This is a genomic window from Bacillus cereus group sp. N21, from assembly GCF_016483395.1.
Classification (GTDB): domain Bacteria; phylum Bacillota; class Bacilli; order Bacillales; family Bacillaceae_G; genus Bacillus_A; species Bacillus_A pseudomycoides.
Genome location: NZ_JAEHBX010000035.1, coordinates 1 through 53,645 on the forward strand (window position 1 = coordinate 1; position 53,645 = coordinate 53,645).

Here is a 53,645-nt window from a genome sequence, read left to right on the forward strand (position 1 = left end):
GTCTCGTGGGCTCGGAGATGTGTATAAGAGACAGGAGTATGAGATGGTTATATTTGAGGCAGGAGAGATAGGTTCCTAGGTAGGGGTCTAGGCGACGCTTTGCTTTTTGCGACCTTTAAGCAGATGCACCTACTCTTTTTTGCTAATATAGGGGATGGAGAGATTATCATGAGCAACATGCAGCAAAAAACAGACGTTATCTTAATTGGTGCCGGAATCATGAGCGCGACTTTGGGATCATTACTGAAAGAGTTAGTACCTGAATGGGAAATCAAAGTGTTCGAGAAACTCGCAAACGCAGGAGAAGAAAGTTCTAACGAATGGAATAATGCGGGAACGGGCCACGCTGCACTTTGTGAACTGAACTATACATCCGAAAAATCTGATGGATCTATAGATATTCGCAAAGCTATCAAAATTAATGAACAGTTTCAGCTTTCAAGACAATTTTGGTCTTATCTTGTAAATAGTAATCTGATTCGTAATCCGCAAGACTTTATCATGCCAATACCTCATATGAGTATGGTGCAAGGGGAAGAAAATGTAACGTTTTTGAAAAAACGTTTTGAAGCGCTTTCAAACAGTCCGCTGTTTCAAGGAATGGAATTTTCTGATGACCATGAAAAGCTGGAGGAGTGGATGCCACTTATTATGGAAGGGCGTACATCGAATGAGCCAATAGCGGCAACGAAAATCGATTCTGGAACGGATGTCAACTTTGGTGCTTTAACACGTATGTTGTTTGACCACTTGCAGAGTAAAAATGTCGAAATAAACTACAAACATAGTGTCGAGAATATTAAACGTGCTAGCGACGGATCATGGGAAGTGAAAGTGCATGATATGAATAATAGTAAAATCGAATACCATACTGCAAAATTCGTCTTTATCGGCGGTGGGGGCGGAAGTCTGCCTTTACTACAAAAAACCGGTATTCCTGAGTCAAAACATATTGGAGGGTTCCCGGTAAGCGGATTATTTATGGTATGTAACAATCCGGAAGTTGCAGCGCAGCACCATGCAAAAGTATACGGTAAGGCTAAGGTTGGTGCTCCGCCAATGTCTGTTCCGCATCTTGATACAAGATATATTGACAACAAAAAAACATTGCTGTTTGGACCGTTTGCCGGCTTCTCACCAAAGTTCTTAAAAACTGGTTCGAATTTTGATTTGATAGGTTCCGTAAAACCGAATAATGTCCTCACTATGATGGCGGCAGGCGTAAAAGAGATGTCATTGACAAAATACTTGATACAGCAAGTTATGTTATCGAATGAAAAGCGCATGGAAGAATTACGCGAGTTTATTCCGAACGCCAAAAGCGAGGATTGGGATATAGTGGTAGCGGGCCAACGTGTGCAAGTTATCAAAGATACTGATGCTGGTGGTAAAGGAACACTTCAATTTGGTACGGAAGTTGTTAGTGCCGCTGATGGCTCGATAGCTGCATTACTCGGCGCTTCTCCGGGTGCTTCTACTGCTGTTCACGTTATGCTTGAGGTATTAGAAAAATGCTTCCCACAACATATGAAAGAGTGGGAACTGAAAATAAAAGAAATGATTCCTTCTTATGGCGTGTCACTAGCGGAAAACCCAGAGCTTTTCCAAGAGATTCATACTTCAACAGCGCAGACGCTTGATCTAAGCCAAAAAGAACTAGTTTACAGTTAATTCTTTGGATGTAGGAACAAGGGTATTTAAGGAAGTTAAACAGTTCAATAAAAAAATATAAATGGTAAAGAGATTATACTAGGAAAAATAAAGAAGAAAGAAAATGAAATACACAAAAGAGACTATAAGTAATTTGTAAGCAAATAAAAAAACAAATATCTGATAAATGGTTAGTGTTTTATCTGAAGAAGTTAGTGTTAAAGGTTTTACATTATAAAATACTAATTCTATAACAATTGTGTTGATTGACAATAAAGTTGTTTAACAAATATTATCAAGACCTAAATCAAAAAAAGTCATAAAAAATAAAGGGTGATACATATTAGTCATGTATAATATGTATCACCCTTGTAATTCTTGTTCCACAATCGCACCCTTTAATAGAATATCTGTTTTTTTAATGATTTTAGGTAAAGCATCTTCGTTTGACAAAAGCTAAATCTGCCGTTATCATCAACTCGAACTTATTTATGGGAGTGATAAAGATGAAAATTTATGTTGATGCAGATGCTTGTCCGGTAAAAGATATTATTATCTCTGAAGGTACGAATGCTGAAATTCCTGTTATCCTTGTTACTAGCTTTTCTCATTTTTCTAATGCGGAACAACCATCAGGAGTGGAAACGATTTATGTTGATTCTGGAGCAGATGCTGCGGATTATCGGATTATGAAGTTAGCAGAAAAAGGAGACATAATCGTTACGCAAGATTATGGTCTTGCTTCGCTAGGTTTAGCAAAAGGGTGTACGGTTCTTCACCATAATGGGTATAGCTATACAAATGAAAACATTGACCAATTATTACAAACACGTTATTTGAGTGCAATGGCTCGAAAAAGTGGAAAGCGTACAAAGGGGCCAAAACCATTTACATCAGAAGATAGGGAGAAATTTAGGGAGCTTTTTAAAAGAGCGATTTCACTTTAAAAAAGAACTGTCCATTTTTAAGGAAAACCAAGAAAAATAATATTTTGACAAGTATTTCAGTTCTTTTTTAAGCCTTACACTACACTCACATGAATCAACATTATAAATATTTGATGTAGCATATTAATGGTACCATATTCTATCAAATGACTTAATATACAAGAAAAGACGCTTTTCTAAATAAACGCGCCCGTTTGTGAAATTGGCAAAGGCAGTCTAATTATCGAATAGCCCTCTTCCTCTCAGATTTGCGGAAATAGGCTCCTTTCCTATTTCACGTGCCCATATAGATAACTGACCAATATGGTGGATTTCGTGGACAATGACATGACGTATGATCTCTCCGTGTGTACATTCAATGACTCGGCGCCTGATTGGTGCGTCTCTAGAGCTAATCGGTTCTTTATTGAAATCAGTTTCTGAAAGTTTCCGAGAATCCATTTCATTTGTCCAAGATGTCACAAATGGTTTCACTTTCTCATGGTATTGAGCTGAAAGATTTTTCACTTTTTGTAAGCTAGCATAATCCTCAAACAATGGCTCCTCAGACACTGGTTCACCTCGCAAACCTAAGATCCACATATATTCCACATCTACAATGTGAAATAGGGTATGTAGGATACTGCCGAACCCACCGACCCGTTTCTTTAATAGTTCTTCATCCGGTATGTCTTCGCACAATGTAAACCAATCATCACGAACTTGCCAGTTATATTGAAACAGTTTCAACATCACAACAACCTCCATCTTTTATAGATTTAATATTTAATTTTCACCAACAGACTTCAAAATCCTTTTTTAAATAATAACTCTAAAAAAGCCTGTTAAAATCCTCCACAAACTGGCCCGTTTGTTGAACAAGCAGGGACGGATAACGGCCGATCTCGCATTTAACTCTTACAATAAAGTCATTCACCAACATGCCCGTTCTGTAATTCCACAATCGGGCACCTTGTTGAATAACAGCTTAAAAGAAAATTGGTTATCTTTTTTACATGTTAGAAGAGATTGTGAAAAAAATCACTTAAAGAGGAAAAATACTTCAAGAAATATTCTGATGGAAATGTGTTAGAATAGTTATTAGGAATGAGTCTAACTGATTAAAAATGTGTAGTAATGAAGAGAAAAAAAGTTTGAAGCGAGGAAATGATATGAGTACAATCAAAAAGAACAAGTCCCATAAACTAAAAATCGTTTTACGAGCATTAATGATTATTATTGGGGCATTTATAACAGCGTATGGACTAGAATCAGTATTAATCCCAAACAACGTATCAGATGGTGGTGTGACGGGCTTAAGTATCGTTAGCTCAGAATTATTTGGATTACCATTAGGAATTCTAATTGCAGTCATTAACATCCCTTTTGTTTGGTTAGGATATAAGCAAATTGGTAAAAGTTTTGCTGTTTATTCGGTTATCGGTATTGCTTCACTAGCAATCGGTACTGTTCTTATGCACCAAGTACCAACTATTATTGAAGGGGATACATTGTTAATTACCGTTGTTGGGGGAATTATCATCGGCTTTGGTATGGGGTTAGCATTGCGTAACGGTGGCGCATTAGATGGAATTGATATGTTAGCCGTATTACTTTCTCGAAAATTACCTTTTGGGACAAGTGATCTCATCTTATTTTTAAACATGTTTGTCTTTATTTTTGTCTCAACAGTATTTGGTCTTCAAGGAGCTATTCTTTCGGCAATTGCTTACTTTATTGCTTCTAAAGTAATTCACATCGTTGAAGTAGGTTTAAGTGGTTCTAAAACCTTTAAAATTATCACAAAAGAACCTGAATTAATGGTAGAAACAATTCGAGATCGCTTAGGTCGAAGTGCAACGTATAATGAAGTTTACGGCGGTTATTCAAAGGAACAATTTAAAGAAATCACTTGTGTCATTAACCGTTTAGAAGAAAGTAAAATGAAAGAACTCATTCATGAAATTGATGAAAATGCCTTTATTACTGTATATGACGTAGCAGAAGTAAAGGGCGGTAATTTCAAAAAACATGATATTCATTAATGGTTTCACAAAAAAACACCTTTTAGTTTTACTAAAAGGTGTTTTTTATACTGGATATTATTGTGGGTTTGAAATACAGTTTAACCGTTTATAAAAAGATGAACCGGAATGATCTACATTTCGTTTGTTCTTATTGAACGATAGAGCAGTTGTGTGGAAGAAGAAATTGGTGGTGAAATTTTAAATATATGAGAATATGCTTATTATAATAAGAGGAGACATAACAAAAAGTGAAGATTATAAAGTTTAAGGAAGCTGATACTGAAGAGATTATTTCTTTGTTTTATGAAACGGTTCATTCAGTAAATTTGAAAGATTATTCTCAATTAGAATTGGATGCTTGGGCGCCAAGAGATGAAAAAGAATCTAAAATGAAATCTTGGAAAGAATCATTAGATCGAAATATAACATTTGTTACAAAAGTTAATGATAAAATTGTTGGATTTAGCGATCTAACGCATACTGGCCACTTAGATAGACTGTATGTTCATAAAGATTATCAAGGACAAGGTATAGCCACAGCTTTAGTAAATATGCTTGAATCTGAGGCGAAGAAATTAAATCTTTTAGAAATTGATACAGAAGCAAGTATTACAGCTAAGCCATTTTTTGAACATGGAGGCTACAAAATTGTTTGTTCACAAACTGTAGAGCGTAAAGGTGTTACACTGACTAATTTTAAAATGATAAAAAAATTATAATTTTTTTATGAAAAGCACCGTTCAATAGACTGGACGGTGCTTTTCATTGCATTATATACGTTTATAATCCTGTATGAATCATCTCTTTTTCATGTTTTTGCTCCATATTTTTTAAAATATGAAGCAAAATAAAACCTGTAACACCAAGTATTCCTAAAATAAACCAAGGTGTATACGTCCCTTGCATCTGTGATGTAAGCCATGTTCCTGTATAGTTTCCAATTATAAAGCCAATAGCGAGTGAGAGCTGATAAAAACCAAAATATGTAGCTGTATAAGATTCATTACTATAATTCGCAATTGTAATGTCAGCATTAGGCAATACAAGTGTTTCACCGATTGTAAATAAAATAACACAAACAAATAGCCAATACGGATCTTGAAATAAGGGGATTAGTAAAAAAGAAATTCCCATTAATAGAACGCCATATTTTACAATCGATAGTGTATTGTATTTGTGAAAGATTTTCCTAAAGGCGATCATAAATAAAACGCCTGTAATAGCATTCATTGTAATAACAATTCCTCCTAATTTTTCATTATGACTGATGTTGGTCATATGAAGAGGAAGAGCAACAGTAAGTTGAGTGAACATAATGTAAAAGAAAATCATGATGCTTGAGAATGAGAGGAAATGCTTGTTTTCAAAGACGACTTTGAATCCAGATAAGAGCTGTACATTTTCTGTAGAAACTTGAAAGTGACTTCTAAGAAGATAAAAAAGGACAGCAAATAATAACATGAGTGATCCGGTAAGTATAAATGGATACAAAGGATTCCATATGAGTAACAGGCTGCCAGCAATTGGGCCGATAATAGCTCCGCTGTTAAAAGCTAGATTTAAGTATGTAAATAAATCTTTTCGGATACGAGCAGGTTGTGAGCCAAATACAGCGCGTGCAGCGGGTTCATAAAATGCAGTTCCAAACCCAATTAGTGAAGCAGAAATTGAAATAGTATGAAACTCTGAAAATATCCCTAAACAAATAAAGCCAATGCCTCTTAATAGTAAACCAGATATCATCATAATCATATAGCCTACTTTGTCGGCAATGATACCAGAAAATAAAGGGATAACTCGTGATGTGATAGTCATAATTGTTAAAATTGTTCCTACTTGCATGGCAGAAAAGTGTAAAAAATTAGATAAATAAATAGCGAGAAAGGCATACACAGCAAAGTATCCAAATGCCATGAAAAAGGAAGAAATGAGTATAAAACGTATAGGTATTGAAAAGTTCTTCATAAAATCCCTCCTGTGATGTAACCGTTAAAATATTTTAATGGTTAACTGTTTTATATTATAATTATACATAAAGTCAGAAAAAAGTAAATTTTAGAAAGATGGTGAATGAATTTGAGTCACGGCCAAGAGGCACCAGGACAATTAGAAGTTGTAAGAGATTTTTTAAATACATGGAGAATTCCAAATGACACAAGAAAGCAGGTAGATGAGCTTAATACAGTAGATGATGTACTTCAATTTATGAGAAACCATTTTGATGAGGAACTCTCTTTTGGTACGTTGGATGAGCTGAAGCAATTTAGAGATGGAATTCGTTTCGTGGTTGAGGAGAAAGGGACACTACAAGAATGGTTTAGAAAGTATCCGTTTCGAGTATGTGTGACAGAGAATATGGATTCTGTTGCATATGAACCAATTGGAGAAGAAAATTTGTATACGATGATTTTACAAAGTATTTTGGTTGCTATTGATCAAAAGAGATGGAGCCGGTTAAAAGCATGTCCAGATTGCCGCTGGGTTTTTTATGATTATTCTCGTAATGGGAGTAAACGTTGGTGTGGTATGTATGCTGGAGGTAAAGATGGGAGAGCGTGTGGTACGATTGCGAAAGTGAAAAATTATCGGGCGAAGAGAAAAGGACGTTCAGGGTATATGATGTGAATTTTAGAGAGGAATGAGAAGTGGAGAAATGTCGTTTATAAATAGGATTGAGAAAGCTGGGGGAATGAGAAATGGAGCAGACAAAAATGTTAGAGCTCAATAAAAGGTGTTGGGATGTAGTAGCATCTTGCTTTTTTTAAGTAGATTCTTTGCCAAAGTACGGTCCGTATACTGCTTCTGAAGATGAGATTCATTTATCATTTTAACCGAGAAGACCCCCTCCTCTAAACGAAGTGAAGGTGGGGGTCTTCTCGGTTTTGTCTTTTTTAAAGAAAATGTCTCTTTTTTAATGGAACGTATGTTTGTTTTGTTATATAATGATCTTATCAAACAAAATGAGGTGAGAACAGGTGAAGAAAGCGTATTTTTCGAAACGAATCTATAAGACAGATTTACCATATGAAATGGTAGAGGCATTAACACAGACAATCGAAACATGTAATCAGGCGAAACGCTTTGCATTTCAAACGATTGTTCGGGAAAAACGTTGGAACCGCAAGATGCATGCGGATAGTCTTCATCTTGTTCTCAAGCGGAATTATCAATTGAATGATTACTATGCAAACAGTGCGGCGCAAGAAGCGAAGGCATTGTTTACAGGTTTAATGGAGTTACAAAAAATATATGAGAAACAAACACAAGAGAAGGTTAAGAAACTCAAGAAAAAGTTGAAACAAGAACGGACAAAACTGACAAATCTTCGCAAAATCAAACAAAGTTGTGTGAAAGAAAAGCTGACGTTTCCGAAAAACACCCGCTTTGCGAAGCACAACAACCTTATCTCCTTATCTCGTAAAAAAGACACCTTAATTTGGCTGAATGAATATCTGTTTGAACACCAGTACTTAGATGCTCAAATCAAAAGAATCCAGGCGAAAATCGGCCTTTTAACCCACAGACAACTTCGTTTAACACAGAAACTTGCATCATATAAAACGCATATTCCAAGCGCAGTATTTGGAAGCAAAAAACTGTTTCGCTTTCGATTTACCATCGATGAGTTTGTACGTAACCATGACAAATGGAAAATATTCTTTTCCCGTGCTCGAAATAAACAACTCATTCTATCTGGCCGTAAAGATGCCAAATATGGAAATTTTGGGTTTCAGTATGTGCCTGAGACACAGGAATTATGGATGACGACAAGTTCCGGAAAAACACTTAAGTTCCCAGCTGTTACATTCCCGTATGGACAAGAAATCATGAAAGAAGTAATCACAACCCAATTACAGTGTAAGAATAAGAAAAAACATGGCAAACCGATTGCGTGGTCTGTGGAAGATCATGGGGAGTATTACATTGTGAAATGTTTAGTCGATGTGCCGGAAAATTCTCATACGAATTATAGTACATCAGATGGCGCAATTGGTGTGGATTGCAATCTCGAACATTTTGCTTGGGTGAATGTAACGAAGGACGGGAATTACAAAGGAAGTGGTGCCCTCCGTTTTTCAATTCTAGGTAAATCCACCGAACAAATCACAAAGATAATCGAAACGGAGGCCGTTCGCTTAGTAGACTTAGCGGAGCGGTATAACAAGCCAATTGTCATCGAGAAGTTAGATACAACCCAATCGAAAACAGGGGATCGTTATGGAAATAAGCGAGCGAATCGAATGAAGAGTATGTTCGCTTATGAAAAGATGACAAGTGCAATTCTAGGTCGCGCGGATAAAAGGGGTGTGGCTGTCTTTCAAGTCAATCCAGCTTACACTTCGATTGCAGGAAAGATGAAATATATGCGAAAATTCGGTATCTCTATTCATCAATCTGCTGCTTTTACGATTGGGCGCCGGGGGTTAGGATACAAAGAAAAAGTGCCGCGAGTTCTGCAGCTGTATATTCCAAAGAAAGATGCACATCACTGGAGTCATTGGCATCAATTGAACAATCGTTTGGCTATTCGCACACATCATTTCTATCAGTTATATGATGCGAATCGGCCAAACGAAGCATTACAAATTGAACGATTGGACGTATTTGAAAATGAAAAGAAGAAACTAGCCAAATTATCTGTATTATAAAAAAGAACGCCTTGTCCCAGTCTTTTACGCTTATTACCAGAGCAGATAATAAGTCTAGGAACTGGATGCATGACAAGGTGTTCTACTCTCGATATAAGAAAAAAGTAGCTGTACCTCTTTTGTTTTCCTCGGAAGATCGAATGGGTCGTCTTAGGGACACTACGGAACTTCTATATCGTTGTATCCTCTTTGTTGAACGAGAGGAACTGTTTTTGCTAGGGCCGAAACAGGAGAATCCTCCACCTCAGGCTCGTGTAGAGGTAGGTGGGGGTAGTTCAATATTCGTCAAAGCAAGAATCAATATGTAAAGCAATTTGATCTACATAGAGTTATTGGTGCAGTTTCTGTTCCATTTTTACTTATCGTTTCGTTAACTGGTGGTCTTTTTGTGTATGATAAAACTATTTTTGGATGGTTTGGTGCAAAGGCTACTGTGATACCAGCGAAAGAAAAGCTAATTTCTAAACCTCTTTCAGGAGGAAAGATTCCTCTTGATCGATTGTTACATACAGCTGAAAAAGAAGTGCCAGAAGGAACAATTATGCAAGTGAGAATTCCAGAGAAGGTGAAACAAGGAAAGGCAGAAGGGGCTATCGAAATTCGTATGAGCCGTTCGTATGATCCAGGCAACGGGAATGTAAAGGTGTGGATGGACCAGTATAGTGGAAAAGTAATCGCAAAGATGGATCCTAATGTAGATCGTGGACTTACCTATCAAACTTGGCATCTTCCGTTACATACAGGGACATTTGGTGGACTATTTACAAAAGTCTTATATGTAATCGGTGGACTTACTCCATCTATTTTAATGTTTACTGGAATATATATGTGGTGGTATAAGAAAAAGAATAGGAGAAAGCAGAAAAGAAATTCAGTAACTGCAGCATAGTATCTTATTTTCCAAACTTTGCAGTTGCTTGTTTGGAAAGTGCGCTTTGTTTTGTGCCTATATAATCATAATAAGGAGGCTTAGTAAGAAAGAGAAATTATATGAGAATTAAAAGGACGTATGTTCTAAGTGATTCAGTAGCAAACAAAACTTCATTACACATGGTAATGAAGTTTTGTTTTTTTGAATAAATCGAATAGTGTTTTTTCACTTAAAGAAAGAAAAAACATGAAAGGTCTAACTCAGTAAAGTTTTTTAATTTACAACGTTTCTACCTTTACCTATTAGCAATTTTAGCATGTTAATTTATCTTTTCGGCTGAAAAATATGTTGAAAAAAGTATTTGTGATGTAAACTATCTACAATTTTGTTTGCTTGATACGTACGCTGTTGCTCCAATCGGAGGCGTTGCTCCATCATTTTTATTTCATGATCTGATAAACGTAACATTGTACAAGTCTCCTTTACTATAAATATAGTTTTTTATGATAACGATTCCATACACTTTATAGTTAAGGAGGGATACTGTGTAACATAGGTAAAAAGCACCTTCCCTCTCCCATTACGCTTACGAGGTTAGCTGTCGGACTCGGGAAGTGAGAGTTCCCCTACTTAAAAAAGATTCGCCCCAAGTAGCATAGGCTACATAAATGGTTCCCCCGTTCCAAAATTTGGATTCAGCAAAAGGTTTTATAAAGTAAAAAATAACATAATAAAACATATAAGTCAAATTATTTATTTTTTTCTGTCTTTTTCTAATTGAGTAAGGACGATTCCGTCGGGTACTACAATGTCGTTTACTTCAACAAAGCCGTGTTTTTTATATAGAGAAAGGGCAGGGATGTTTGCTTTCCCTGTTTGTACAATATATTTACTTGTATCAGGGGATGCGCTAAATAAATGAAGGAGTAACTTTGTTGCAATTCTTCTATGGAAATAGTCGGGTGATACAACTAGGCGATGGATATCAATAATTGCTCCTTCATTTACAAAAGAAATAAAACCTATTAGTTTATTTTCAAAGATGTATCCATAAAATGTCTCATTACAATTTTGAATGTCTTTCACAGTATCATATAAACGTGGGATTGCTACACTGTTAATGTATTTTGCCTCCACCTGATAAGCAGGAATTTGGATTGCTAAAATAGCGGATGCAACTTCAATAGAAGCAGGATTCATTTTAAAAATCATTTGTCGATCTCCTTTCTGAAAGAGGGAGCGTAGGTTGGTTTTTGTCTTGAAATAAGATACAATTCACATCGAATCGTGCTAAAATCCTAATTTAGAATAAAAAAAGATATTTTAATATACTTATAATCTCCATGTTGTTTGACAGAATTTAGTTTTTTTGGATACAATGTATGTACATAATTTCGTGTTATTGTAGTAAATCTCCTTTTGTGAATAGTTATAATTCAATGGGAATTACAAAGCGCTAGTAATTAAATAAGGTGGTTTATAACTTTTGTATTTAATTATAAATTAACATCCTAATAGAAAAAGAGAACGAAAAATGGGATGGATTATCACATTTTTCGTTGGGGCTATTATAGGTATTATAGCAGATAAGGGAAGGGATTTCTTCATGGCATGTTTGGTAATATTATTGTTGGTTTATTAGGTGCAATTGTATCGGCTTTAATTGTATCATTTGTAGTAAAAGCTACATGTAAATGGAAATATATTACTGATTGTCTCATAAAGCCCTTTTTAAGGGCTTTTCATACTTAGAGAGGTGGTATATTTGGAGAAAATAAATTTACGAAAGAGAGATAAACTGAAAAAGTTTTTTAAAGAGCAAAATTATTTAGCGGTACTACTTGGATTTGCCTTACTATTTGTGAATATATTATTACTAACAAAAATTTCGTTTGTATTTACACCGTTCATTGTCTTTTTAAAAACAATCTTTTTTCCAGTGTTGTTAGCTGGTGTACTATTTTATATTTTACATCCATTTGTTTCGCTTTTAGAAAGAAAAGGTGTTTCTAGAATCATTTCCATTGCTTCTATATACATACTTGTAATCGGGTTGTTTGTTTTTCTTGTTGTAACAGTTATTCCGATTATTAAAGATCAAGTAAATGCATTAATAGATAACTTGCCATATTTCGGTCATGAAGTTGAAAGGGCAGCACGTAGATTTGGAGAAAGTAATATAATTGGAAAGATTCAAGATAGCTTAAATATTGATGTAGGTAGTATTGTAAAAGATTCTACAATAAATTTTACAAATTCACTATCATCAGTGACAGGGAATGTAACTGGGTTCTTAAGTACACTTACAGAAGTAGTTCTTACATTTGTAATGGTTCCTTTTATATTGTTCTATCTCTTAAAAGACGGTGAACAATTACCAAGATACTTTTTGAGATTTATTCCGGAACAAAGACGATCTTCAGCTAAGCTTATATTAGATGATATGCATTACGCCATTAGCTCATATATTAGAGGGCAAATTATTGTTAGCCTATTTATTGGTATTATGTTATTAATTGGTTATTTAATTATTGGGATTAAATACGCCGTGTTACTTGCAGTTTTAGCGATGATTGTAAACGTTGTACCATATGTAGGACCGATTATTGCCATTCTACCTGCTCTAATCATTGCCTTTATTGATTTACCAGCAATGATTCTAAAAGTCATTATTGTGATGATGATTGTACAATTGGCAGAAGGAAAGTTTATTTCACCGCAAGTCATGGGGAAAAAATTAGATATTCACCCAATTACGATTATTTTTATTATTTTAACAGCGGGTAATCTATTTGGAATTATGGGAGTCATCTTAGCGATTCCGGGATATGCGATATTAAAAGTGCTTGTTACACATGGGTATCGATTTATTAAGTTAAATACGTAAAGAAAAGAGCTAAAACAGAGAATGTGTCTGTTTTAGCTCTTTTTCATTTTTTAACTAATAATTGATTTGCATATTCGCGTGCCCAACGATCTGCTTCTAATACTGTTTCTAAAGAGGGATTCGTGATGCTGTGATGTGCCTCAAGTGTAGAATAAATTGTTTTTTCAATATCAAAAAATGAAATTTCATTAGCTGCATTTAAGACTGCAAGTGTTGTACCACCAGTTTTTCCAGATTCATAAGCATAATGTAGGCAAGGGGATTTTTTGAAATCTGGTTTTTCGAAATATATTTTACCATGATAATTCCTCCAAAGTTGTAGAATCCTTTTCTGCAAACCTATACTTCTCGTTTTGCAGCTTCTTCTAATGTTTCTCCATATTCAAGAGCACCACCAATAATGCCCCACATATTAAAATCAGTGCGGAGTTGAAGTGATATCTCATTTACAATAATAACGTGTGAACCAATTAGTATAAGCGGGTGATTACCTACGAGCTTCCGCATGTCTTCGATATATCTCATTTTCTTTTCTCCTTTAGAATTAGCAATACTTATGTAATTCTTTTAACATTTTTTCCGCTCGATTTGCTACAGAAGAAAGGTTTGGGTCTATTTTTGTTCTGAAAAATAAGGTTCGTAAAAAAGTTTTTAAATTTGCACATAATTTACAGTATTCATGACAAGAGAGTCTTTTTTTGAGCTGTGGTAAACGTTTTATTTTTTTATAAATAATCGAAAAAAGTTGATCTCTTGAGAAATCATAATAAAGCATAGATAGGAGGGTGGTTACAATTCTTTCATCTTCATTATTATGATATACGGTAGAGTAAATGAAAATTTTATTTAATATGCAATGAGCAATCTCTTCATAGCAGGAACAGGTAATATGCGGATTGTGTACGAGTTCGTTAAAAACATCAGATGCATGGGCAATGCTATGAGCCCAGCCTTTATCTTGTACATATCCACGGTAATCTATTTCAAGATTCATGTATGTAATAAGCTTTTCTTTTACTTTTTGCACTGTTTCTTGTAATAAAAATGAATGAGAATTATCGAACTGTATAATTAAACTTATTAATAAAGTGGTATAAGAACGAGTGAAAACTCCATCCGTATTTGGAGAGGCAATTTCTCGATATAAGTAATTATTACTTAGACAGGTTGTTAATAAAGTCTCCAATTGATCATGGGGTAGGAATTCATTTTGAATAAAGTGTGCAAAACATTTATATATTAATTGATCACGTACATAGCTATCAGTCGTGCCAATGTTTTGAATCATATGGGAACTTAACTCGTTAAGATCGATGTTCTGCATCTGTGTATAGTCATTTTGCTGGATGAGCTCCAATTGTTGTTGCAATGCAATGATATCCAAAGCTCCTCCTCCTCTGTGCTTTAGTAATGAATTGTTTCCTAGTATTCTATATATTCGAAGACAATCCGGCTCATGCAAGGATAAATAATAACCTCTCCCGAAGTAGTCAACAAGGAGGGAGCTTATTATGTTAAAACAAAAGCTTAAACATATGATTGCACTATACCCAGTTGTATTGTTTGATGGTTGGCATATTGAAAATGTATCGGAACGTCAAGAAGGAGAGAAATGGGAAACACTTTGGTTTCAAGTTTTTACACGAACAGGAGTATTTCGAGTAAAAGAGTTTTTTCTAGATATTATGGAGCCAACATTTCCTGATAGTTGTATGTATCAAGCACAAGGTGAATGCTTTCAGTATAATGGTCTTGTATATTGGAGGGGGCTGAATTATAAAGGTAAAGTTAGTTATGCCATATCTAAATGGAAAACGCAGATTGAAATTTCGATCGATGAAGGGTTTGTGCAACAACAAGAAATGGAAAAGTTCTTGGAAGGTTTGCAACCATTAGATTTAGAGAAGGCAAAAAAACAAATCAATAAACCGTTTCATCAATTAAGTTTTCAAGCAAGAGTACTAAATGGTGGTGAAATAAGCAGATGTAGTAAGTGGTTTTCACCAAATGAAATACAATATAACTCTTTACCAATTACAGTCTCAAATTCTTGGCGAATCGAATCTATTGGTTTAGGAAATAATGAAATGCAATATGTGTACTGGGATGTAAAAGAACAACTATATGCACTTTGGGCGTGTCGCCATGTGAAGCGTAATTACTATCCAGCATCTTCATGGATTAAAAATTACAGTTCAATGCAAATGATAAATGGACTAGAATTTTATACACATCCTCAGCGTGGCACAGTTGTATATCAAGATTTAGGTGACGAGCAGATTGCCTATGTATTTCGTGGTATTCCAACTACAACATTCTTAAAAGTACAAGAAATCTTTTCTTAATTTCTAAGAAAGACAAGGGAGTGTCATAAATATAGTCACGAAAGAACTAGTATATTTGTAATACAATAAAATAGAGTATTGCTTGATTTAACGGATTATATAGAGAAAGTATTGGTGAAATGATGAAACAACATAAAAGCTGGTTACAAGCAAGTGTAGAACGAAATCTAGATAATAAGTTACATATATTATGGGAAGATGAAGTAGAGGAAGTTGCTATTTATTGGAGTACTTCATCAGAAAAGATTGAGGAAAATGGACAATTTTTATTAAGAGTATCAAAAGCATCTTCTTGTACGATAGAAGATCCAAGCCCTAAAGCACGTCCTTATTTTCGATTAGTAGCAAATAATGGACAAGTAGTTACTGTAGCTGAACGTAGGTTATCACTACAAGGAGCATTTAATTTCCGTGATTTAGGTGGTTATGAGACAAGTGATGGCCGCAAAGTAAAGTGGGGCAATTTATATCGTTCAGAGGAATTAGCAGGATTAACAGAATGGGATATTGCTTATTTACAACAGTCTGGTTTAAAACTAGTATGTGATTACCGAACAGATTTTGAAGTAAAGCATAAACCAAACCCAAGTATCACTGGTGTTCGTCAAGTTTGTTTACCAGTCATGCAAGATATAGCAAAAGATCTAAATATTAATGAGTTTTTCCAAGTCGGAGATTTATCGATGCTTGGAAAACCAGGTGAATATTTAGTGGAAATGAATAAAGGCTTTGTAGAGGGTAATGAAGCATTTGTACGTTTTCTACAGCTAGCTCAAGATCCGGGAAATTTACCGTTAGTTAATCATTGTACAGCTGGTAAAGATCGAACAGGGTTCGGTTCTGCTTTATTATTACTTCTTCTTGGTGTCCCGGAAGAAACGGTGATGCAAGATTATTTATTAAGTAACGGATTCCGTGAAAAGTTAAATCAAAAAATGATGGCCTTTTTAGGTGCAAAGTTACAAAATGAGGAAAGTAAAGAGATATTAGGGGCTATGTTTGAAGCTCGTGCAGAGTATTTACAGGCAGCAATTGATGAAATTACCCATAAATTTGGCAGTATTGAAATCTATGCTGAAAAAGGACTGGGCTTTACAAAAGAACAACTAGAAAATATGAAAACATTGTTACTAGAAGAGAAGTAACATGTAAATTGTTTTGATGGGAAATCCTGTATTATGTATATAATATAGTTTTATTAAATGAAGAATGAGACAGAATAAATGAACAAAGCTGTATTAAAAGAACTGAATTTCGAAGGGGAAATCCAGGATCAGCTACACAACATGTAGTAGAAGATAGAGAAAAAATATAGGTAGGTTTATAGACGTTCTGATTATGAACAGAAATTGAAATATATATTCAAACTAGAGCAGTAGTGAGTAATGGAGGTACCTATGAAATATAAAGTTATCTTATTCGATGTGGATGATACATTATTTGATTTTAGTATGTCTGAAAAAAAGGCATTAAATAAAACGTTTGTAGATTTCGGATTACCTACGGGATTGGTAGATTATGAAGACAGTTATAAAGAGATTAACAAAGTATTATGGAGGGATTTAGAGCAGGGGATTCTAACTTTATCTGAATTGGGAGTGGAGAGATTTCGGAGATTATTTCTAGCTTATAAGCTTGAAATAAATGCTGACATATTCAACAGTATATATCTTGGCTATTTAGGGACAGAAATACATATGGTATCAGGAGCTGTAGACTTGTGTAATACGCTTGCTGATTGTCGACTAGCTATTATCACGAATGGGTTCACAGATGTGCAGAAATCTAGAATCAAGGGGTCGCCTCTCTGTGATACTTTTGAGCATATTATCATTTCGGAAGAGGTTGGATTTCAAAAACCAGCGCGAGGGATTTTTGATTATGCATTTTCAAAGCTGCAGATTACAGATAAAGAGAGCGTATTAATTATCGGTGACTCGTTAACTTCCGATATTCAAGGAGGAATAAATTACGGGATTGATACGTGCTGGTTCAACCCGTATCGCAAGGAAAATAATATGGGCATTAAACCAACATATGAAATTCGTGATTTAACCGATATTATAAGGATTGTAGGAAAGACGGGGAACTAAGGGTTTTTTAATGAATTCTTTTAGCTACACTGGGCTATTCTCAACAATAGGTGCAAATTTTACAAAAATCCCGCTTTCTACGTCATAGTAGAGAGGGGGATTTACTATACTTCATCAAAAATGAATATTTCCTCAATAGAAGCGTTCAATGCTTTTGCAATATCATAAGCCAATTGTAAAGAAGGGTTATATTTTCTCTTTTCCAAATGACTAATGGTTTCGCGTCGAACACCAATAAGCTTTGCTAAATCATCTTGGGTCATATGTGAATGGGTGTGGTATTCTTTTATTTTTGTTGTGAATGCCATGGCGCATCTTCCATTTCATCAATTGGTTTGTTGTATAAATAAATAGAGAATCCAAACGTAAGAATAAGTAAAACAAATAGGTAAATGAAAAGTGAATAATATATATAATTAAAGTTCAGAAAAATGATAACATTTAAAAGTTATAAACAGTAAAAATATTGTAAAATGGTTGCAAGAGGAAGGGGGAAATGGAACACATGATTAAGTGGATGTTAATTGTTTTATTGATTGTGGCAGTAATTGTTGTTGGAACAATAGTAGTCGGGAAAAATGGAGATGAAAATTATAGTAAATCAACGAAAGGGAATATTACAAGGCTTACAATGATTTACCTTTTGTTAGCAGTTGTTTTAATTGTTGGTCTAGGTATATATATATATTTTAATGGCTAAGGAACTATATATAGATTGAAATACCGATATAAAACTTTCCTTTTAGGTGGGAAAGAGCGTCCGTCTTTGGATAGAAGCGGTCAATGCCTTTTTTAGCCCTATGCCACGTGAAACCAAATGGAGAAAACGAGTGGGGATTCCTTTTTATTTTCGCGGCTGTGATGTACATGTCGGAAAATCAAAATGAATATATATACTTACTATAGGACGTATATATATTCATTTTTCTGAATGCATAAATAAGTTATAAAAAGATTTTGTGAAAGATTATTCAATCTGAAAAAATGCAAAAATCTAAAAATACAAGTATGCTATAATAGAGATATAGTTTATTGGTAAATGAGGAAAGGATTGGATAAAATGATTGAAATTGTGAATGTGTCAAAAAGTTATAATGGTTCTTCCTATGCTGTGAAAGATTTAAGTTTAACAGTACCTAGTGGAGAAATTTTTGGATTTTTAGGGCCGAATGGTGCTGGGAAATCAACAACAATTAAGATGGTAACAGGTATTCATGCAATAGATAAAGGAACAATTTCGATCAACGGAAAAGATGTGATGAAAGAGCCTATGGAGGCAAAGAAAACATTTGGTTATGTTCCGGATAGTCCAGATATGTTTCTGCGATTAAAAGGGATAGAATATTTGAATTTCATGGCTGATATGTATGAGGTGCCGAATGCAATTAGACAGGAAAAAATTCAATTTTTAGCAGAGAGATTTGATCTTTACAATGCATTGTCTGACCAAATTCAAAGTTATTCACACGGAATGAGACAGAAAATTATTATTATCGGTGTTCTTCTGCATGATCCAGATGTATGGATTTTAGATGAGCCAATGACAGGGCTTGATCCAAAATCAGCATTTATTTTAAAACAGATGATGAGGGAGCATGCAGATAAAGGAAAAACGGTATTTTTCTCTACACACGTACTAGAAGTAGCCGAGAAGTTATGTGATCGTGTAGCGATTATTAATAAGGGGAATTTGCAGTTCCAAGGAAATTTAAATGAAATGCGAGATCATTTTAAATCCAATGAATCACTTGAAAAAATGTTCTTGGAGATGACAGGAAATGAATAAAATTTGGGCATTAACAAAAGTATTATTGAAATTAAATTATGCAGATATCATAACGGATAAAAAGAAACGGTGGGCGTATGCATTTTCATTTTTAGCATTACTATTTGCGGGCTTTATATTTATTGGTCCACTTACATATGGAATGTATGTTGGAATGAAATCAATTGGTCAGGAAACATCGATAATCGGAATGGGATTAGCTGTTGCGAGCATATGGGTATTTGTAACTAGTATTACGAACATTTTAACTGTATTTTATTATAATAATGATGTTGAAACCCTATTACCTTTACCACTACAACCATCACAAATTATTACGGCGAAATTCATTACGGTATTAATTACACAATATGTAATGGGATCTTTTATTTTATTTCCACTCTTTATTGTTTACGGTTTGCAAAGTGGTGCATTTATTACATACTATTTATATGCACTATTAATTTACATATTTTTCCCTGTTATTCCATTAGTACTCGCATCACTCTTAATGACAGTTATTATGCGTTATACAAATATAGCCAAGAATAAAGATCGCAGTAATATATTTATCGGAATATTAACTCTATTATTCGTCGTAGGTATTAATGTATTTATTCAGTGGAGAAACAAAAGTGCAGTATCAGGGGATATGGTTGCAAATTACTTTGCTGATAACCAATCGTCTCTGTTCGTTCAAATGACAAATTATTTTCCAACAACATACTTTGGTGCAATGGGATTAATAGAAAATGCCTCTTGGAAAGGAATTATATACGTTGTGATTTTTGCAGCGATTTCCTTAGCGTTTTTTGGGTTGTTCTTCTATGTTGCACAGCGTACATATTTAAAAGGAGTTATCGGACTTTCGACGAGTACTGCAAAAAAAGAGGCTATCTCAGCAGAGAACTTAAAAAAATCGACTGTACAAAGTTCACATATAAAGGCTTATGTAAAAAAAGAGTTCAAAATTTTATTCCGAACACCACAATTTTTTATAAATTGTATTGTGCAAACTTTCGTGATGCCAATTATGCTATTCTTTATTCTTTTCGTACAAGAGGGAAACTTAAAGTGGTTAACAAAATTTGTAAAAGAGCCAGAATGGTCTGGTCTAGCTCTTGGCATAGGTTTTTGTGCAGGACTATTCTTAATGGGAAGTAATGTCATTGCTACAACGTCTTTTTCTAGGGATGGAAGCTCGTGGTTTATTAATCGTTATTTACCAGTAAAGGCAGCAGATATATTTTTTGCAAAAGTCTTTACAGCATGGCTTATAAATATAACAATTTTAGCTGTGTTTGGTCTTATCATGACAATTGTTGCCGGTGTTTCACCACTCTTTATGTTGTTATGGTTTTTACTAAGTGCAAATGGCCTTTGGTTAACGAATTTAATCGGTACACGTTGGGACGCTCAAACGGCGGATATACATTGGGATTCAGAGCAGAAGTTGTTTAAAAGCAGGTATACAACTCTGTGGAATTTTCTTGCAAATATTGCGATGGATCTAGTAATCGTAGGCGTGGTTGTTGGATTATACTACTTCTTTGGAATCGGTATGTGGGGCATGTTTAGCATTCTATTAATCGTATTTATTATTATAAATGTAATAGTAACACGCAGTTTACAATTAGGAGCAGAGCGCATTCTAGCAAATATTAAATAAAAAACGATAAATCCTCTGTATTCATGCAGGGGATTTATTTGTAAGGAATATTACGCATGATTCTAATTTACTAGAAGGTATATTTTATTTTGTAAAATAGGGGGAGAAACAAGTGACGAAAATAGCAATTGTTACAGGAGCGACACGTTTAAATGGAATTGGAGCAGCGATTTGCAAGTCGCTTGCTCAACAAGGAATCGATATTTTTTTCACGTATTGGCCTCGGTATGATAAGGCAATGCCGTGGAGTATGAATGATCAGGAACCATTTTTATTGAAAAGAGAGATTGAAAATTTTGGTGTTCGCTGTGAAATGGCTGAGGTAAATTTAGCTCAGTCCTATGCACCTAACCGCTTATTATATATGGTATCAGAACGATTAGGAGAACCGTCTATTCTGATTAACAATGCTGCGTATTCTACGGATACAAATGTTGAAGGGTTAGATGTAGAACAGTTAGATAGACATTATACGGTCAATGTGCGCGCTACGATGTTATTAAGTACATTGTTTATTAAAAATTATACGTTTGAAACGAATGGAAGTATTGTCAATCTTACCTCTGGACAATCGCTTGGACCAATGCCAAATGAACTTGCTTATATAGCAACGAAAGGAGCGATCGAAGCTTTTACTACTTCAGTGGCACCAGTTGCAATGAAGAAGGGGATTACTGTAAATGCTGTTGATCCAGGACCAACCAATACAGGGTGGATGACAGAAGAAATGAAGGCATATTTAGTAACCAGATTTGCTGCTGGAAGAATAGGAGAGTCGGTGGATGTAGCACGTTTAATAACGTTTTTAGTAAGTGAAGAAGCAAAATGGATAACAGGACAGATCATTCATTCGAATGGTGGATTTTATTGATAATTTATAATTATATTATGTAAACAAAAATGTTGAGAAATAATACGAAGTGAGAAATATTTTATGAATTTATTTTCTGTGTAAAATAATTGTATTGTCAGAAAATGGGGACTTCTGATAGTGGAAAATGTAATTGTAAATATATGGGTTATTTTTCGTGGTTCTTTATAGGTCAATACATCCTCCGATTTTTATTGGAGAAAGTATCGTATAAAGCATGTTATATAGAGTAGAAAAAACGCGGATTTTAAAATTAGATTCATAGTTAAGTGTCGTATAAATATGAAGATTTCTGTCGGAAAGATGATGGTTAGAACAAAAAGGAATTTTTATGGATAAATAGAATCGTAAAGAGGAGGATAAAAATGTAAATATAGGAGGCTTTTTATGAAAATGAAAAAAATAACAATTGCATCACTAGCAATTGGTACAATGCTCTCCATTACAGCTTGTAATACCTCCACAGAAAAAGATCAAGTGAAAAAGGAACAAACGAACGCGCAGGAAGAAGCGAAAACAACGAATGCTGATGAAACATCTACAACGAAAAACGATGAGAAAGAAACAAACACATCTACTAACGAAAAAACAGAGAAAGATCAAAAGAATTCCAAAGAATCATCTGGAACTGAGAGTAGTGCGAAAACAACAAATGAGAAAACGAAAGAAAAAGAAACAAGTACAAAAACAACAGACCAAGCTACTAATGGAAAAACTGCAACGAAAGATACAAATAAAGGCGTGGCTGTGAAAACGAATGTGAAAGCAGTTGCGCAACTTATTGACAGTTTGGATAAACAATTAGCCGCAAACCCTAAGTTAGATACAGTGAATAAACTAGGGAAGCAAATAAATGAAAAATGGGATGTAATCGAAAAAGAGTTAGAAGCGACTCATCCAACTGATTATAAAACAATTGGACAAAGCATGTATCCTTTAATTGTTGCAGCTGAAAAAGAAAAAATAGATGTGAAACGAATAAAATCATTAACGACGAAAACAAAGCAAGATTTGAATCAACTATTAAACAAACTCTCATAATATAATTTGGTTATAAAATAGAATATTTTATGGAAAAGGAGAAACAATATAGGTTTCTTCTTTTATTTGTGTCTATTAAAGCTCGAATTTTCATACTATAAAACGTACATACGATGAAGAAGAAACAATAATTTTTGGATTAGCAGGTAGAAATTTTGCGAAAAAAATTCCGTTCCTACATATTTTAGCCGGTATAGTTTGAAAGTTCTTCAAGAAGATCAAGTGGTAGTAGAAAGTCAGCACTCAAGACCAATTCCGGAAGCTTTAAAAATGGAGGCACATGTATACGCAGATGCAGCGCAAATTAAGTTTAGGCAGAGATGGTTTCAATTTTTAACAAGTGAAGAACGAACTTGCTATTTCGATTGATAAAATAAGTATACCATAAAATTGTTATGTAAACTTTATTTGGAATTATAGCTAAAAGATTATTTAGAAAAAAGTGGCCAACCTTTTAGTAAGCCGTCCTCTTTTGAGATACCAGAATTGGAAAAAGTATATATAAAAATAAGTATGATTTAAATACATTTTTTAATTAATAGGACAGGATAGTTTAGAACAATTATTGAAGAGTGAACCATTGTTCTATTTATTCATATTATCCGTATGATATTAATAAATAGAACAAAATGGAGGAAGATTAATGAAAGTAATTGTGTACACAAATTACGGTCCCCCCGACGTTCTTCAACTGAAAGAGGTAGAGAAACCTGTTCCTAAGCAAAATGAAATACTGGTCAAAATAAAAGCAACAACCGTAACAGCAGGAGATATTCGATCACGGAGTTTTACGGTTCCTCCTTCTGTTTGGTTACCAGCTCGAATCACACTTGGTTTTAGCCAACCTAAAAGAAAAATATTAGGAATGGAGTTAGCTGGAGAAGTTGAGTCAGTAGGGAAAGATGTCAAGCGGTTTAAGGAAGGAGACCAGGTTTTTGCGGCTACCCAAGTGGGTTTTGGTTCTTATGCCGAGTATATTTGTTTGCCTGAAGATGGAGCAGTATCTATTAAACCTTCTAATATAACCTATGAGGAAGCCGCTGCCATTCCAATTGGGGCACGTACAGCCTTGTTTTTTCTTAGAAAAGCTAACGTTCAGAGCGATCAAAGTGTTCTTGTCTATGGAGCTTCTGGAAGTGTAGCAAGTTATGCGGTACAGATTTCTAAGTATTTCGGAGCAAAAGTTACAGGGGTGTGCAGTAACACAAATGTAGAATTGGTAAAATCTCTGGGAGCCGATCAGGTAATTGATTACACTGCAAAAGATTTTTCTACTACAGACGAGACTTATGATGTTATCTTTGAAGCGGTAAACAAGAGCTCATTTTCAGATTGTATCAAATTGTTAAAGAAGGACGGTACCTATATAAATGTCGTTGAACCGTTGCCAAGTGTTCGAATGCTATGGACTAAATTGACAAGTAGTAAGAAACTAATATTAGGTCAAAATACACCTGAAACTTCCGAAGCATTAGACTTCCTTAAAGAACTTGTTGAGACGGGGAGGATAAAAGCGGTTATTGACAGGTACTATTCGTTTGAAGAGATTGTGGAAGCTCATAGATATGTCGAGCAGGGACACAAGAAGGGAAATGTTGTCATAAATGTGGAGCATAATAACAAATCCTAATAAATGAAGAATGCTCCGAGGTGAATAACAATTTTTTTTGCAGCTGCTAAACAGTATGGCATTTATACATGTGATTAAACCCTCTAATAACATAAAAAACATTGATATAACAATAAAAAAGCAGAGCGAATTCATGTGCGAATTGCTCTGTTTTTTATCTACTGCGGATACTTCAAAAGAGAACGGCTTAACCTTTTAGGAGGCTACTTTTTTTAAAATAGTCCTTTAAAGTTCCATCTTCAATGCAAGATAGGGGGAGCTTCATTTCGGTACCTTCCTTCATATTACGTAAAACAATGGTTTCTGTAGAGATTTCAGTATCACCGATAATAAGCACGTAAGGGATATTCTCTTTATTTGCGTAATTAAGGGACCGTTTTAATTTACGTCCAGCAAGTTCCAGCTCAACTTTGAAGGTACTTTTAGAACGCAAAAGTTGTGTAATTCGTAAACATTCCACTTCGGTGTTAATAGGAATAATGAAAATATCAGCACAAGTAGATTCCGTTTCTTTTTGCGTAAGAGCTGTATAAATAACATCCAAGCCAAAGGAAATCCCTACTGTTGGATAGGATGTATTGTCGTTACGAAAGGCTCCAATTATATTATCATAACGTCCGCCACTACCAATACTTGAAGTAATGCTTCCATCTGTTAAAAAAATTTCATAAACTGTGCCTGTATACATTGTAAGTCCTCTTGCTAAGAATGGATTGAAAACAGTATTGTCTTGGATACCAAGTGCAAGAAGGTATTGTTGTAATTGCTGTAGTTCATTGATTCCTTCCGTAACAAGTGAATTTGAGAAATTTTGTTTAAACTCATTAAGTTCTAATGTCATACAAGATGCAACTGTATGACAAACAACCTCTATAGTGTCATTTACTATTCCACGGCTTTGTAAATCCTTCCGTACACCGTCAATTCCGATTTTTTCAAGTTTATCTAATGATAAAATAACATCGTTTGTTTGTTCATCTTGAATTTCAACTGATTTAAGAATACCTGTTAATAACTTCCGATTATTATATTGAATTGTAACATCTAAGTTTAAAGTTTTGAAAAGATCAAATGCCATAGCCATCAATTCAGCTTCAGCAATAACAGATTCTACGCCGACTATATCAACGTCGCATTGAATAAATTCACGAAACCATCCTTGTTTTATTGGTCCATCACGAAAGACCTTTCCAATTTCATAGCGTTTAAAAGGCAGCCTGATATCCGGGTTCATTGCTACTACTTTTGCAAATGGAATCGTTAAATCATACCGAAGAGCGATTTCACGATTTCCTTGATCACGTAGTGTGTACATTTCTTTTAAAATTTCAGCACCGCCTCCATATTTATAAGCCATAAGTTCATACATATTTAATGTAGGTGTTTCAAGCGGTTTACAACCATATCGTTCAAAAGTCTCTTCACAAGCACGTTTAATTTTATTTCGTAACAACTGTTCCGCGGGTAAATAATCTTTTGTTCCTTTTACATTTCTTACATCCATTCGAATCACTCCTTTTTTAAATTAAAAAAAGCTATGCAGGTATAAAAATACCCACATAGCTTTATGAATGCTTCGTGGGTAACAGGAAAAGCCCTGTACCCACGAAGAAAAAATTCTTCGGATACACGGCATTATGTATGATGATGAAGTTGGAAAGAAGTATTAGAATTAAACATATTCAATCTCTCCTTAAGTTTTTTCAAAAGTATAACAAAAGATTTTTGAAATATCAATGTTTTTTGAAAATAAAAACAAGATTAATGGATGAATTAATCCTACTGTATATAAACAGTTTGAGTCATAGAATATGCTTGTCATTACTTGTTAAAAAATAGCAAAGTAAGCTACAATACTTATGTATTTGAAATTATATTTCCAACGTCTTTATCTCAATTCATATATTAAATAGTACATATAAATTTGTTGCAGGAGGATTTTAGCACAATGGAATACAAAACGAATGTAATGCGATTATTAGATAAGAAAAAAATCAATTATAAACATTATAGCTATGTGGATACTGATGCGATTAGTGGAATAGATGTTGCTTTGGTATTAGGACAATCTCCTAATCAAGTATTTAAAACACTAGTCACCATGGGGAAATCAGGGCAGCACTATGTTTTTGTTGTACCTGTAAATAAAGAATTAGATTTGAAAAAAGCAGCTTCTAGCGTTCGTGAAAAATCAATGAGCATGCTGAAATCTAAAGATTTACTCTCGCTCACCGGCTATATTCATGGTGGCTGTTCACCGATTGGAATGAAAAAATATTTCCCTACGGTCATTGATAATAGTGCTATGGAGTTGGATACAATAATCTTTAGTGCCGGGAAGATAGGGTATCAAGTTGAACTAGGACTAGATGAATTTAAAAAAATAATTCGCTTTGAACTACACGATATTGTAGTTGAGTAGTATATTATTAATTCCGATGATTGAGTTGGAGATATAATAGATCCATGTACTGGAATGTAATAAAAAGAGCCATTTGGCTCTTTTTATTATTTTATCCCGCATTAACGGGCAGTAAGACCCCCACCTCAAGATTCAGAGAGAAACGAGGAAGATAGGTGGGGGATCAACTGTCCGTAAAAGCCCGATTGGTTCAACTAATAATCAGTGGGGGATGAAGAAAACCCCCACTGATTAAAGTTTCACTTTATTGAGAAGGCTTGCTCTTCTTAATGGAGTGAAGATAGTGGGGCTAGGTACTGAAATTTAATTCGTATTATTTTGGAATTTCGGTATCTTTTTAATGCCTTCGGTTCCTATGATACTGCCAATAAGTGCAATTAATACGCTTGAAGAAATAAATTTGACTACATAATAAATTCCTGTTCCAGTAACCAAATCTAAGATTAAAAACTTTTTTATGGTTGAGCCTTTTATTATATGAATAACAATTTGATCATTTTTTCTATTCAATATTGTCACACCCTTATCCTTTTACAGAATTTGTGAGCGGGAAAGCCCACGTGCTTTAGCCGTGGGATGGAAGCAAATAAAAATCGTCTCTATTTTTATTGTTCTGCTATGCTAGAGGCAAGAGAAAATAAGATAAGAAAGGAGAAAACATTATGTTTGTCACGCATGCGTTTCAAATTCCATACGAAAAAGAACTATACGAATTTCTTCGTTCTATGCAACGAGAAGCAGCGACTGTTTGGAATGATATCGTTCGCGAAGCGACCAGTTATTATTTCACATGGAAGAAATGGCTCAGTAAAACAGAAATCCAATCAGTTCGCAAACAAACGTATAATTTGCATTCTCAAACGGTACAAGCAATTGCGGATAAATACGAAGTCAATCGTGAAACGATTCGTAAACTGCGAAAAACAGATAAAAAGGCAAAATATCCGTGGAGAAAAAAACATTTTTATTGCGTTCCATTAAAAAAAGCAAGTATGGATATCACAGACAAAACAATTGTAATTAAACGCGCTGATTTTAAAATCAATCTTATCGATTTATTAACGAAAAAAAAGAAAAAAGGCTGGAATGAAAAATTCCCAAAGAAAAATGCACATATCACGATTCCAAATTTGGCGCATGAGGATATATCAAATTGTAACTACGCAGAAATTGTATGGCGTAACGGTGCCTATTGGTTTTGTTATAGTGTTTCTATTCCAGAAAAAGACCTTTCTGGACAAGAACAAAAAGTAGCTGGTGGTGATCTAGGTGAAATTCATGCCGTAACCGTCGCAACAGAAGATAAAGCATTATTGATTTCTGGAAGAACGATACGTAGTATTTCTCAATTTCGTGCAAAAGCATTAGCAGACCTAAGTAAAAAAATGTCACGCTGCAAAAAAGGTTCTCGTCAATGGAAAAAATATAAAACGGCACGAAATCGTATTCGTCAAAAAAGTAAAAATCAACTCGAATATTTAGAACACAAAACAACAAAAGAAGTGGTTGAGTTTTTAGAACAAGAAAATGCCACACATTTTGTCATTGGAAATGTATCAGGAATTGAAAAAAGCACAAGGAAAAACCAAAAAAAGAAACAAAAAACAACAAAAAAGAGAAGACAACAATTATCTTTATGGAACCAAGGGAAAATGAAACAAAAACTAACATACAAATCATGGTTAAAAGGTATACAAATAGATAAAACAGAGGAAATTTATACGTCACAAAGTTGTCCATTTTGTGGTGGTAGACACAAAGCAAATGGACGAAGTTTCAAATGTTCTGTTCACAAAACAGAAATCCATCGTGATGTAAACGGTGCACAGAATATTGCCCGTAAATTATATCAGATGGACGTAAAACCAATCGTTTCGATTGTATATAAACAACCAGTTTGGCATAGACGTTTTTTGTCTGAAGATATGAGACAAAAAACCAAACATCCAAATGATAAACCGAAAAAAAGTATCGCCTGTCGAATGGCGTAGTTGGCACAGACCTTGCCCTCTTTTTGGTGTGTTTCACTGCTAAGAGTTGTTCGCCCAAGTCTTGCCTCTGCATCTTCTTCTGGAAGAATGCAAGTAGGGTGTTTGCGAAAAAGAATCCCATGGCTTCAGCCGTGAGAGTGGTCAAAAGGAAAGGTTGTCATATTCACTCATGACTACATAATAGTTATCTAATTTCAGTGTTGATGATTAAAAAGTGAAAAGAGGTTAACTAGCTTTTTAACAAAAGCTTCATTATAAAAACAAAAGAGCAGCTAGCAAAAGCTAACTGCTCAGCCCCCAGGGAAAGGGAGAAAAGATTGTAGGTACTACAAAATTGTATAAAAGCTATTCACCAGCCTTTATACAGTATGTACGGAATTTGAAATATTATGCAGATGGGAAAGAAGCTATAGTATACAAAATTTCGCAATATAAGACAGGTGAAAAATAAAACGACAAGAATATGTAACATATATTGAAAAAGAAGAGAGGGAGAAAGATGTGGAGAACGACAGATCTTTGTGATGCTTTTGAAGGAGACGTACAAGTATGTAAGCCTATTTTTCAATCATATGGGAAGAAAGAACGATTTCATGGAAAGATTGCTACGGTTAAAGTGAAAGATGATAATGTATTAGTAAAGGAAGCACTGCAAACTTTACCAGAGGGGACTGTGTTAGTAGTTGATGGAGGTGCTTCTACGAACTGTGCGTTACTTGGAGATAACTTGGCAAACATTGCAAAGGAACGAAATATAGCAGGGATTATTGTATATGGATGTGTTCGTGATTCTAAGTAACTGCGAAACATAAATATTGGTATTTTAGCATTAGGTACAATGCCGAAGAGAAGTAGAAAAGAAGGAAAAGGAGAAACAGAAATTCCTTTGCAATTTGGAGAAATTAAGTGGATTCCTAATCAGTATGTGTATGCTGATGAAGATGGTATTATTGTATGTGAACAACCGATTCATAGTAACCTGTAGTATCTATATAATAGAAGCTTTATAATTTAATGTAACCGGCTATTATTCTTAGAAAATAAATCAGAGAAAACATAGACAAAATCTCGTGTCAATAGTAAAATAATACAGAAATTTATAATTTGATGAATGTATAGGTATGTCGTTTATACGATAACTTTAAAAGGAAATTGGTGGAAATAAAAATGGGTTCGCCGCTAAAAGTGAATGTTATCACAATGATACATTCATCAGCTACATGATCTTTCCTATACAAATACAACCGCTACCTATGCGGATAGGAGGAGGTGTTGTGCATTTTGTTTAGCACTCACGGTAGAGTGCTATTGCACGCCCTTGAAGGGCCTTTTTTTATGTATATGTAAGCAAAGGGAGGAATAACCAAGGATGGCAATGATAAAAAAATGGCTGCTTACGTTGATAATGGCAGTGGCATTAGTATTTGTTTCATTTACAAATACTGTACATATTACGTTTGCTGAAGGGAAAACAGCAACACTTGCGATCATTGGGGAATCGCAAAAAGGAGTTATTTTATGTCCGAAAGAAGTGTCAATTGAAGATGGAGAAACAGCCTATAGTTTGTTACAAAAAGTTATGGGGACTAAAGTAACAGCTGAGAATACGAAGTATGGTATGTATGTTAAAGGTATTGACGGTTTAATGGCTGGTGATATAAGTGCTACAAGCGGATGGGCATATGATGTAAATGATCAAGCTGCCATGGTAGGGGCAGATAGTTATAAATTAGAATCTGGAGATGTTGTTGCATTTCGTTTTGTTGTAAATTGGGACAATATGAGCATAGAAAAGTTGCAACAAGTACTCGATAAGAATGGAACTTGTAAAAAAGATTCAGGTACAGCAAAACCAGAAGAACAAAAGCCAGAGGGACAAAAACCAGAAGAACGAAAGCCGGATGGACAACAGCCTGAGGAGCAAAAACCAGAAGAACAAAAGCCAGAGGGACAAAAACCTGAGGAACAAAAACCAGAAGAACAAAAGCCGGATGGACAAAAACCTGAAGCTCAGAAGCCACAAGAACAAAAGCCTAATGAGTTGAAAGAACCAATCAAAAATGAATTACTAATGAAGCAATTAGATCAAGCGATTGCTAAAACATCAAAAAAAATGATGGAAGATGGAATCGATAGTGATTGGGTAGCAATTGCACTTGCTCGTTCAGGAAATAATATTCCAGTAGAAACAAAAATTAGTTATTTACAATCTTTAACACAAAAAGTAGAAAAACGTGTGGAACGATTTAGCGCTACAGATATAGCGAGAACTGTTTTAGCGATATCAGCGGTAAATGGAAATCCAACAAATGTTGCAGGAAAGAATTTAGTTCAAAAACTATATCAATCTGAAAAACTAAATTCTGTTACTGGTTATACATTTGCTTTACTTGCACTTGATACAAAAAAATATGAAGTACCGGCTGGAGCAAAGTGGAATCGTGCGGCTTTAGTAAAAGAGATTTTAAATGGACAGCATACAGACGGTGGTTGGACATACAATGTTGAAAGTAGTAAGAAAGAAGCTAGTAATATTGATGTAACGGGTATGGTTTTATCGGCATTAGCACCATATCAGAAACAACCAGAGGTAAAGCAAGCTGTAAAAAAAGCAGTGCAATATTTATCAAATAAACAATTGAACACTGGCGGATTCGAAGCTGATGGCCAAGAAAATTCTAATAGTGTTGCACAAGCAATTATTGGACTTGCTATTACAGGGATTGATCCAACTAGTGAAGCATTTACTAAAAATAATGTAAACGCAGTTCAAAATTTAATATCATACCAACTTGCAAATGGTGAATTTAAATGGTTGCCAAGCGACGAAGAGGGTAGTAGTATGGCTACTGAACAAGCACTTTTAGCACTTGTTCAATATAAGGCATTTGTAAATGGTAAAGGTTCTGTATATGATTGGACAAATTCATCAACTGAAGATGATATAAACTTAGTTGATGAGCCGAAGGAACCTGTAGTGGATGAGAGCAATGTGATTGAAAAGCAAGAAGTGATTCAAAAACAAGAGAAACAAACAAACGATGAGAACTCTCGTGTTGTTACGAAAGATAACACAGTAAATAATGAAAAAACTGCAAAAAATCGTCAGTTACCAAAAACAGGAGCATCTGCTTGGGATACTGCTATGCCAGTAGGAATGGGCGTATTATGTATCGCTTCAGCATATGTTTTATGGAGACGAAAAGCAGCTTAACAAAAATTAGGAGCAATGATTTGCTCCTAATTTTATTAGGAAAGGTGAGAAAAACATGAATATGATGAAATGGTTATTCTCAGTTGTCCTTTCATTTGGATTGCTTGTTGGATGTAGCCAAAATGAGTCAAAATCTGAACAAAAAGCAATTTCAAAAACGGAACAAAAAGAGAAACTGAAACAAGAAGAGAAAAAGGAAGAAAGTAAACCGGAAGAACAGCAAGAATCAGTAGAGAAAAAGCAACAAGAAGAGCTACAAAAGGACAATCAGGAACAAAAATCGCAAGAACAACCTGAAATAAAGAACGAAGAGAAAAAAGAGCAAGAACCAGTTGCTCAGCAAAAACAACAAGAACAAACAAAAGCGCAGCAAGAAAACGCTGAACAAAAGAAAGCACCAGAAGTAAAAGAAGAAGCTAAAGTAGTTAATCAGCCGAAAGAAACACCGAAGCAGGAACAGCAGAAAGATCCCAAGGCTAAAGAAACAACTCAAGGAGGAGATTCTGTTTCTGGAACGGTTACACCAAGTCCTGTGCCACCAGAAGGAGATGGAAAACCAGATCCGGTACCACCACCAAAACCAGAGGAAAAGCAAGTTACCATTTCTGTACATGGAGATCAGGGGTATTTATTAGGTGCGAAAAAAGTAGATATGCAAGAAGGAACTACAGTTTTTGATGTACTAAAGAATACGGGATTGGAGATTGATTCAACTGGATCTGGAAATAGTAAATATATAAAAGGAATCAATGACTTATATGAATTTGACAAAGGACCGAAAAGTGGATGGAAATACCGTGTCAATGGTACTTTTCCAAACCGAAGTGCAGGTGCATATAAAGTAAAACCAGGAGATAAAATCGAATGGGTATATGTGTTAAATTAGGAAAGGGCTTTAGGTAAAGGTTATGAAAATCATTTTTTCTTCTTTACATCCTTTTGTGAATTTTTTCTATTATATTGGGGTGATGATACTATGTACGATGTGTCTTCACCCTCTTTTTTTAATGGGTGCGATTATTATGATTGTACTGTTAAACATCATGCAAGGAAATGGCGAGAAAATAAGAACAATGTTACCAAGCACATTTGTTTTCTTTGTAATGGTGATTGTGTTAAATCCTTTGCTAACGCATAGGGGAGCGACGACATTGTTTCGTTTAGGGGATAATCGAATTACATTAGAAGCGTGCATGTATGGGTTAATAATGGGATTATTATTACTTGCTATTATGTTCACATTTACTTCCTACAATGACATGATTTCAAGTCATAAATTTTTGTATTTATTTTCACGGATTTCACCGAAAGTGGCGCTATTGACAATGATAACAGTGCGTTTTGTTCCTTTATTCATCCGGCGTTTAAGACAAATTACACTTGTTCAAAAAACAAAAGGTGTTCAATTAGATTCAGGCTCATTCATAGGGAGAATCAAAAATGGAATGAAACTCTTACAGGTGTTGCTTGTTTGTTCTCTAGAAGATGCATTACAAACGGCAGATTCTATGCAAGCGCGTGGATTTGGAGTGACGAAGCGTAGTACGTACATTCGATATCGAATGGAAAGGCAAGATTGGTATATACTTGCCTGTTTAGTGATTTTATTACTAAGCTGTTTTGTGTTTAATTATTGTGGTGCTGGTAAACTATTAATCTATCCAAGGGTGGAATCACTTGTATTTCAGCAATATGATGGACTATTATTCGTGTTATTTATACTGTTTATTAGTTTACCAATCATAATGGAAGGGAGGGAATGGTTATGGTGGCGCATGCAGAAATAAAAAACTTAGCATTTACGTATGCTGATGAAAAAGTACAAGCATTAACAGGCGTTTCCTTAGCGGTTTCTCAAGGTGAATTTATTGTGCTCGCTGGTGGTTCAGGATGTGGTAAGACAACACTTTTGAAACATTTTAAGAAAGAGTTACTCCCAATTGGAAAGCGCACAGGTAGTATGTATTATAATGGAACTTCTTTACTGGAGATGCCAGACTTATTGTCAGCACAAGAAGTGGGAATGGTGTTTCAAAATCCAGAAAATCAACTTGTTATGGATACGGTAATTCAAGAATTGGCATTTTCTCTTGAAAATGTTGGTTTAGAGACAAGTATAATTCAAAAGAGAATCGCTGAATTAATTAGTTTTTTAGGTTTTCAAGATTTGTTACACCAGTCTGTTCACACGCTATCGGGAGGACAAAAACAACTTGTTAATTTAGCGGCAGTTCTTGTTTTGCAACCTAAATTGTTACTGCTTGATGAACCGACAGCACAGCTTGATCCAATTGCAGCAAAAGATTTTTTAGGGTTATTGAAACGAATTAACGAAGAACTCGGGATTACAATTATCATGAGTGAACATCGTTTAGACGAAGTAATGCCACTAGCAACTCGAGTTGTGTTTATGAATGCTGGGGAAATTATTTATGATGGAATTCCGCAACAGGTTATATCTAAAATGTGGACAGTAGAAGAATTCCGACCGTTTATTCCTCAAATTCCAAGATTGTTTTTAGAATGGAATGTAGAGCAAATACCCTTTACGGTAAGGGGAGCACAAACACAAATTCATTCCGAGTTACCTATCGAACATGAAGTGCCAGTTATATCGCAAACAGAAAAAAAAGAAGTGATTTTACAAGTAAAACATATATCCTTTCAATATGAAAAAAATAGCCCTTTTATTTTACGGGACTTAACCTTATCAATTGAACAAGGGAAGTGGACTGCGCTTGTTGGGAAAAATGGTACTGGAAAATCAACACTTTTAACCATCTTGGCAGGATTAAACAAAACTAGAAGAGGAAAAGTACGGTGGAACGGAACGGAGATTCATAAAATTGATTCAAAGGAACGATTTAAAAGAATAGGTTTTGTATCGCAACATCCATATTATCATTTTACATTTGAGACGGTGTGGGATGAAGTTTTTGAAAGAGCAAATGAATTATATGGTGATATAGGGAAAGAAATCGCAGAAGATATGTTGAAAAGATTTTGGCTTCATTCTATTCGAGATCGTCATCCACATGATTGTAGTGGGGGAGAACAACAGTTAATCGCACTATGTACGGCTTTATTATCGAAGCCAAATTTATTATTACTAGACGAACCGACAAAAGGGCTTGATCCAGAAAAAAAAGAAAAATTAGGTGTGCTGTTTCAAGAGTTACAAAAAGAAGGAACAACAATTGTGATGGCAACACATGACATTGAATTTGCAGCTAAATATGTTGATCATTGTATGATGTTATTTGATGGGAACGTAATTATGGATGATACACCAAAGAAATTCTTTAGTGATAATTTCTTTTATACAACATCTATTAATCGTTTTATTCGCAAGCAATTACCTTATGCATTAACGTGGGAGGATGTGTACCAATCGTGTCCAAACGATATTTTTCTCTCATAATGCTTAGTTTCATTATTGTAATAAGTACGCTTCTCTTTACTTCTTTTGTAACAGATAAATATTATATTTGGTGTAGTTTATTTTTATTATCCATTATCATGTTACCTTTTTATATACGATTTGAGAGGAAAGCATTTGTTTCACGTGAAATAGTCATTGTAGCTGTTTTAGCAGCAATAGCAGCAGTTAGTCGTGTACCGTTTTCCATTATACCGAGTGTACAACCAACATCTTTTGTTATTATTGTATCTGCAATTGTTTTTGGAAGTGAAACAGGCTTTATGATTGGGGCAACGGCAGCACTTGTATCTAATATATTTTTAGGACAGGGGCCTTGGACACCGTGGCAAATGTTTTCTTGGGGAATGATAGGCTTTATAGCTGGTTTACTTCGAAATACATTTATAATGAGAAAGTTATGGGGGAGAGTCATCTATGGGTTCATAGCCGGCTTTGTTTTTGGCTGGATTATGAACTTGTGGGGGATACTTGGCTTTTTAGAAGGATTAATATGGAAAGACTTTATTGCATACTACGCTGCAAGTTTTTACTTTGATCTAGCTCATGCACTCTCAAATGTAATTTTTCTTGTTTTGTTTAGCTCATCGTGGATTAGAATTATTACAAGGTTTAAAAAGAAATATGGAATTTTAGATGATGATAAAGAGCTATTATCTCAAGTAAACAAAGCATAAGTACATATCATAAAGCATAAGAATATAAAGTAGGGTCGCGACTTACATATTCGTTTGCCTCTTTCATGCTTCTTACCACTGGTGAGAAGCATTTTTTCATACATATTATAATGTGAAAAATGTCAAGAAATCGATTTAATATGCTTCGATTTTTATATGAGATTTTTTATATAATAGTAAATGAGAAAAAATTCAAAGAGGAGATGCCTTATTCATGAAGCTAGTTGTTCCAAAGCAGCACGGTGCATGGGGGATGCTGCTGATTCCATTTATACTTAGTGTAATACTTGGTAAAGCTACTTTCTATCATATTCCACTCTTTATCGCTTGGTTATTTATCTATTTAGCAACATATCCATTTTTAATGTACATGAAGCAACCGCGAAAGAAAGCATTTTTACATTCAGCAATTATTTATTTTATTATTGCATGTGTCTTCGGTATACTATCTTTACTATACGAGTGGAGAATTCTTTTCTTCGCAGCTGTTATGATTCCGCTCTTTTTTGTGAATATATATTTTGCTCGTCAAAAAAGGGAACGAGCTTTAGTAAATGATATTTGTGCAATACTTGTTTTCTGCACGGGCGGTTTGATTAGTTATTATTTTTCAATGAAAACAATTGATGAAACAGCATGTTGGATTGCAGCAACTTCTTTTTTATACTTTTTAGGTAGTACATTTTATGTAAAAACAATGATACGTGAAAAGAATAACCCGACATATCGCTATGTATCATGGGGATATCACATTTTCTTAACTGTTGCATTGTTTGTAGTAAACCCATGGCTTTCTCTAGTTTTTATACCTAGTCTAGTTCGAGCAATTATATTATATGGTAAGAAAATATCTATTTTAAAAGTAGGGGTTTTAGAAATCGTTAATTCTGTATATTTTTTAATTGTCACGGCAATACTGTTTTAGTATGCCATTTGAGTTACATCCCACCTAGTAAATAGATGGGATGTATTTATTCTTGTTCCAAAATATGAACCGCATGATCACATTTTTGTAAGGCGTGCTCCACAGCCTGTAATGATTGTTCTATACGTTCTCGATTATCACTTTTTTCGACTGTTTGTAATGCGTTTTCTAAAGATTGTTTTGCTCCATGTAAAGAATGATAAGAATCTTGAACATATCCACGTGCGTTTTTGCTCATTATATATTCCTCCTTTATCCCGCTATTTGTGGGCAGTAATACTCCTACCTCAAAATTCGGTGAAAGAAAAGAAGTTAGGTGGGAGTTAAACTGCCCGTAAAAGCTCGATTGGTCGGGCTAATAATCAGTGGGGGATGAAGAAAACCCCCACTGATTAAAGTTCCACTCTATTGCATACACTTCTAGTATGAGCGTTAGAAAAGAAAATATAACTTGTTTTAAATGTTTTATCCCTGCTATTACAGATAGTAATGGTTCAATTGATTAAAGTTTCACTTTATATGATTTGACAATTGAAATGAAAATGGCTATAGTAGGCTATAAAGTGAATATTTTCTTATCCAGAGAGGTGGAGGGACTGGCCCGATGAAACCCAGCAACCGCGATGCAGGTGCTAATTCCAGCAGAACATATTTGTTCTGGGAGATAAGACGAAGATAAATACGTAACTTCTTCTTATCGAAGAGGTTTTTTTGTTGCAAAAAAACCGATTCTAAAAACAACAGAATAAGAAGAAAGGGGTTGCAATTGTACTGTGACACTTGAAAAATACGTAAAGCTGCGTAATGCAGTATATGAATATATGATGGAGCAAGATAAACCAATATCACTATTAGATATTCAAGAACATATCGTTTCGCATCATGAAGGAAAATTCACGAAAAAAATGTTACACCAATTTTATTTATCAAGGTTATTAGACGAATTGAAACTGGATGGGAAAATTACTTTAGCTGATGAAGAATACCTCTATGCTGAAAAAGGGGTATATTATAAGGCGCGAAAAGGGAGCTAGGCTCTCTTTTTTCATGCTATGATTTATCTGAAAATTAAAAGGAGTATGTAGAGTAAAAGACTGCAGAAGCAGCCTGATACAAGGGAATGGTGTTGAGTGTGTAGTGTCAAAAGTTGAATATGCCCTGAAAGAGGCATTTCATTCGGCTAAAAACGAAAAGAGACACCTTCGCCGAGTAGGTGTCAGTTGTTGTGTCATGTAGGCTTGCTACTTGACATGTATTAGAATATCATGCAAACCAGGCGGAGTCAAAAGGGAATTTAAGGAAAGGTGTTGTTTGGAGATGAATGTACTAATCATATATGCACATCCCAATCCATCTAGTTTCAATGCAGCTATATTAGAAAATGTACAAAAAGGACTGCAAAAAACAAATCATTTTGTTACATTGCTTGACCTATATAAGGAACAATTTAACCCAGTACTTATTTTTAATGAAGATAAGAGAAGACGTGATTTAGTATATGAAGAAGAGACAGCGAAATACAGAAAATTGATCAAAGAGGCAGATTTTTTTATTTTTATTTATCCAATATGGTGGTGGGGAATGCCAGCTATTTTGAAAGGGTTTATTGATCGCGTTTTTGTTACAGGGTTTGCTTATAAATATGAAGGGGCGTTACCAAAAGGATTACTCATAGGAAAAAAAGCATGGGTTATTAATACTTTAGATTCGCCGTTATGGTACGTGGCACTCTTATATCGCTCTGCTGATTGGGTGATTATGAAAAAGGGGATTTTACGATTTTGTGGTATACGCCAAATAAAACGTTCAGTCTTTCAATCTGTAAAAACAAGTAAAGCGATAAAACGGGAAAAGTGGCTGCTAGAAATGCAAGAAAAGGCTAAAAAATTATGAGTGAAATAGAAAACATAATGAGATGCTGTAATCGTACTGATGAATTGTTCCGTACATATATTGCTTGTTTGCTTCAATTGAAACACCATAGCGAGATGTTTCAAAAAGTGTATCAAGAACTAAGAGTTGATTATTTAGTAAGGGGAATTTGTGAACGGGAAGTCGATGGGGCTATTAAAGAAAGCAAGGAGTATAAGATGTATGACTTACCCAAAGCATTACGGTGGGATCTTTTACGAGCAAACCCTTCGAGTATAGAAAATGTATGTACAGAATTATTTGGGTACGGGAGTTTAAATTTCACTACTAGGGAATGGGAAAATGTGATTATATGTATTGAAAATGAACAATCACAATAATAGTTATTATGTAAAAAAGCTAGTATAAAACTAGCTTTTTTGTATGTTTTAAAATCAAATAAAAAGGAAACATAAACCGATAACTACACCTGCATAAAGTAAGTTAATTACACAGAATCCCATAATATCGCGTGCGCTTAAACCAGCAATTGCTAATGCGGGTAATGCCCAAAACGGTTGAATTAAGTTCGTCCAAGCGTCACCCCATGCAATGGCCATCGCTGTCTTAGCAGCGGGGACGCCAAGTTCAGCGCCTGCTGGGATCATAATAGGAGCTTGTACAGCCCATTGACCGCCCCCAGATGGTACAAAAATATTTACAATTCCCGCACTTAAAAATGTGAATAAGGGAAAAGTAGTTTCATTTGAAATGTGAATAAAGAAGTTTGAAATAGCTCCTCCAAGTGAAAGTCCTTCGCTATTTGCACCAATCATCATGCCCATAATTCCAGCGTAAAATGGGAATTGCAATAAAATTCCGGAAGCGCTTTTCGTTGAATCTGAAAAGGCGCGAATATATTGGATAGGAGTACGGTGGAAAATAAGACCGGCGATTAGCAACATAAAAATAACAATATCGAGTGTAAGATTAAAACCTTTCGTACTAAAGTAATGAATAATATAGATAATTCCTAAGAGACCAATGCAGACAGTCATCCAAATACTATTTTCCATTTTCTCAGCAAATGTACGAGCCTCTATTTCTTGGGTAGCCGCTTCTTCTTGAAATACACTCGGATCAACAGTAATCGTATGCTTTGCATCAGGGTGCATCGCTCTATTTATAAGTGGCATGGTGAATAAGAAGATGATAACAGGAACAAGCGCATACGGTGAAAATAATGTTTCTGTTATGGGGATGGCCTCTTTTATACTTCCAGCAGTTGTTTTGATTAATGTTTCACCACCGGATGCTAGAGTAAGTGGAATTGAGGCAGAAAGTCCAGCGTGCCAAATAAGGAACCCAGAATAAGAAGAAGCAATTGCGAGACGGTAGTCTAATCCCTTTATATGCTTTGCAACTTCTTTTGCATATAAAACGGACACAACAATACCAAATCCCCAGTTTATGTATGCGCCAAGCAAACTGACAATAGAAATAGCAATAATACCTTGTCCGCTTGTTTTCGGCAATTGTGCAGCCTTTGCTAAGCCTTTACGAATAAGCGGAGCGTTAGCTAAGGCAGAACCTGTAACGAGAACAAGTGCCATCTGCATGGCGAAGGCTAAAAGTCCCCAAATGCCATTCCCCCAATGGGCAATCATTTCTACTGGTGATTGCTGCGTTGCAAACATCCCAAAGAAGATAACAAAAATTGTTAATAAACAGGATAAAATAAAGGGTTCTGGTAAAAAGCGCTGCACAAGCGCAACACAACCATTTGTAAAAGAACGAAACAAATTAATCAACCTCCTTAAGTTTATTTCTTTAAAATATTCGCGGTGGTTGAAGAAATAACCTCTATTAAACTGAAGATTCAGATAATTAAAAGAAAGCAGAAAAGCTTTCACTCCTGTGAAAGCTTTTCTAAGTGTTTTGCAATTTGTATATACATATTGGAGTAAGTAGAATGGACATCACTGCTCGGACTAGCATTTGATGAAAAGTGTACAATCACCATATTTGCTTTTGGATCGATATAGAGGCATTGTCCGTAACTTCCTAACACTTCAAAAGCGCCCTGTTCGTTATGAGGAATCCACCATTGATTATGATAAGAAATAGGTGCACCTGGCCCGATTGCTAATTCGCCTTCTTGTACGCTCTTTACACTTTCCGAAATAGAGGAAGGGAGAACTTGCATGTCATGATAGCGACCGTTATGTAAAATCAATTGCCCAAATCTGGCCATATCTCTTGCAGTGGCGTTTAAACCAGCGCTTGCCTGTTCAACTCCTGTTTCATCCGTAACATAATACGCATTTTCTTCCATACCTATTTTGGACCAAATTCGTTCACTTACATTTTCGGCTAATGATTTATCGGTCACTGTCCGTATAATCCAGCCGAGTGTTTCAGATGAGCCGTTATTATAAGAAAATGCAGTTCCAGGTGATGCTGTTTCTTTTGCTTCTCGTAACATATCATAAATTTTCGTTGGGCCATCATAGTTTTTAGCACGAGGAAGAATATTACTAGCTAAATATAACTGTGCATCTTGATTTTCTAATCCCGGTTGTATATACCCATGTGTCGGGTATTCAGCAGAAACCTGCATGTCCATTAATTGTTGAATTGTTGCTTTCCCGAAAGGTGTATTTCGTAATTCTTTGACATATGTTTCAGCGGTCTTGTGTACATTGATGAGTCCTTCTTCGGTTAATGATTGTACAAGTGCACCAGTAAATACTTTTGCTAAAGAGGCCATTCCATGCGGCCTATTTTGTTTATATCCATTGAAATAATGCTCGTAAACAAGTTTTCCGTTATGTACAATGACAAATGCATCTGTTTTATTCTCATCTAATAGTTTTTTTAAAGGAATATTGCCTCCATTTTCCTTTTTAACAGAAAAATCATCTAAGTTTTGTAATGCAGTAGGGAATGGGGATACTTGCATAGGATTATTTTTCACTTCGCTCGTTAACGCTAATTCTTTCATATGTGTGTATGACCAACGTAAGTAGGGGTCTTGTAACCAATTTTCTTTTGTCACGTTCTCTTTAGAAGGAGAGACTTTGTTTTGTTTGAAAAATGCAAATCCAAGCCCAGTTACTATAAATAGTAGTGTAAGTATGAGCAATAAAAGGGGAGATTTTTTAAAGTTCATCTATGTACCTCCTTGTTATTTCTACAGTAAGTATACGCTCGTTTTCTTAGAAATACAAAATAAGGAAAGTAAACAGAGGAGTTTACTTTCCTTATTAACATTAAGCTGATAATTTTCTGTCTGTATGTTGCTTTTTGAACTTTTGTTTTCTGCCATGTAGACCATAATAAATAAGTAATGTGAATGCAACGATAATGGCTGCTATGAAGTACATATTATGATAACTTGTTTGTGCAGCTACTATACCTAATATGAAAGAACCAAAACCAATACCGCTATCAAAGAATGAGAAATAAGTGGCTGTTGCTGAGCCGCGTCGATGGTTTGGAGCCGCGGAAATAGCAATGGTTTGGAAACTTGGAATTAATGTTCCGTAGCCTAAACCAATTAATACACCTGCACCAAGGAACCAAAATGACGTTTGTGCTTGGCTTAAGATGAACATTCCAATTGTAAAAATAATAATCGAAGGATAAACAAGTATATTTTCACCGAAACGATCAAATATTTTCCCTGTGAATGGACGAGAAAGTACAACAACGAGTGCGTACACAATAAAGAAGTAGCTTGCAACTTCTCCTAAACCAATTTCTTTTGCATAAATAGGAATAAAAGATAAAATGCCACTATAAGAAAATGCTAAAACAAATCCTGTTAGTGCAATTGGAACTGAAGAAGGTTCAATTAAATCTTTCCATTTCATTCGTTCACGTTTTTGTTTACTTACTGGCTTTTCATGTGGAATATTTACAAGTAAACCTAATAGAAATGCTAGTAATGAAAATACAGAACAAACGATAAATAGAATAGTAAATGAAAAGTGCGAAATAATCGTTAAACCTAAAAAAGGACCGATTACCATCGGCAGACTCATAAATACACCAAAATAGGCAAGTGCTTCACCGCGTCGATGGGGCGGTGCGACATCTGTGACAATCGTACCTGTTGCTGTAGTCGCCATTCCAAACCCAATCCCGTGAAGGAAGCGCAGGGCAAGTAATAAAAATAAACTTTGTGCACCGAAATACATCACGGTAGCTGCTAAAAATAACGAAAGTGAAATAAATAATATTTTCTTTCTCCCTAAATCGTCAAGCCACTTCCCGGTAAACGGACGGCATAGGACAGAAGAAATAAGGAATACTGTTGCGACTAAACCAATTTCTTCTGGTTTTCCTTTCAATCCGTCTATTACATAGACGGGCAGGGTGGTCATAAGCATGTAAAACGTTAAAAAGAGAAACAGACTACTAAAACAAGTTCCAAGGAAGTCCTTCGTCCAAAGTCTCTTACTTTGCATCGTCATCCCTCCAATTAATCATCTAAATTTTTAATAATAGCTTCTAGTACTTGAAATGCTCGCTGCAAGTCTTCTTCATTAATATCCTGCAACGTTTTTTCTTCAAAAGTATCAACTTCTTCTTGCCATACAGGAATCATTTCTAATGCTGTTTCTGATAAGGAAATGAGCTTTTCACGGCGATCTTTCCCCTCAGTTCGAATGATCCATCCCATCGTTTCCATACGTGTTAATGTACGAGTCATCGTTGGAGATTCAACGTTTAAGTATTGACATAGCTCAGTTTGTGTACAAGGCCCCGTTTGATTGATTCGGAAAATAACAGCCCATTGTGCACTAAATAAACCTGTTGGTGACACACGTTCATTAAATTTCTTAGTAAACTTTCGAGAAGTTTGACTGACAATGTGAAAAAAATGTTGTTTTTCGTCCATGTATTTAATCCTTTCAAATTAGTTACCTAGCTAACTATATACCTCTTTACCATAATTGTCTAGCAATAGATATGTTGTTTTATGTAAAAATTTTGTATAGTTTTCATATTGAGAACATACATTCTATATGGTATTCTAAAAATAAGTTTACAATTTTCTTTCTATTATAGTTGGATGGGGGAATGTGTGATGATTAAGCCTGCAACAATGGAATTTGTTTCGTTATCAAATGGAGAAACAATCGCATACCAAGAAGTTGGAAGGCGAAATAAAGAAATACTTATACTCATTCACGGGAATATGACATCTTCACAGCATTGGGATTTAGTCATTGAGAAATTACAAGATGAATATCATATTTATGCCATTGATTTAAGAGGCTTTGGGAAATCAACATACAATAAGCCAATAGATTCATTGCAAGACTTTGCAGATGATGTAAAGTTATTTATAGACGAGCTACAATTGAAGAAGTTTTCACTGATGGGCTGGTCAATGGGTGGTGGCGTCGCAATGGAGTTTACGGCTTGCCATACGGAGCTTGTAGAGAAACTCATTTTGGTAGAATCAGTCGGAATGAAAGGATATCCAATCTTTAAAAAGGATATTAATGGTCAGCCTATCGTATCCACGTTATTAAAAACAAAAGAAGAAATTGCACAAGATCCTGTTCAAATTACTCCTGTACTAGATGCCATTAAAAATATGAACAAGCTCTATTATCGAACGGTCTGGGACTTACTTATTTATACACATAACAAACCAGATCCAGAGCGCTATGAAAAATATTTAGATGATATGTTAACGCAGCGTAATTTTGTTGATGTAAACTATGCTTTAATTACATTTAATATTTCAGATGAACATAATGGAGTCGTTCCTGGAAATGGATATATCCACCGTCTGCAAGTTCCAACTCTTGTCGTACAAGGAGATCGTGATTATGTGGTCCCACAAGTGGTTGGAGAAGAATTAGCTAAACATCTTCCAAATGCAAAATTGGTTATATTAGAGGATTGTGGGCATTCGCCGTTTATTGACTGTTTAGATGAATTTACACAGTATGTTACAAATTGGTTGGGAAAATAATACATTCTCCAAAATGCAAATGTTACATATACTATAATATTTGTATCTAAAGGGGAATTTGCAATGAATATGTTAGCGCAAAGGATACATGAACCTTTTTTTATAGTTCACTCACCATATAGCAGTCATTCATATACAAAAGTATTTATTCATCCTACGTATATGCAAGTTTACGAACAGCCTTTTGCTCCACACTCGCAAGTACAATATATACCAAGTGTTGCTATGTATAATTTCTTTTATGGTCCTATCTTATATGGAAGCCCGTTTTTTAAACATTTTAATCATATTGTAAAAGCACAAATTTGGGATGGTTAAGAAGTTAGAAGAGTAATCTTTTAACTTCTTTTTTATGTTGATATTCACACACTCATTCTTGAAAAAAGTTTATCCCGCTATTTGCGGGCAGTAAGACCCCCACCTCAAAATTCAGCAAGAGCAAAGAAGTTAGGTGGGGGACGGGCTGCCGTAAAAGTCCGATTGATGAGGGCTAATAATCAGTGGGGATGAAAAAAAACCCCCACTGATTAAAGTTTCACTTTATAATGAAAATTGGTGAACATGTAAAGGGAGAGGGAACAGGATGTCAATACGATTTACATTTTGGATTATGGTTGGAATTGTTGCGATTTCTGGATTGTCACAAGGGATGCTTCTACCAGCTATCGCAATGATTTTTGAACAAGAAGGAATTCGTTCTAGTATTAATGGAATCCATGCAACTGCGTTATATATTGGAATATTATTTATTTCGCCATGGCTTGAAAAAACGATGCAGCGGTTTGGAATGAAGCCAATTATCGTAATCGGTGGATTTCTCGTTATCATTTCATTATTCTTTTTTACACAAACATTTTCATTCTGGATATGGTTTTTACTTCGCTTTCTAGTAGGAATAGGGGATCATATGTTACATGTTGGAACACAAACGTGGATTACAACGACATCTGATCCAAGTAAAATTGGAAGACAAGTATCTATATATGGAGTGTTTTTTGGTATCGGTTTTGCAGTAGGACCATACTTAGCGAGTACTGTTCAATATGGACTTGCAACTCCATTTATTGTATCGACGATTCTTTGCTTAATAGGGTGGTTGCTATTACTTCCAACTAAAAATGCTTTTCCAGCTCAAGATGAAACAGGGAAAGAAAATGAATCATCGCTTTCTCGTTATAAGCAAGTATTTGTACTTGCGTGGATTGCACTTATGGGACCTTTGGCATACGGTGCGTTAGAAGCAATGCTGAATAGTAATTTGCCAGTATATGCACTTCGAAAAGGTTGGTCTGTTTCTGATGTATCCTTCTTATTACCCGCATTTGCAATCGGGGGAATTATTACACAAATTCCACTTGGTATATTAAGTGATAAATATGGAAGAGATCGCATTTTAACGTGGACATTCAGCATCAGTACAGTAGTTTTCTTACTTGCTGCGGTGTTTGACGGGTATTATTGGATTGTATTTGGGTGCATGCTCTTAGCTGGAATGGTAATCGGTTCATGTTTCTCATTAGGACTTGGCTTTATGACGGATTTATTACCAAGACACTTACTGCCAGCAGGGAATATATTATCCGGAATTGCCTTTAGTATAGGAAGTATTATGGGACCTGTATTAGGAGGCGTATTTATAGAAAAAATACAGTATACAAGCTTTTTTATAGCAGTTATGATAATAATGGCAATTATTGCACTTCTATATATCACATATATGAAAAGTCAATTCGCATCAAGAAAAATAGAAAGTAGGTTAGGGCATGACAAAACAACCTAATAAGAAAAAATTTGAAGTACAAGAGAACGAAAGCATTACAGATTGTTTAGCACGTATGGAACGTGAAGGATATGCACCTTCTCGCCGTATGGAAGAGCCGATCTTTCATGAAGTGAAGAAAGATGGACAAACAGTTGTAGAACCGTGCGGGAGAAAAATTGTTTTTGAAGGGAAGTTGAAGTAAGGAGAGGCCTGATGGGAGGCCTCTCTTCTTTATTATCTTAACTGGAGTAATCAAGTATTTTATTTTAATAACTAGTGAAACGCCTACTATTTTTTGGTAAAATATCAATATGAAAAATATTCATTATACAAATAAAATTTTGAATAAGATAACAAGATGTAATGATGAATAATACTTAGAAGCTTTCGTTGTTTTCTTATAGGAAATAAAGGGGGAAGAAATATGGGAGAGAACATGATAGATTCCATCGGTAACTTTCTTCATATCGGGTATACGGATAGTGAAAGAAAGCGTGATAATTACGATAAATTGTATGAATATTTAAAGGATAAAGAAAATGAGTTAAAAAAGCTAATTCACGATGTTGAATCCGCAAAGACAGCTTATGAGGGAATGGGGCAAGAATTACCACAAGATAAAATACCAGCCCGTGAGTTTGTAGTAAAAAGACGAGAAAAGGATTCAGAACTATCAGAGTTAATACGTTATTTCAAAACAACATTAGATGATGTGGCAGCTGCGAAAAATAAAGCGTACCACAAATGGACGGAATATAAGGCAAAGGCAGATGCGGAAGATAAGGAAGCAGCTGAAGCATTAAAGAAATTTTTCGGAGGCTGAAATAATCGGTAAAGCAATGTAGAGATTAAGGAAATGAGGGAATAAGAATATGCATCGTCAAGAGATTGAGATTCATGGAAGTGAAGTATCAAGTGCCATTTCTTATGCAGAACAAATTGAAAAAGGTGTAAAAGATTCGCTCGAGCAGGTGAAAGCTTTACAAGCATATGTGACAGGAACTCGTTGGAGCGGGAAAACACGAGATGCCTTTTTATGTTATTTAGAATTGCTCATCCAGTACAATTCTGAAGTCGCAGATGCACTTGAAGGACAGACAAAGGCGCTTAAGGAGCTTGATAAGAACATTCATTCCTTTACAAATAGGGCTGAAGTAGAAAATATAAAAAGATTGAAATAGAGAGGAGGATAAAACAGATGGGAAAAGACGTGTGGAGCTTTACACCTGCTGAACTATACACATTAGCTGGTGCAGCTGGAGTTACGTACATATTTGGCTTACAAGAGCGTGAAATTCTTGCTTTAACTGATGAAGACTGCATAACGAAAGCAACAGCGAAATTGAAAGAGAAAGGGCTTGTTACAGAGAATAATGGGCTGACACCAGCGGCTTTTCAGTTGATTGAATTACTGAAGGCATATCAAGAAAGCCAAGAGTATACGCGAATTAATAATCTATTAATTGGATTTTTGCCACAAGATAAAGACAGAGTAGCTGTTTTAACAGAACGAAAACAAAATGAAGAATATGAAATTCATTACATAGCGAAGCGAGATGTCTATTTTTCATTATTAGAACGGATTCCATTTTTAATGCGAGAACCAAGAGAAATAGAAGATACCTTTTTTACAAAGAAGATGACAGAAAAAGAGCAGCAAACTTTTGAAGAAATGGATTTATCTGAAAAGGATTTACTAGCTATCGAAACAGTGTCTCGCCCGCGAAGTCGAAGAGCAGAAGATAGAGGGAAATGGGAATGCTTCTTGTACTTTACAGAGGGGAAAGATTTTATTCAAATAGAAGTAGAACGTAAGCGTTATGAATGGGCTAGTCTGTATGCGGTGAATAAGAAGTTATATGATGTTTTAAAAATGCCGTATAAAAAAATAAGTGATCCACGACAATTCTCGTTAGGAGGACGAAATTAATGCAAATACCAATGGAAGATGGCGGAGCAAGTAGCAGTTCAGAAATTGTATTGAATTATGATGAGATAGAAGACATTATAAGACGTCTTCAAAGCATATATAACATTTATTCAGGTGCTATAGCGACAAATGCGAAAAATCTAGAGAAGTGTCAATTCTATCTTGAAGGAGAAGCGATGCGAGTTATAGACGTGTATCCGAAAATATTAAATAAAATATTGGAACTAGCAGACCATTATAACCGAGCGGCATCCATTGTAGAGGTTGTTCGCCAAGAAATGCAAACACAGGATGAAGAATTACATAATAAATTACAACCTCAAGAATAACTACGGCTGATACGGGAATGGGGGATGGAAGAAACATGGATGTTAGTTATAAGCCGAAAGATTGGGTAGATATGAAAGATGGCTTGAACCAAATCACAAAAGATACATTCGTAAAATTAGATCAAGTGAATGGTCTTTTAAAAGATGTACAGGAAAGAATACATGCTCTTGATTCAGATGGAAGTATTTATTTTCATCATAAAGATCAGGCTGTTACAATTGCGAAATTACATGATGCTTATACCACTCTACAAAAATATTGTGATGACGCAGGAGGAGTCGTTTATGATCATATCGATAAACCATTTGTTGTAACAATGGATCAATTTGCACAAAAAATGAGAGACTTGTCCATTGAAAAATTTGAAACTACAAACAGAATTGGCTCTACAACAACAACTACAGTACCAGGTTCATATAGTTATGGTAGCACACCGCAAACGATCACAACAACAAAACCTAAAATAACGGTGGATGATATTTTCAAAGACTCACGTGCATTTGATAAAGTTCTTCATGCTGAATATGAAGAATGGAAAAGAAAAGATCCAAACATGAAGCTTGACTATGAAGAATACAGAAAACGTGTTCCTTCGACGCGAGGGTTTGAATACAGATCAATAGAGGATGAGCAAAAACAACTAGAGGCATGGCGTGACTTTGGATTAGGAGTTCTAACAGTCGGAGCAATGTTCATTTGTCCACCATTAGGGGTTGCAGCATCACTGGTATTTGGCGGGCTCCAAGTAAAAAGTGCCCATGACGGAGAAGACTGGGGAACACACCGGAAATTAAGTCAAGGAGAAAAAGTAGAAAGATATGTTTTTGGTGTCTTCGATATTGCGAGTGCTGGAGCAGCTATAAAAGGATTCAAAGCTTTTGGATCATTCGGGAAATTACAAGAGGAAGCAACGAGTTTTAATCCAAATCAAGGGAAAAATATGGTACAATCATGGCGAGACGGAAAAAATATTACGCTTGACCGCATGAGACTAGCAGGTCTAAAAGCAGAAAAATACGGAAATGAAAAAATGTATCAGCTTGGCGGAAAAATGGCCGAGGGTGCAGATTACGTAACAGCTACACTCAAAGGCGTTGAAGCAGCTGAAGACGGTACATTGATAGGGAAGCAAGCTGGCCCAGGGAAGGTTACCGAGTGGGTTAATACGCGCCATGCAGAGAGTACTAAGTTTATGGATGGTAAGATTCAGGGGATTGAGGCTTCGCTTGCTAAGGGAGCAGGTAAAACTGGCGTTGGAAAAACTGGTGAAGGTATACCTTTAGAGGAGGTAAAGCCAGAAGTACTTAAACAGATACACGCTGATGATAATGGATCCTATGGATATTTACCAAATGAAGGTACTGCATATCATAAATCAGAATACGATTTTACAAATGTTGAGTGGACAAAAGAAATGCAAAATGTAAGAAAGGATTATCTTGAAGCATCTAAACAATTAGAAAGTGATATAGAAAGAATGACAGCTGAAGGATTTTCTAAAGAAGATATAGCTAAACATGTTGTAGAAGCACGTAATCAGCAAAAAATTGCCGCAAGGGGAAATATGACTGCTGAGGAGAGAGCCGGTTTAGAGGAAAGAAATATTAAAAAATACGGTAATCCAATAGGACCAACAGCTGAAAGTATGTTTAATAAGATAAAAGATTCATACATTGATAAAGGAATTTATGAATCAGATGAACAAGTATGGAAAATTATAATTGAAAAATCAATGCAAAAAGATGATGTAATAAATACACTATTAGGATTAGTGCATTAGGAGGAGCTTATGATAATACTGAATAATTACTCTAAGACTGGCACATATATTATATTAGAACCTAGCGGATATTCAATAGTTGAAAAAAATAAAGTACAGTTAGTTAGACAAGGCGTGGGAGGATTTAGTGAAGATGGACAATTGATAGGTATTTATGTTGATTCAGATAAATTCTTTTTTATATATAATGAGAAGAAATATGAGGCAATTCCTGATGAGATAATCTGTATAAATGAGAGAACAGATGATGGGAAACGTAATTTTCAAGTTAAAATAACAGATAAGGTTGTATGTGATATTACATATAAACCATATATAAGCCCATTCGTTTTAACTTTTGGTGATGATGAGGATGAATTTGATTTTTTACTATACCTAAGTAATTTGATGTTAAGTAAAGATTCCATTTTAAGTTTTATTAAAGGAATGAATAGATTAAGACACTCTTAAGAAGTTTTAAAATCAGGAGCATAATTTTACTGAAAAACTATAAATTATTTGAATTCCTAAATTAAAATTTAAATAGAACATAACTACATTACAAAATAACGAAGATGGTTTGCTACATAATATCAATATTGAATTTGAGTCAATATCGTGGACACAAAAAAGTTAAATCTAAGCGATTTCTTTAACCCGATTTTTATTGCTTGAGGAGTTTTATAACGGATGTAAATATAGATTCGCTTACAGTTATAAAATCTCTCAATGTATTGCAATAATGCTAGAGTTGTTTGCTTAAACATAACATATTGTGTGCAGTGTAATTCTTTTTTTAGAATGGCATGAAACGACTTGATACAAGTGTTATTATACGGACACTTCCTCTTTGAAATCTATTGTAAGAAGTAAGAACTTCATGAAATTGCGTCCATATGACCATAAGAATATAAATGAACTTAAAGCACTTGATTGTCTACAATAGACGACGAGTGCTTTTTTGCGCTTTAGCATAGAAAAGATACATTAAAATTATATAAATGCATGAAGTGTTTTATAGATAATAATGGCTGTGTACAGTGTATGATGATAGTAGAGGGGAATTGTAAAAGAATCAAATTAATAATTAACCTTGCGTTATTAGAAAAAGATGAGATAGAGAAACTACTTTTAAACCAAGTACAATTATTGCAGGACAGCAAAAATATTACGCTTGACCACATGAGACTAGCAGGCCTAAAAGCAGAAAAATACGGAAATGAAAAAATGTATCAGCTTGGCCCAAAAATAGACGAGGGTGTAGATTATGTAACAGCTTCCTTCAAAGGCGTTGAAGCAGCTGGAGACGGTGCATTGATAGGGAAGCAAGGTGGCCCAGGGAAGGTTACCGAGTGGGTTAATACGCGCCATGCAGAGAGTACTAAGTTTATGGATGGTAAGATTCAGGGGATTGAGGATTCGCTTGCTACGAGAATAGGGAATGCTGGTTCAGGAGTTAGTAAGGAAATTGATGGAATTAAGGATACGGACGAAATTGCGCAACTTGATTTCAAGTCGTGGGAAGAAATGCCAGTAAGTGGACAGGTTAGAATAGCATCGAACGGACAAAGGCTTATGAATGTTTGTCAACTTAAAATATTCAAACGAGAAATGTCTGAAAATAATATAAAAGTTGTACTTGATAAAAAAGAAAACATTTTACCAAGTAGCGCTGCAGCAGGTTTTGATCCTCAAACAGGACAAATTGTTTTAAGGCGGAAGCCAACATATCTTAGTGCATTACATGAATCTTATCATGCGAAACAATGGAGAGAACTGGGAAAAGAAAACTATTTGAAACAATCAACACTTGAAAGAGAAGAGTATGTTTACAATGAAATTATGAGAAATAAAGATGGATTTTCTGAAGCAGAAATATTATTTTCTCAAAGATATATCCATAGATTAAGGTACGGAGTCTGGCCATCACAGGATTGGAAAGGCTTCACAGAATGAGAGGAAAGCTAATGAAAACTAAATTATCAACTGATCAGGTATTAAAAATAGCCCAAGATTATAAAGAAGAATACAAATTATCAGGCACAATCAATAATAGTTTGGAAAGAACCATTAAAGCATACGATTGGTTTGATGGTGTTAAGGGAATTGCATGGCTAGTTTTGGTTAGTATAGTTCCTACTGTATATGAAGCAGAGGATGAGTATACCATCATTATTTCGGATGAAAAAGAACAAGTTGAATATATTTTAGATGCTAATGGGCATTATTATGCTCCGCATTTAAAAGAGGATAGTGACATGACAGATGAGGAATTTGATGCAATTTGGGATGATGATGATATTTAATAAATAGGTTATTAGTATTTTATAAGTTTGGTGTCATTAATCCCTTTAAAAATGTTGAACGCTCTGCAGAGAAAACAATCTCTACGGGGCTTTTTATTTCCATTGCAACAAAAAGATTGGTTTTTGTATTGATTATGATAATGTACTGTGTGCGATTGTCATTGATGATGTGTCGATAAGTAATCAAAGAATATTACCCATATAGAATAACTAACAAGGTACATAAAACTGTAACGAGTTATGCGAATGAAGAGGGATAATAGAATGAAAATAAAGCTATTTCCATTTATGAATGATCCAGCAGGAAATTTAATCTGTTTTGATTATAAAAATCATGAAGACAAACCAATTGTTGTCTTTTGGGAACATGAAGATGCATGGGAAAAAGAAACGCTGATGGAAAGTGAAGGGATTACAGCGGAAGAAGCAGAGGAAGTAGCAAGAGAAAATGTATTTTATGTGGCAAGTAATTTCACTGAGTTTTTAAACAAATTACATGATTAATAGGTATCAAAAATAAAAGGGCTGTTCCATAAGTTGGTTTGGTCTTACCCCCGTCAAGTGGACAGCTGTAAAAAAAGACTATGCAGCCATCGAGATTCGATATTCAATCGGAGCTC

The 53,645-nt window shown here is 35.0% G+C and carries 54 protein-coding genes, 8 pseudogenes and 2 riboswitches; of the genes and pseudogenes, 45 read left to right on the top strand and 17 right to left on the bottom strand.

Annotated elements, in window-relative coordinates:
* Positions 1–123: 123 nt before the first annotated feature.
* Both JDS96_RS18615 and JDS96_RS18620 read left to right on the top strand, forming a co-directional pair.
* Positions 124–1,671 (top strand): malate:quinone oxidoreductase, encoded by a 1,548-nt coding sequence (locus JDS96_RS18615; RefSeq protein WP_199667686.1) that lies wholly within the window; start codon positions 124–126, stop codon positions 1,669–1,671.
* Between the two features lie 485 nt (positions 1,672–2,156).
* Complete coding sequence (locus JDS96_RS18620; protein WP_018766281.1) at positions 2,157–2,597, top strand: YaiI/YqxD family protein; 441 nt, start codon at positions 2,157–2,159, stop codon at positions 2,595–2,597.
* A 216-nt stretch (positions 2,598–2,813) separates the two neighbouring features.
* Here the strand turns inward: JDS96_RS18620 and JDS96_RS18625 are convergent, their stop codons facing one another.
* Positions 2,814–3,329 carry a DinB family protein gene (locus JDS96_RS18625; RefSeq protein ID WP_199667652.1) on the bottom strand — a complete coding sequence of 172 codons (516 nt, stop codon included), beginning with the start codon at positions 3,327–3,329 and terminating at the stop codon, positions 2,814–2,816.
* A 419-nt stretch (positions 3,330–3,748) separates the two neighbouring features.
* Between JDS96_RS18625 and JDS96_RS18630 the strand changes: the two genes are divergently transcribed.
* Both JDS96_RS18630 and JDS96_RS18635 read left to right on the top strand, forming a co-directional pair.
* Complete coding sequence (locus JDS96_RS18630) at positions 3,749–4,621, top strand: YitT family protein (protein WP_026008611.1); 873 nt, start codon at positions 3,749–3,751, stop codon at positions 4,619–4,621.
* 230 nt (positions 4,622–4,851) lie between these two features.
* Positions 4,852–5,322: a GNAT family N-acetyltransferase gene (locus tag JDS96_RS18635; protein ID WP_003198671.1), complete on the top strand. Its 471-nt coding sequence runs from the start codon at positions 4,852–4,854 to the stop codon at positions 5,320–5,322.
* A gap of 61 nt (positions 5,323–5,383) precedes the next feature.
* On the opposite strand, the gene JDS96_RS18640 is transcribed toward JDS96_RS18635, so the two are convergent.
* On the bottom strand, positions 5,384–6,568 hold the full coding sequence (locus JDS96_RS18640; RefSeq protein WP_199667653.1) for an MDR family MFS transporter: 1,185 nt from the start codon (positions 6,566–6,568) through the stop codon (positions 5,384–5,386).
* Positions 6,569–6,673: 105 nt separating this feature from the next.
* Between JDS96_RS18640 and JDS96_RS18645 the strand changes: the two genes are divergently transcribed.
* The 4 genes and pseudogenes from JDS96_RS18645 to JDS96_RS18655 all read left to right on the top strand — a co-directional run bounded on the left by JDS96_RS18645 (position 6,674) and on the right by JDS96_RS18655 (position 10,141).
* On the top strand, positions 6,674–7,228 hold the full coding sequence (locus JDS96_RS18645; RefSeq protein ID WP_003198667.1) for a CGNR zinc finger domain-containing protein: 555 nt from the start codon (positions 6,674–6,676) through the stop codon (positions 7,226–7,228).
* A gap of 71 nt (positions 7,229–7,299) precedes the next feature.
* A pseudogene (locus JDS96_RS32190) lies at positions 7,300–7,365 on the top strand (class I SAM-dependent methyltransferase); the annotation flags it as partial.
* Positions 7,366–7,578: 213 nt separating this feature from the next.
* Complete coding sequence (locus JDS96_RS18650; protein ID WP_199667654.1) at positions 7,579–9,252, top strand: IS200/IS605 family accessory protein TnpB-related protein; 1,674 nt, start codon at positions 7,579–7,581, stop codon at positions 9,250–9,252.
* 331 nt (positions 9,253–9,583) lie between these two features.
* On the top strand, positions 9,584–10,141 hold the full coding sequence (locus tag JDS96_RS18655; protein WP_307838195.1) for a PepSY-associated TM helix domain-containing protein: 558 nt from the start codon (positions 9,584–9,586) through the stop codon (positions 10,139–10,141).
* Positions 10,142–10,447: 306 nt separating this feature from the next.
* On the opposite strand, the gene JDS96_RS18660 is transcribed toward JDS96_RS18655, so the two are convergent.
* Complete coding sequence (locus JDS96_RS18660; RefSeq protein WP_003198661.1) at positions 10,448–10,591, bottom strand: hypothetical protein; 144 nt, start codon at positions 10,589–10,591, stop codon at positions 10,448–10,450.
* A gap of 99 nt (positions 10,592–10,690) precedes the next feature.
* A riboswitch (cyclic di-AMP (ydaO/yuaA leader) is annotated at positions 10,691–10,834 on the bottom strand.
* A gap of 42 nt (positions 10,835–10,876) precedes the next feature.
* On the bottom strand, positions 10,877–11,335 hold the full coding sequence (locus tag JDS96_RS18665; protein ID WP_199667655.1) for a GNAT family N-acetyltransferase: 459 nt from the start codon (positions 11,333–11,335) through the stop codon (positions 10,877–10,879).
* Positions 11,336–11,657: 322 nt separating this feature from the next.
* Here JDS96_RS18665 and JDS96_RS32195 point away from each other — a divergent pair.
* Together JDS96_RS32195 and JDS96_RS18670 are read left to right on the top strand one after the other, a co-directional pair.
* Positions 11,658–11,818, top strand: a pseudogene (locus tag JDS96_RS32195) (GlsB/YeaQ/YmgE family stress response membrane protein); the annotation flags it as partial.
* A 70-nt stretch (positions 11,819–11,888) separates the two neighbouring features.
* On the top strand, positions 11,889–13,010 hold the full coding sequence (locus JDS96_RS18670) for an AI-2E family transporter (RefSeq protein ID WP_199667656.1): 1,122 nt from the start codon (positions 11,889–11,891) through the stop codon (positions 13,008–13,010).
* Between the two features lie 43 nt (positions 13,011–13,053).
* Here the strand turns inward: JDS96_RS18670 and JDS96_RS18675 are convergent.
* From JDS96_RS18675 to JDS96_RS18685, 3 genes and pseudogenes are all read right to left on the bottom strand, one after another.
* Positions 13,054–13,308, bottom strand: a pseudogene (locus JDS96_RS18675) (1-deoxy-D-xylulose 5-phosphate reductoisomerase); the annotation flags it as partial.
* A gap of 44 nt (positions 13,309–13,352) precedes the next feature.
* Positions 13,353–13,535: pseudogene (locus tag JDS96_RS18680) on the bottom strand (NUDIX domain-containing protein); the annotation flags it as partial.
* Between the two features lie 19 nt (positions 13,536–13,554).
* Positions 13,555–14,394, bottom strand: coding sequence for a DUF2785 domain-containing protein (locus JDS96_RS18685; RefSeq protein WP_041488469.1), 840 nt, complete (start codon positions 14,392–14,394; stop codon positions 13,555–13,557).
* Positions 14,395–14,521: 127 nt separating this feature from the next.
* Here JDS96_RS18685 and JDS96_RS18690 point away from each other — a divergent pair, with 127 nt between their 5' ends.
* The 3 genes from JDS96_RS18690 to JDS96_RS18700 all read left to right on the top strand — a co-directional run bounded on the left by JDS96_RS18690 (position 14,522) and on the right by JDS96_RS18700 (position 17,448).
* The gene (locus JDS96_RS18690) at positions 14,522–15,355 is read left to right on the top strand and encodes a hypothetical protein (RefSeq protein ID WP_199667659.1); all 834 of its coding nucleotides are present in this window, start codon (positions 14,522–14,524) and stop codon (positions 15,353–15,355) included.
* 122 nt (positions 15,356–15,477) lie between these two features.
* Positions 15,478–16,500 (top strand): tyrosine-protein phosphatase, encoded by a 1,023-nt coding sequence (locus tag JDS96_RS18695; RefSeq protein WP_098135509.1) that lies wholly within the window; start codon positions 15,478–15,480, stop codon positions 16,498–16,500.
* A 252-nt stretch (positions 16,501–16,752) separates the two neighbouring features.
* Positions 16,753–17,448: a YjjG family noncanonical pyrimidine nucleotidase gene (locus JDS96_RS18700; protein ID WP_199667660.1), complete on the top strand. Its 696-nt coding sequence runs from the start codon at positions 16,753–16,755 to the stop codon at positions 17,446–17,448.
* Positions 17,449–17,552: 104 nt separating this feature from the next.
* Here the strand turns inward: JDS96_RS18700 and JDS96_RS18705 are convergent, their stop codons facing one another.
* Positions 17,553–17,756, bottom strand: a complete 204-nt coding sequence (locus JDS96_RS18705; protein ID WP_018766293.1) for a helix-turn-helix transcriptional regulator — start codon at positions 17,754–17,756, stop codon at positions 17,553–17,555.
* Positions 17,735–17,836 (bottom strand): annotated as a pseudogene (locus JDS96_RS33470) (DUF3796 domain-containing protein); the annotation flags it as partial. The pseudogene JDS96_RS33470 and the gene JDS96_RS18705, both read right to left, overlap by 22 nt.
* A 117-nt stretch (positions 17,837–17,953) precedes the next feature.
* On the opposite strand from JDS96_RS33470, the gene JDS96_RS18710 reads away from it, so the two are divergent.
* From JDS96_RS18710 to JDS96_RS18740, 7 genes and pseudogenes are all read left to right on the top strand, one after another.
* Complete coding sequence (locus tag JDS96_RS18710; protein ID WP_026008613.1) at positions 17,954–18,148, top strand: hypothetical protein; 195 nt, start codon at positions 17,954–17,956, stop codon at positions 18,146–18,148.
* A 360-nt stretch (positions 18,149–18,508) separates the two neighbouring features.
* A complete protein-coding gene (locus tag JDS96_RS18715; protein WP_017151715.1) occupies positions 18,509–19,234 on the top strand; it encodes an ABC transporter ATP-binding protein in 726 nt (241 codons plus the stop codon).
* Positions 19,227–20,882 (top strand): putative ABC transporter permease subunit, encoded by a 1,656-nt coding sequence (locus JDS96_RS18720; RefSeq protein WP_199667661.1) that lies wholly within the window; start codon positions 19,227–19,229, stop codon positions 20,880–20,882. The genes JDS96_RS18715 and JDS96_RS18720 overlap by 8 nt, the downstream gene beginning before the upstream one ends.
* 112 nt (positions 20,883–20,994) lie before the next feature.
* On the top strand, positions 20,995–21,753 hold the full coding sequence (locus tag JDS96_RS18725) for an SDR family oxidoreductase (protein ID WP_199667662.1): 759 nt from the start codon (positions 20,995–20,997) through the stop codon (positions 21,751–21,753).
* Between the two features lie 387 nt (positions 21,754–22,140).
* A complete protein-coding gene (locus JDS96_RS18730) occupies positions 22,141–22,794 on the top strand; it encodes a hypothetical protein (protein WP_199667663.1) in 654 nt (217 codons plus the stop codon).
* 112 nt (positions 22,795–22,906) lie between these two features.
* Positions 22,907–23,163, top strand: a pseudogene (locus JDS96_RS18735) (aromatic ring-hydroxylating oxygenase subunit alpha); the annotation flags it as partial.
* A 274-nt stretch (positions 23,164–23,437) separates the two neighbouring features.
* Positions 23,438–24,424, top strand: coding sequence for an NAD(P)-dependent alcohol dehydrogenase (locus JDS96_RS18740; protein ID WP_199667664.1), 987 nt, complete (start codon positions 23,438–23,440; stop codon positions 24,422–24,424).
* Between the two features lie 187 nt (positions 24,425–24,611).
* Here the strand turns inward: JDS96_RS18740 and JDS96_RS18745 are convergent, their stop codons facing one another.
* Positions 24,612–25,928: a histidine--tRNA ligase gene (locus JDS96_RS18745; protein WP_199667665.1), complete on the bottom strand. Its 1,317-nt coding sequence runs from the start codon at positions 25,926–25,928 to the stop codon at positions 24,612–24,614.
* 444 nt (positions 25,929–26,372) lie between these two features.
* Between JDS96_RS18745 and ybaK the strand changes: the two genes are divergently transcribed.
* Positions 26,373–26,846, top strand: coding sequence for a Cys-tRNA(Pro) deacylase (gene ybaK, locus JDS96_RS18750; RefSeq protein WP_199667666.1), 474 nt, complete (start codon positions 26,373–26,375; stop codon positions 26,844–26,846).
* A 303-nt stretch (positions 26,847–27,149) separates the two neighbouring features.
* Here the strand turns inward: ybaK and JDS96_RS18755 are convergent, their stop codons facing one another.
* The gene (locus tag JDS96_RS18755; protein ID WP_033799665.1) at positions 27,150–27,359 is read right to left on the bottom strand and encodes a hypothetical protein; all 210 of its coding nucleotides are present in this window, start codon (positions 27,357–27,359) and stop codon (positions 27,150–27,152) included.
* 149 nt (positions 27,360–27,508) lie between these two features.
* Between JDS96_RS18755 and JDS96_RS18760 the strand changes: the two genes are divergently transcribed.
* The 8 genes and pseudogenes from JDS96_RS18760 (at position 27,509) to JDS96_RS18795 (ending at position 37,092) form a co-directional block, all read left to right on the top strand.
* Positions 27,509–28,837: an RNA-guided endonuclease InsQ/TnpB family protein gene (locus tag JDS96_RS18760; protein WP_199667667.1), complete on the top strand. Its 1,329-nt coding sequence runs from the start codon at positions 27,509–27,511 to the stop codon at positions 28,835–28,837.
* Between the two features lie 499 nt (positions 28,838–29,336).
* A pseudogene (rraA, locus tag JDS96_RS18765) lies at positions 29,337–29,822 on the top strand (ribonuclease E activity regulator RraA).
* 384 nt (positions 29,823–30,206) lie between these two features.
* Positions 30,207–32,051 carry a DUF4430 domain-containing protein gene (locus JDS96_RS18770; protein WP_199667668.1) on the top strand — a complete coding sequence of 615 codons (1,845 nt, stop codon included), beginning with the start codon at positions 30,207–30,209 and terminating at the stop codon, positions 32,049–32,051.
* Between the two features lie 55 nt (positions 32,052–32,106).
* The gene (locus JDS96_RS18775) at positions 32,107–32,937 is read left to right on the top strand and encodes a DUF4430 domain-containing protein (protein ID WP_098124935.1); all 831 of its coding nucleotides are present in this window, start codon (positions 32,107–32,109) and stop codon (positions 32,935–32,937) included.
* Positions 32,938–32,959: 22 nt separating this feature from the next.
* Positions 32,960–33,838 (top strand): energy-coupling factor transporter transmembrane component T, encoded by an 879-nt coding sequence (locus JDS96_RS18780; RefSeq protein ID WP_026008614.1) that lies wholly within the window; start codon positions 32,960–32,962, stop codon positions 33,836–33,838.
* A complete protein-coding gene (locus JDS96_RS18785; protein ID WP_199667669.1) occupies positions 33,811–35,472 on the top strand; it encodes an ABC transporter ATP-binding protein in 1,662 nt (553 codons plus the stop codon). The genes JDS96_RS18780 and JDS96_RS18785 overlap by 28 nt, the downstream gene beginning before the upstream one ends.
* On the top strand, positions 35,445–36,167 hold the full coding sequence (locus JDS96_RS18790; protein WP_199667670.1) for an ECF transporter S component: 723 nt from the start codon (positions 35,445–35,447) through the stop codon (positions 36,165–36,167). Before JDS96_RS18785 ends, JDS96_RS18790 begins: the two co-directional genes overlap by 28 nt.
* A 214-nt stretch (positions 36,168–36,381) precedes the next feature.
* Positions 36,382–37,092: a YwiC-like family protein gene (locus JDS96_RS18795; protein ID WP_098135514.1), complete on the top strand. Its 711-nt coding sequence runs from the start codon at positions 36,382–36,384 to the stop codon at positions 37,090–37,092.
* Between the two features lie 46 nt (positions 37,093–37,138).
* On the opposite strand, the gene JDS96_RS18800 is transcribed toward JDS96_RS18795, so the two are convergent.
* Entirely contained in the window at positions 37,139–37,330 is a 192-nt protein-coding gene (locus JDS96_RS18800) for a hypothetical protein (RefSeq protein ID WP_199667671.1), read from the bottom strand.
* Between the two features lie 334 nt (positions 37,331–37,664).
* A riboswitch (SAM riboswitch) is annotated at positions 37,665–37,763 on the top strand.
* A 102-nt stretch (positions 37,764–37,865) separates the two neighbouring features.
* Between JDS96_RS18800 and JDS96_RS18805 the strand changes: the two genes are divergently transcribed.
* The 3 genes from JDS96_RS18805 (at position 37,866) to JDS96_RS18815 (ending at position 39,344) form a co-directional block, all read left to right on the top strand.
* Positions 37,866–38,126, top strand: a complete 261-nt coding sequence (locus tag JDS96_RS18805; protein ID WP_003202914.1) for a hypothetical protein — start codon at positions 37,866–37,868, stop codon at positions 38,124–38,126.
* 283 nt (positions 38,127–38,409) lie between these two features.
* Positions 38,410–38,985: an NAD(P)H-dependent oxidoreductase gene (locus JDS96_RS18810; protein WP_199667672.1), complete on the top strand. Its 576-nt coding sequence runs from the start codon at positions 38,410–38,412 to the stop codon at positions 38,983–38,985.
* Entirely contained in the window at positions 38,982–39,344 is a 363-nt protein-coding gene (locus tag JDS96_RS18815; RefSeq protein ID WP_199667673.1) for a hypothetical protein, read from the top strand. The genes JDS96_RS18810 and JDS96_RS18815 overlap by 4 nt, the downstream gene beginning before the upstream one ends.
* Before the next feature lie 54 nt (positions 39,345–39,398).
* Here the strand turns inward: JDS96_RS18815 and JDS96_RS18820 are convergent, their stop codons facing one another.
* From JDS96_RS18820 to JDS96_RS18835, 4 genes are all read right to left on the bottom strand, one after another.
* Positions 39,399–40,745 carry a short-chain fatty acid transporter gene (locus JDS96_RS18820; RefSeq protein WP_199667674.1) on the bottom strand — a complete coding sequence of 449 codons (1,347 nt, stop codon included), beginning with the start codon at positions 40,743–40,745 and terminating at the stop codon, positions 39,399–39,401.
* Positions 40,746–40,852: 107 nt separating this feature from the next.
* Positions 40,853–42,115 (bottom strand): serine hydrolase domain-containing protein, encoded by a 1,263-nt coding sequence (locus tag JDS96_RS18825; protein WP_199667675.1) that lies wholly within the window; start codon positions 42,113–42,115, stop codon positions 40,853–40,855.
* Positions 42,116–42,215: 100 nt separating this feature from the next.
* Positions 42,216–43,415 (bottom strand): MFS transporter, encoded by a 1,200-nt coding sequence (locus JDS96_RS18830; protein WP_199667676.1) that lies wholly within the window; start codon positions 43,413–43,415, stop codon positions 42,216–42,218.
* Positions 43,416–43,429: 14 nt separating this feature from the next.
* Entirely contained in the window at positions 43,430–43,849 is a 420-nt protein-coding gene (locus tag JDS96_RS18835) for a MarR family winged helix-turn-helix transcriptional regulator (protein WP_003202902.1), read from the bottom strand.
* A gap of 174 nt (positions 43,850–44,023) precedes the next feature.
* Here JDS96_RS18835 and phaZ point away from each other — a divergent pair, with 174 nt between their 5' ends.
* From phaZ to JDS96_RS18885, 10 genes are all read left to right on the top strand, one after another.
* A complete protein-coding gene (gene phaZ, locus JDS96_RS18840; protein WP_199667687.1) occupies positions 44,024–44,938 on the top strand; it encodes an intracellular short-chain-length polyhydroxyalkanoate depolymerase in 915 nt (304 codons plus the stop codon).
* A gap of 63 nt (positions 44,939–45,001) precedes the next feature.
* Positions 45,002–45,256: a hypothetical protein gene (locus JDS96_RS18845; RefSeq protein WP_199667677.1), complete on the top strand. Its 255-nt coding sequence runs from the start codon at positions 45,002–45,004 to the stop codon at positions 45,254–45,256.
* A 265-nt stretch (positions 45,257–45,521) separates the two neighbouring features.
* Positions 45,522–46,718, top strand: a complete 1,197-nt coding sequence (locus tag JDS96_RS18850) for an MFS transporter (RefSeq protein ID WP_199667678.1) — start codon at positions 45,522–45,524, stop codon at positions 46,716–46,718.
* On the top strand, positions 46,702–46,902 hold the full coding sequence (locus JDS96_RS18855; protein WP_018766317.1) for an NETI motif-containing protein: 201 nt from the start codon (positions 46,702–46,704) through the stop codon (positions 46,900–46,902). The genes JDS96_RS18850 and JDS96_RS18855 overlap by 17 nt, the downstream gene beginning before the upstream one ends.
* 222 nt (positions 46,903–47,124) lie before the next feature.
* Positions 47,125–47,523: a hypothetical protein gene (locus JDS96_RS18860; RefSeq protein ID WP_199667679.1), complete on the top strand. Its 399-nt coding sequence runs from the start codon at positions 47,125–47,127 to the stop codon at positions 47,521–47,523.
* Between the two features lie 49 nt (positions 47,524–47,572).
* Entirely contained in the window at positions 47,573–47,881 is a 309-nt protein-coding gene (locus JDS96_RS18865) for a WXG100 family type VII secretion target (protein WP_199667680.1), read from the top strand.
* Between the two features lie 17 nt (positions 47,882–47,898).
* The gene (locus tag JDS96_RS18870; protein ID WP_199667681.1) at positions 47,899–48,630 is read left to right on the top strand and encodes a DUF5081 family protein; all 732 of its coding nucleotides are present in this window, start codon (positions 47,899–47,901) and stop codon (positions 48,628–48,630) included.
* Entirely contained in the window at positions 48,630–48,959 is a 330-nt protein-coding gene (locus tag JDS96_RS18875; RefSeq protein WP_199667682.1) for an MFS transporter, read from the top strand. The genes JDS96_RS18870 and JDS96_RS18875 overlap by 1 nt, the downstream gene beginning before the upstream one ends.
* Positions 48,960–48,994: 35 nt before the next feature.
* Positions 48,995–50,740: a hypothetical protein gene (locus tag JDS96_RS18880; RefSeq protein WP_242479936.1), complete on the top strand. Its 1,746-nt coding sequence runs from the start codon at positions 48,995–48,997 to the stop codon at positions 50,738–50,740.
* 9 nt (positions 50,741–50,749) lie between these two features.
* Positions 50,750–51,190: a hypothetical protein gene (locus JDS96_RS18885; protein ID WP_041488667.1), complete on the top strand. Its 441-nt coding sequence runs from the start codon at positions 50,750–50,752 to the stop codon at positions 51,188–51,190.
* A gap of 122 nt (positions 51,191–51,312) precedes the next feature.
* Here the strand turns inward: JDS96_RS18885 and JDS96_RS33285 are convergent.
* Positions 51,313–51,573, bottom strand: a pseudogene (locus JDS96_RS33285) (hypothetical protein); the annotation flags it as partial.
* 190 nt (positions 51,574–51,763) lie between these two features.
* Here JDS96_RS33285 and JDS96_RS32200 point away from each other — a divergent pair.
* The 3 genes from JDS96_RS32200 to JDS96_RS18900 all read left to right on the top strand — a co-directional run bounded on the left by JDS96_RS32200 (position 51,764) and on the right by JDS96_RS18900 (position 53,529).
* Positions 51,764–52,675, top strand: coding sequence for a zincin-like metallopeptidase toxin domain-containing protein (locus tag JDS96_RS32200; protein ID WP_242479937.1), 912 nt, complete (start codon positions 51,764–51,766; stop codon positions 52,673–52,675).
* An 11-nt stretch (positions 52,676–52,686) separates the two neighbouring features.
* Entirely contained in the window at positions 52,687–53,025 is a 339-nt protein-coding gene (locus JDS96_RS18895) for a hypothetical protein (RefSeq protein ID WP_199667684.1), read from the top strand.
* A gap of 240 nt (positions 53,026–53,265) precedes the next feature.
* Positions 53,266–53,529, top strand: coding sequence for an SMI1/KNR4 family protein (locus JDS96_RS18900; protein WP_199667685.1), 264 nt, complete (start codon positions 53,266–53,268; stop codon positions 53,527–53,529).
* Positions 53,530–53,645 lie beyond the last annotated feature (116 nt).

Bases quoted from the DNA above. Each gene is read 5' to 3' on its own strand.
- JDS96_RS18695 (WP_098135509.1), top strand. From the start codon at position 15,478: ATGAAACAACATAAAAGCTGGTTACAAGCAAGTGTAGAACGAAATCTA.
- JDS96_RS18845 (WP_199667677.1), top strand. From the start codon at position 45,002: ATGAATATGTTAGCGCAAAGGATACATGAACCTTTTTTTATAGTTCAC.
- JDS96_RS18730 (WP_199667663.1), top strand. From the start codon at position 22,141: ATGAAAATGAAAAAAATAACAATTGCATCACTAGCAATTGGTACAATG.
- JDS96_RS18660 (WP_003198661.1), bottom strand. From the start codon at position 10,591: ATGTTACGTTTATCAGATCATGAAATAAAAATGATGGAGCAACGCCTC.
- JDS96_RS18740 (WP_199667664.1), top strand. From the start codon at position 23,438: ATGAAAGTAATTGTGTACACAAATTACGGTCCCCCCGACGTTCTTCAA.
- JDS96_RS18640 (WP_199667653.1), bottom strand. From the start codon at position 6,568: ATGAAGAACTTTTCAATACCTATACGTTTTATACTCATTTCTTCCTTT.
- JDS96_RS18825 (WP_199667675.1), bottom strand. From the start codon at position 42,115: ATGAACTTTAAAAAATCTCCCCTTTTATTGCTCATACTTACACTACTA.
- JDS96_RS18895 (WP_199667684.1), top strand. From the start codon at position 52,687: ATGAAAACTAAATTATCAACTGATCAGGTATTAAAAATAGCCCAAGAT.
- JDS96_RS18855 (WP_018766317.1), top strand. From the start codon at position 46,702: ATGACAAAACAACCTAATAAGAAAAAATTTGAAGTACAAGAGAACGAA.
- JDS96_RS18885 (WP_041488667.1), top strand. From the start codon at position 50,750: ATGATAATACTGAATAATTACTCTAAGACTGGCACATATATTATATTA.
- JDS96_RS18815 (WP_199667673.1), top strand. From the start codon at position 38,982: ATGAGTGAAATAGAAAACATAATGAGATGCTGTAATCGTACTGATGAA.
- JDS96_RS18830 (WP_199667676.1), bottom strand. From the start codon at position 43,415: ATGCAAAGTAAGAGACTTTGGACGAAGGACTTCCTTGGAACTTGTTTT.
- JDS96_RS18665 (WP_199667655.1), bottom strand. From the start codon at position 11,335: ATGATTTTTAAAATGAATCCTGCTTCTATTGAAGTTGCATCCGCTATT.
- ybaK (WP_199667666.1), top strand. From the start codon at position 26,373: ATGGAATACAAAACGAATGTAATGCGATTATTAGATAAGAAAAAAATC.
- JDS96_RS18620 (WP_018766281.1), top strand. From the start codon at position 2,157: ATGAAAATTTATGTTGATGCAGATGCTTGTCCGGTAAAAGATATTATT.
- JDS96_RS18720 (WP_199667661.1), top strand. From the start codon at position 19,227: ATGAATAAAATTTGGGCATTAACAAAAGTATTATTGAAATTAAATTAT.
- JDS96_RS18785 (WP_199667669.1), top strand. From the start codon at position 33,811: ATGGTTATGGTGGCGCATGCAGAAATAAAAAACTTAGCATTTACGTAT.
- JDS96_RS18710 (WP_026008613.1), top strand. From the start codon at position 17,954: ATGATTAAGTGGATGTTAATTGTTTTATTGATTGTGGCAGTAATTGTT.
- JDS96_RS18625 (WP_199667652.1), bottom strand. From the start codon at position 3,329: ATGTTGAAACTGTTTCAATATAACTGGCAAGTTCGTGATGATTGGTTT.
- JDS96_RS18880 (WP_242479936.1), top strand. From the start codon at position 48,995: ATGGATGTTAGTTATAAGCCGAAAGATTGGGTAGATATGAAAGATGGC.
- JDS96_RS18795 (WP_098135514.1), top strand. From the start codon at position 36,382: ATGAAGCTAGTTGTTCCAAAGCAGCACGGTGCATGGGGGATGCTGCTG.
- JDS96_RS18865 (WP_199667680.1), top strand. From the start codon at position 47,573: ATGCATCGTCAAGAGATTGAGATTCATGGAAGTGAAGTATCAAGTGCC.
- JDS96_RS18850 (WP_199667678.1), top strand. From the start codon at position 45,522: ATGTCAATACGATTTACATTTTGGATTATGGTTGGAATTGTTGCGATT.
- JDS96_RS18875 (WP_199667682.1), top strand. From the start codon at position 48,630: ATGCAAATACCAATGGAAGATGGCGGAGCAAGTAGCAGTTCAGAAATT.
- JDS96_RS18835 (WP_003202902.1), bottom strand. From the start codon at position 43,849: ATGGACGAAAAACAACATTTTTTTCACATTGTCAGTCAAACTTCTCGA.
- JDS96_RS18860 (WP_199667679.1), top strand. From the start codon at position 47,125: ATGGGAGAGAACATGATAGATTCCATCGGTAACTTTCTTCATATCGGG.
- JDS96_RS18745 (WP_199667665.1), bottom strand. From the start codon at position 25,928: ATGGATGTAAGAAATGTAAAAGGAACAAAAGATTATTTACCCGCGGAA.
- JDS96_RS18760 (WP_199667667.1), top strand. From the start codon at position 27,509: ATGTTTGTCACGCATGCGTTTCAAATTCCATACGAAAAAGAACTATAC.
- JDS96_RS18705 (WP_018766293.1), bottom strand. From the start codon at position 17,756: ATGGCATTCACAACAAAAATAAAAGAATACCACACCCATTCACATATG.
- JDS96_RS32200 (WP_242479937.1), top strand. From the start codon at position 51,764: ATGATGATAGTAGAGGGGAATTGTAAAAGAATCAAATTAATAATTAAC.
- JDS96_RS18800 (WP_199667671.1), bottom strand. From the start codon at position 37,330: ATGAGCAAAAACGCACGTGGATATGTTCAAGATTCTTATCATTCTTTA.
- JDS96_RS18715 (WP_017151715.1), top strand. From the start codon at position 18,509: ATGATTGAAATTGTGAATGTGTCAAAAAGTTATAATGGTTCTTCCTAT.
- JDS96_RS18700 (WP_199667660.1), top strand. From the start codon at position 16,753: ATGAAATATAAAGTTATCTTATTCGATGTGGATGATACATTATTTGAT.
- phaZ (WP_199667687.1), top strand. From the start codon at position 44,024: ATGGGGGAATGTGTGATGATTAAGCCTGCAACAATGGAATTTGTTTCG.
- JDS96_RS18770 (WP_199667668.1), top strand. From the start codon at position 30,207: ATGGCAATGATAAAAAAATGGCTGCTTACGTTGATAATGGCAGTGGCA.
- JDS96_RS18690 (WP_199667659.1), top strand. From the start codon at position 14,522: ATGTTAAAACAAAAGCTTAAACATATGATTGCACTATACCCAGTTGTA.
- JDS96_RS18900 (WP_199667685.1), top strand. From the start codon at position 53,266: ATGCGAATGAAGAGGGATAATAGAATGAAAATAAAGCTATTTCCATTT.
- JDS96_RS18810 (WP_199667672.1), top strand. From the start codon at position 38,410: ATGAATGTACTAATCATATATGCACATCCCAATCCATCTAGTTTCAAT.
- JDS96_RS18615 (WP_199667686.1), top strand. From the start codon at position 124: ATGCACCTACTCTTTTTTGCTAATATAGGGGATGGAGAGATTATCATG.
- JDS96_RS18630 (WP_026008611.1), top strand. From the start codon at position 3,749: ATGAGTACAATCAAAAAGAACAAGTCCCATAAACTAAAAATCGTTTTA.
- JDS96_RS18870 (WP_199667681.1), top strand. From the start codon at position 47,899: ATGGGAAAAGACGTGTGGAGCTTTACACCTGCTGAACTATACACATTA.
- JDS96_RS18780 (WP_026008614.1), top strand. From the start codon at position 32,960: ATGAAAATCATTTTTTCTTCTTTACATCCTTTTGTGAATTTTTTCTAT.
- JDS96_RS18645 (WP_003198667.1), top strand. From the start codon at position 6,674: ATGAATTTGAGTCACGGCCAAGAGGCACCAGGACAATTAGAAGTTGTA.
- JDS96_RS18775 (WP_098124935.1), top strand. From the start codon at position 32,107: ATGAATATGATGAAATGGTTATTCTCAGTTGTCCTTTCATTTGGATTG.